This window comes from Streptomyces sp. NPDC059852 (assembly GCF_042731455.1).
Taxonomy (GTDB): domain Bacteria; phylum Actinomycetota; class Actinomycetes; order Streptomycetales; family Streptomycetaceae; genus Streptomyces.
The window spans coordinates 1-55,306 of sequence record NZ_JBHWJK010000004.1; the positions used below are offsets into that span (position 1 = coordinate 1).

Consider the following 55,306-nt stretch of genomic DNA (forward strand, 5'->3'; position numbering starts at 1 on the left):
GTGGCGGCCTGCGTGGCGGGCGGCGGCCTCTGGTACTTCGACTCCGTCCCCGGCACCGGACGCGAGGAACCGTCCGCCGCGCGCGGAGCCGGCGCCGCCGTGCCGGACGAACTCGTCGAGCCCAGCCCGGTCAGCACCTCGGCGTCGCCGCCGGCGTCGGCCGCGACGTCCCCGTCGGCGTCCGCCGAGCCCTCGAAGAAGGCCACCCCCTCCCCGTCCGCGAAGAAGACGGAGAAGGCCACGCCGACCACCCAGGCCCCCACCCGCGCGTCCCGCAAGGCGGCCGCGGCCCCCCAGGCGCAGCAGACCCCCTCCGGCACCGTCGCCCAGGTCGTCGCCCTGGTGAACAAGGAGCGCGCCACCGCCGGATGCGGCCCCCTCGCCGAGGACTCCCTGCTCGACACGTCGGCGCGGAAGCACTCCGAGGACATGGCCGCCCGTGACTTCTTCGACCACACCAACCCCGACGGCGCCGACCCCGGGCAGCGCATCACGGCCGCCGGCTACCGCTGGTCCACGTACGGCGAGAACATCGCGATGGGGCAGCAGACCCCCGAGGCCGTGATGGAGTCCTGGATGAACAGCCCCGGCCACCGCGCCAACATCCTCAACTGCTCGTTCAAGGACATCGGCGTCGGTGTCCACGAGGGCCCCGGCGGCCCGTGGTGGACCCAGAACTTCGGCGCCAAGCTCTGACGGCGCGCCCGGCCGCCGCAGGAAGGCCGCCGGCGCGGGTCACAGGCCCAGCGCGTCGCCGTTCGTGGTGAGGGGCTGCTCGGTCCAGATCGTCTTGCGGTTGGGGCCGTACCGGGTGCCCCACCGCTCCGCCAGCTGGGCCACCAGGAACAGACCGCGTCCGCCCTCGTCGGTGCTGCTGGCCTGGCGCAGATGCGGCGAGGTGCTGCTGGAGTCGGAGACCTCGCAGATCAGATGCCCGTCCCGGATCAGCCGCAGTTGCACGGGCCCGCCGGCGTACCGGTAGGCGTTGGTGACCAGTTCGCTCACGATGAGTTCGGTGGTGAAGGCCAGCTCCTCGTCGAGACCCCACTCGGACAGCTGATCCCGCACCAGGGCCCGGGCGTCCCCGGCGGCCGTCGGCTCGGCCGGCAGCTCCCAGGTGGCCACGTTTCCCGCGGGCAGGACGCGGGTGCGGCCCAGCAGCAGGGTGACGTCGTCCTCGGGCCGGCCGGGCAGCATGGCGTCCTCCACCGCCTTGCAGGTGTGCTCCAGCGACGGGGACGCGCCGGCCAGCGTGCTCCGCAGCAGGGCCAGTCCCTCGTCGATGTCGCGGTCGCCGGCCGTCAGCAGGCCGTCGCTGCACAGGGCGATCAGACTGCCCTCCGCCAGCTCGCACTCGGCGCTCTCGAACGGCAGCCCGCCCAGGCCCAGCGGAGGTCCGGCGGGCACGTCGACATCCAGTACCCCCCCGTCCGGGTCCAGCAGAATCGGCGGCGGATGCCCGGCGCGGGCCATCGCGCAGTGCCGGGAGACGGGGTCGTAGATGGCGTACAGGCAGGTGGCGCCCACGAGCTGGGGGGCGTGGGCGTCGGCCTGCCGCTGCTCGGTGGCGAGATGGTCCACCAGGTCGTCCAGCCGGGACAGCACCTCGTCGGGCGCCAGATCGAGATGGGCCAGGGTGTGCACGGCGGCCCGCAGCCGCCCCATCGTGGCGGAGGCGTGCATGCCGTGCCCGACCACGTCGCCGACCACCAGGGCGACGCGCAGCCCCGACAGCGGGATGACGTCGAACCAGTCGCCGCCCACCCCGGTGGAGGCCCGCGCCGGCAGATAGCGGTGCGCGGTCTCGACGGCCGGCTGCTCCGGCATCTCACCGGGCAGCAGACTGCGCTGCAGGGCCTCGGCGGCCTGGTGCTGCTGGGTGTAGCGGCGGGCGTTGTCGATGCAGACGGCGGCCCGGGCGGCGAACTCCTCGGCGAGGGTCAGGTCGTCCGCCTCGAAGGGCTCCGGCCGCTGCGAGCGCCACAGGGAGACCACGCCGAGCACCACACCGCGGGCGGCGAGCGGGACCACGATCAGCGAGTGGACACCGGCCTCCAGTGCCTGCCGGGCCCGATCCGGTTCGGCGGTGATCCAGCCCGAGCCCGACTCCAGGGCGGGCAGCAGCACGGGCCGCCGCTCGGCCAGGCAGCGGTGCGGAGCGGTGTCCGCGGGGAAGAAGAACTGGTGGCCCTCGGGGTACATCAGCCGCAGCCCCTCGCGCCGGATCGCGCGGGCCGCCATCCGGCGCAGCGGGCCCATGCTGTCCGCCTCCGGCTCCTCGCCGCGCGTCACCGGTTCCAGCAGATCCACCGAGAGGGCGTCGGCGAGCTCCGGCACGGCCGCCTCCGCGAGCTCGCGGGCGGTCCGGGCCACGTCCAGGGTGCTGCCGATGCGGGTGCCGGCCTGGTTCAGCAGAGCGAGCCTCCGGCGGGCCCGGTGCCGGTCGGTGACGTCCTCGACGATCTCGGTCACGCCCAGCACCCGGCCGCTCGGGTCCTCCATCCGGAAGGCGGAGACGGAGATCACGATCTCCTTGTGCGGGTCGGCGAGCAGCCGGCACCGGTGCTCCGCGAAGATCAGCGGCCGGCCGGTGTCCAGGACGGTCTGGAGCTTGCCCTCCACCCAGTCCGCGACCGGGCCGAGCAGGAACTCGCCGGCGCGCCGCCCCCGGTAGGCGTCGGCCGGCAGTCCGCCGAACCGGGCGATCGCCTGGTTCACCCGCAGCACCCGCAGGTCCGGTCCGAGCACCACCACCCCGATCGGGGAGCGCAGGAAGAAGCCGTCCAGCACGGCGCGGTCGATCTCCCACTGCGTGATCTCCTGGGCGAGCGAGCCGACCAGCAGCCACTCGTCCCCGCCGCCCAGCCGCTGCACCCGCCGCGCCCGGAACCCCACGTGCAGCCGGCGCCCGGAGCGGTGCAGCACCGGCAGCAGCCCGAACCAGCCGTGCTCCCGCAGACAGGAGCGGGCGGCCTGAGCGACGACACCCTCGTCACCGGCGTCGACCAGGAACTCGTGCACGGGCCGGCCCAGCGCCTCGTCCGCCCGGTACCCGAGCAGCTCGGTCGCCTTCTCGCTCCAGGCGACCACCCGCCCACGCCGGTCCAGCACGGCCGCCGCGGACCGGAGCACCGAGAACGGGTCCTCCGGACTCTCATTGAGCGACGTAGGGGATGTGTCGTGCATCGCCCACCCATCTCGCGCCGTACGCGGGACCCCGGGGGCCCGGCGCACGGGCGCTGCTGCCGTTCCGTATGCCTGGCCTTGCAGCGTTCCCTCTCAGTATCAGCCGAGTGTCCACCCCGTGCTTGATCACGACCGCCGGGGTGCCTCGGTCGGGTGACGGCCCGTCCGTGCCGTCTCACCTGGGCAGGGCCCGTGCGAGGAGCACGGCCACGTCGTCGTCGGCCGTGCCGGGCACGAGGTCCGCCAGGAGGTCGTCGCAGATCCGCTCCAGCGGCTGGCCGGGGTCGCGGACCGCGCGCGCCAGCCGGCGCATGCCCTGTTCCAGGTCGGTGCCCCGGGTCTCGATCAGCCCGTCGGTGTACGCCAGCAGGAGGCCGCGCGGCTCCAGACGCAGATGCTGCACCCGCCAGTCCTGCCGGCCCACACCCAGCGGCGGGCCCGCCGGGCCGTCCAGGAAGGCGACCGTGCCCCGGTCGGCGACCAGAGGGGGCGGATGGCCCGCGCTGGCGACCAGGCAGTGCCCGGAGACCGGATCGTGCACGGCGTACAGACAGGTGGCCATCTCGTTCTCCCCGAGGTCGGCCACGACGGCGTCCAGGTACCGCAGCACCTGGTCGGGGGTGGTGTCGCGGCGCGCCAGGGTCCGTACGGCGGTGCGCAGCTGGCCCATGACGGCCGCCGCGTGGATGCCGTGCCCCATCACGTCCCCGATCACCAGGGCGGTCCGCCCGCCCGGCAGGGCGATCGCGTCGAACCAGTCCCCGCCGACCTCGTGCTCGCCGGCCGGCAGATAGCGCCCCGTGAGCTCCAGGCCGCGCACGTCCGGCAGGCAGGGGTCCATGAGGCTGCGCTGCAGGGTGAGCGCGGCGTCCCGCTCCCGGCTGTACATACGGGCGTTGTCGATGTTCAGCGCCGCCCGCGCGACCAGCTCGTCGATCAGCAGCGTGTCCTGGTCGTCGAACGGCTCGCGGTCCCTCGTCCGTGACACCACCACCGCGCCGAGCACCGTCCCCCGCGCCACCAGGGGCACCAGCCGCGCCGAGCCGACCCGCGCGTACAGGTAGGCGCGCAGCGGTTCCGCCTCGGGGGCGGGGATCAGCTGCCGGATGTCGGCGAGGTACAGGTTCATCGCCCGGCCGTCCTCGATGACCCGCTCGTACACCGATCCGCGCGGGACCTGCTGGGTCATGCCGACCGCGAGCTGGTCCGCCGGTGCCCGCGGGTCGGTGAAGGAAGCGGCCACCCGGCGGACCACGCCGTGCGCGGACGCGGCGGTCTCGTCCGGCGCCACCGCCTCCTCCAGCAGCTGGACGTCCGCGGAGTCGGCCAGCCGGGGCACCAGCACCCGGACGACCTCCTCGGCCGTCTGCCGCAGATCCAGGGTCGAGCCCATCTGCGCGCCCGCCTCCGCGAGCAGCGCCAGGCGGCGCCGGGCCCGCTCGGCCTCCAGATGGGCGCGCTGTTCGCGGGTCACGTCGATCAGCGAGGCGATCACCCCGACGCGCCGGCCGGCCGGGCCGAGCAGCGGCGCGTAGGAGCACGACCAGGTGCGCCGCCGTGCCGGGTCCGCGCCGGACGAGGTGTGCCGGTGGTCCACCACGGCCTCGCCCCGCTCCAGGACCCCCCGCATCACCGTCTCCAGGGCGGCCGCGCCGGGCGCGACGTCCGTGACGCCGCGGCCGACGTGGTCGGCGGCCGGGACGCCGTCCATCCGGGCCATCGCCTCGTTGACCCGCAGGAACCGCAGATCGGGGCCGAGCATGGCGAGCCCGACGGGGGACTGCTCGAACAGACCCTCCAGCGCCGCCAGCGCGTCGCGCATCCCCTCCACGGCGGAGGTGTCCGCCGCGATGGCCAGCACGCCGGTGCGGCCCCGGGCGTCCGGGATCGGGCAGTGCCACAACTCCATGTCGACGAGGCCGCCGTCGCGATGGCGGACGGGCAGCCGCGCCACCACCGCCGCGCCGGTCCGCGCCGAGCCGGCCAGCCGGTCCGCGAGCCGGTGCTTCTCCTCGGGGACGAGCGCCAGCTTGGCGTCCCGCCCCAGCATCTGCTCCGGGGTGTGCCCCAGCAGGTCCTGCGCGGTCGGCGACCACTGCACCAGAATCCCGTCGCCGTCGGCCACCCACAGGGCCAGCGGCAGCAGATCCCCGAAGACACCCGCGTGGCCCGCCGCGGACGTGGGCGGGCCCGTCGGGTCGCCGATCGCGTCGTGCGTCGGCACACCGTGGTCAATCGCGCCGGCCATGAGGCACCTCGCTCACACCTCCCGCGACGACGGAAGGCTCAGGAACAGCGTAGGCCCGTCGGGTCGCTCGCGTACGGGCGGTCGCTCGCGTACGGGCGTGCGCACCGGCCGGGCGCCGGGCCGGGCGCCGGGCCGGCCCGTCAGTGGCCCGGCTCACATAGCGTGGAAACGATCGCCCCGACACCATGGGTGCTCAGTCTCCGGCCGAAGGGATCAAGAATGTTCCGCAAGGTGCTGGTCGCCAACCGCGGGGAGATCGCGATTCGCGCGTTCCGCGCGGGCTACGAGCTGGGCGCGCGCACCGTCGCCGTCTTCCCGCACGAGGACCGCAACTCCCTGCACCGGCTGAAGGCAGACGAGGCGTACGAGATAGGGCAGCCCGGGCACCCGGTGCGCGCCTACCTCTCCGTCGAGGAGATCGTCCGCGCCGCCCGCCGCGCCGGAGCGGACGCCGTCTACCCCGGCTACGGCTTCCTGTCCGAGAACCCCGACCTGGCGCGGGCCTGCGAGGAGGCCGGCATCACCTTCGTCGGCCCCAGCGCGGACATCCTGGAGCTGACCGGCAACAAGGCCCGCGCGGTCGCCGCCGCCCGGGAGGCCGGCGTCCCCGTGCTCGGCTCGTCGGCGCCCTCCACCGACGTCGACGAACTCGTCCGCGCCGCCGACGGCATCGGCTTCCCGATCTTCGTCAAGGCCGTCGCCGGCGGCGGCGGGCGCGGCATGCGCCGCGTCGAGGAGCCCGCCCAACTGCGCGAGGCCATCGAGGCGGCGTCCCGCGAGGCGGCGTCGGCGTTCGGCGACTCCACCGTCTTCCTGGAGAAGGCCGTCGTCGAGCCCCGCCACATCGAGGTGCAGATCCTCGCCGACGGCCAGGGCGACGTGATCCACCTGTACGAGCGGGACTGCTCCGTGCAGCGCCGCCACCAGAAGGTCATCGAGCTGGCCCCCGCGCCCAACCTCGACCCGGAGCTGCGCGACCGCATCTGCGCCGACGCCGTCCGCTTCGCCCGGCAGATCGGCTACCGCAACGCGGGCACCGTGGAGTTCCTGCTCGACCGGGACGGCAACCACGTCTTCATCGAGATGAACCCGCGCATCCAGGTCGAGCACACCGTGACCGAGGAGGTCACCGACGTCGACCTGGTGCAGGCGCAGCTGCGGATCGCCGCCGGCGAGACCCTGGCCGACCTCGGCCTCGCCCAGGAGACGGTCACCCTGCGCGGCGCCGCCCTCCAGTGCCGCATCACCACCGAGGACCCCGCCAACGGCTTCCGCCCGGACACCGGCCGCATCAGCGCCTACCGCTCACCGGGCGGCTCCGGCATCCGGCTCGACGGCGGAACCACCCACGCCGGTACGGAGATCAGCGCCCACTTCGACTCCATGCTGGTCAAACTGACCTGCCGGGGCCGGGACTTCCCCACCGCCGTGGGCCGCGCCCGGCGTGCCGTGGCCGAGTTCCGCATCCGCGGCGTCGCCACCAACATCCCCTTCCTGCAGGCGGTCCTCGACGACCCCGACTTCCAGGCCGGCCGGGTCACCACGTCGTTCATCGAGCAGCGCCCGCACCTGCTCACCGCCCGCCACTCCGCCGACCGCGGCACGAAGCTGCTCACCTACCTCGCCGACGTCACCGTCAACAAGCCGCACGGCGAACGCCCCGACCTCCTCGACCCGCTGACCAAGGTGCCCCCGCTCCCGGCCGGCGACCCGGCCCCGGGCTCACGGCAGAAGCTCGCCGAACTCGGCCCCGAGGGCTTCGCGCACTGGCTGCGGTCCTCGCCGACCATCGGCATCACCGACACCACGTTCCGCGACGCCCACCAGTCGCTGCTCGCCACCCGGGTGCGCACCAAGGACATGCTCGCCGTGGCCCCGGTGGTGGCCCGCACCCTCCCCCAGCTGCTGTCCCTGGAGTGCTGGGGCGGCGCGACGTACGACGTGGCCCTGCGCTTCCTCGCCGAGGACCCGTGGGAGCGGCTGGCGGCCCTGCGGGAGGCAGTGCCGAACATCTGCCTGCAGATGCTGCTGCGCGGCCGCAACACCGTCGGCTACACGCCGTACCCCACCGAGGTGACCGACGCGTTCGTGCAGGAGGCGGCGGCCACCGGCATCGACATCTTCCGCATCTTCGACGCCCTCAACGACGTCTCCCAGATGCGCCCCGCCATCGAGGCCGTACGCGAGACCGGGACGGCCGTCGCCGAGGTGGCGCTGTGCTACACCTCCGACCTGTCCGACCCGTCGGAGCGCCTGTACACCCTGGACTACTACCTGCGCCTCGCCGAGCAGATCGTCGAGGCGGGCGCGCACGTCCTCGCCGTCAAGGACATGGCGGGGCTGCTGCGGGCGCCGGCCGCGGCGAGGCTGGTGTCGGCGCTGCGCCGGGAGTTCGAGCTGCCGGTGCACCTGCACACCCACGACACCGCGGGCGGCCAGCTCGCCACCTACCTCGCCGCGATCCAGGCGGGCGCCGACGCGGTCGACGGAGCCGTGGCGTCCATGGCCGGCACCACCTCCCAGCCGTCGCTGTCGGCGATCGTCGCCGCCACCGACCACTCCGAGCGGCCCACCGGCCTCGACCTCCAGGCGGTCGGCGACCTGGAGCCGTACTGGGAGAGCGTCCGCAAGGTCTACGCCCCCTTCGAGGCGGGCCTCGCCTCGCCGACCGGCCGGGTCTACCACCACGAGATCCCCGGCGGGCAGCTCTCCAACCTGCGCACCCAGGCCGTCGCCCTCGGCCTCGGCGACCGCTTCGAGGAGATCGAGGCGATGTACGCCGCCGCGGACCGGATGCTCGGCCGGCTCGTCAAGGTCACCCCCTCCTCGAAGGTCGTCGGTGACCTCGCGCTGCACCTGGTGGGCGCCGGCGTCTCCCCGGCCGACTTCGAGGCGTCGCCGGACCGCTTCGACATCCCCGACTCCGTCATCGGCTTCCTGCGCGGGGAGCTGGGCACCCCGCCCGGCGGCTGGCCCGAGCCGTTCCGCACCAAGGCGCTCCAGGGCCGCGCCGAGGCCAAGCCGGTCCCGGAGCTCGGCGCCGACGACCGCGAGGGCCTGGCCAAGGACCGGCGCGCCACGTTGAACCGGCTGCTGTTCCCCGGCCCGACGCGCGAGTTCGAGACGCATCGCGACTCCTACGGCGACACCAGCGTCCTGGACAGCAAGGACTTCTTCTACGGGCTGCGCCCGGGCAAGGAGTACGCCGTCGACCTGGAGCGCGGGGTGCGGCTGCTCATCGAGCTGCAGGCCGTCGGCGACGCCGACGAGCGCGGTATGCGCACCGTGATGTCCACCCTGAACGGCCAGCTGCGGCCCATCCAGGTCCGGGACCGTGCCGCGGCCACGGACGTCCCGGTGACGGAGAAGGCCGACCGGTCGAACCCCGGCCATGTCGCGGCACCGTTCGCGGGTGTCGTCACCCTCACGGTCGGCGAGGGCGACGCGGTGGAGGCCGGCGCCACGGTCGCCACCATCGAGGCCATGAAGATGGAGGCGTCCATCACCGCCGGGAAGTCCGGCCGGGTGTCCCGGCTCGCCATCGGGCGGATCCAGCAGGTGGAGGGCGGCGACCTGCTCGTGGAAATCGCCTGAGCCGACCCGCCGACCGGCGGTACCGCCGTACCGCCGTACGGCCGAGCGCCCCGCGCCGGGAGTCATCCCGCGCGGGGCGCCGCCGTCACTGGTCCCGCCAGCCGAACCGGCGGTCGACCACCGTCGCGAACTCCTCCAGCGTCACCACCTCGTCGCCGTTCAGGTCGGCGGCGTCGAACAGCGCGGACGAGTCGTTCTCGTCCCCCAGACCCCAGGGCGGCAGATCCCCCGAGGCGGCCAGCGAAGGTCCCTTGGACCGCAGCGCGACGATGACCTCCGCGCGGGTCAGCGTCCCGCTGTCGTCGAGGTCGAGGGCTTCGAACAGCCGTCGTGCCTTGTCGCTCATGATGCGCGTCCTCCTGTCGCGGGGAGCCGGACGGTCCCTCGCCCGTACGAAGACGTGTTCCCCCGCCCGCCGGTTGCTCCCCCCGTCCGCGGGCCGCGGACGGCGACGCCCGGCCCCCTCCGTCACCCGAATGCCGCTCCCGGAGTGGGCCGGAGGGGCGAGGCCGGGTGCCCGGTGCTTCCGTGGTGGAAGGCATCCGCGTGCACCCGCACCCGAGGAGGCAGGATGGCGGACGGACCGGCCGCGAGCGCCGGCACGGCGACAGCGCCGCACGAGGACTTCGAGCGGATCGGCGCCGTCGCCGACGCCGTCCTCTACGAGGGCTATCTGCTCTACCCGTACCGCCGCTCCTCCGCGAAGAACCGGGTCCGCTGGCAGTTCGGCGTGCTCTTCCCCCGCGACCGGGTGGAGGCCGACGGCCCCGTCACCCCGACCGTGTCCGGCTCCGCCGACTCCTGGTACCAGCGCACCGAGTGCCTGCTGCGCACCCCGCGCCCCGACGCCTCGGTGCACGTCCGGCTGCGCTTCCTTCAGCTGCAGCGCAAACAGGTCCAGGAGACCGGCCCGGACGGCGGACACCGGGACGTGCCCTCCCTGCGCACCGGCGACGGCACCGTGCATCTGACGTTCGACGAGGCAGTGCCCCGTGAGGCCGCGCTCACCCTGAACCTCGACGAGCGGGCCGTCCAGGGCACCACGATCCCCGTGGGCGCCCCCGGCGGCACGGACACCGAACCGCTGCCCGGGGACGCCGGGCGCGTGCTGCGCGTCCGTGAGGAGCTGCGCGGCAGCCTCACCGTCACCGCCGAGCGGATCGCCCCCGACCTGGTCCGACTCCAGGTGCGCACCACCCACACCGGACTCGCCCCCGGCCCGCGGATCGCGCGCGACGAGGCCCTGCGCGGCGCGTTCATCGCGACCCACACGCTGATCGGCGGCGACGGCGTCGAGTTCGTCTCCCTGATCGACCCGCCCACCGCCCTTCGGGACCAGGCCCGCGCCTGCCGCAACGACTTCACTTTCCCGGTCCTGGGCGGCGACCCCGGCACCGCCCGCGTCGTGCTGTCCGCGCCGATCATCCTCCCCGACCACCCGCAGGTGGCGCCGGAGAGCCCGGGTGACCTGCACGACGCGGCCGAGATCGACGAGATCCTCACCCTGCGCACCATGCTGCTGACGGACGAGGAGAAGCGCGAGGCCCGCGCCACCGACCCCCGGGCCGCCGCCATCCTCGACCGGGTCGACACCATGCCGCCGGAGGTCTTCGCCCGGCTGCACGGGGCCGTCCGCTCCCTCACCCCGGCCCGCCCGGCCGCCCCGCCCGGCGAACGTCCGGCGTGGTGGCAGGAGGGCGGCGACGACGGCGTGTCCCCGGCCACCGACACCGTGTCCGTCGACGGTGTGCCCCTCGGCGGTGGCAGCCGGGTGCGCTTGCGCCCCCGGGGACGCGGCGCGGACGCGCAGGACATGTTCCTGGCCGGGCGGACCGCCGAGGTGGCCGCCGTCTTCCACGACGTGGACGGCAGCGTGCACCTCGCCGTCACCCTCGACGACGATCCCGCATCCGAACTGCACACCTGGTACGGCCGCTTCCACTACTTCCGGCCCGACGAACTCGAGCCGCTGGAGCCCGCACCGTCCGACACCCCCGCGGCGGAGGCATGACATGACGACGCACAGCAGCACCACCGAGGTCGCGGGCGAACCCGCGCGCGGCGAGGACCGGCAGGGCTTCGACGAGATCACCATCCTGTGGATCTCCGAGGGCATGAGCTGCGACGGCGACACGGTCTCCCTGACCGCCGCCGACCAGCCGTCCATCGAGGACCTGGTGCTCGGCCTGATCCCCGGGCTGCCGAAGGTCAACCTGGTCAACAAGGTGCTCTCGCCGAGCCTGGGCGGCGAGGACTTCCTCGCCCCCTACCGGGCGGCGGCGCGCGGCGACCTGGCCCCGTTCATCCTCGTCATCGAGGGGTCGATCCCCAACCAGAACATCATCGAGGGCGACGGCTACTGGACGTCGTTCGGCAACGACCCGGAGACCGGCGAGCCGCAGACCCTGAACTCGTGGATCGACCAGCTCGCGCCCAAGGCGTGGGCGGTGGTCGCCGCCGGCACCTGCGCCACCTTCGGCGGCATCCACGCCATGGCCGGCAACCCGACCGGCTCCATGGGCCTCGCCGACTACCTGGGCTGGGACTACCGCTCGCAGGGCGGCCTGCCCGTGGTGAACGTCCCCGGCTGCCCCATCCAGCCGGAGAACTTCATGGAGACCCTGGTCTGGGTCCTGTACCACGCGGCCGGTTCGGCGCCCCCGCCGCCGCTGGACCACATGCTGCGCCCGCAGTGGCTGTTCGGGAAGACCGTCCACGAGGGCTGCGACCGCGGCTCGTACTACGAGCAGGCGAGCTTCGCGAAGGACTACAACTCGCCCAAGTGCCTGGTGAAGACGGGCTGCTGGGGCCCGGTCGTCAACTGCAACGTGCCCAAGCGGGGCTGGATGGCCGGCATCGGCGGCTGCCCCAACGTCGGCGGCATCTGCATCGGCTGCACGATGCCCGGCTTCCCCGACGCCTTCATGCCGTTCATGGACGAGCCGCCCGGCGGCACCCTGTCGTCGCTCGCCATCAAGCCGTACGGCGCCGTCATCCGCCGCCTGCGCGGGGTGACCAACGAACTCGTCAACCACGAGCCGAAGTGGCGGCACAACAAGCGCAAGCTGACCAGCGGCTACGACCCGCACTACCGGCCCTGACACCACGTCACCCCACCCACCGACCCACCACGACACCGACAGCGAGGGGCAGTACCGCAGATGACGACCACCGAGGCCCGCGCGACGGAGCGCAAGCCGCCACAGATCGTGGACATGTCCTGGGACCCGATCACCCGCATCATCGGGAACCTGGGCATCTACACGAAGATCGACTTCGCCAACCGGGAAGTCGTCGAATGCCACAGCACCTCGTCGCTGTTCCGCGGCTACTCGGTGTTCATGAAGGGCAAGGACCCCCGGGACGCCGGCTTCATCACGTCCCGCATCTGCGGCATCTGCGGCGACAACCACACGACGTGCTCCGACTACGCCCAGCAGATGGCCTACGGCGTCAAGCCGCCGATGCTCGCCGAGCACATCGTCAACCTCGGCGAAGCGGCCGAGTACATGTTCGACCACACGATCTTCCAGGACAACCTGGTCTTCGTGGACTTCTGCGAGGCGATGGTCAAGGCCACCAACCCCGGGGTCCTGGCCCGCGCCGAACGCACCGCGGCGCCCCGCGGCGACATCCACGGGTACCGAACGATCGCCGACATCATGCGGGCCTTCAACCCCTTCGAGGGCGAGATCTACAAGGAGGCCCTGAAGGTCAGCCGCGTCACCCGCGAGATGTTCTGCCTGATGGAGGGCCGGCACGTCCACCCCTCCACGCTGTACCCGGGCGGCGTCGGCACGATGCCCCAGCCCACCGCGTTCACCGACTACCTCAGCCGGCTCATGCGGATCATCGACTTCGTCAAGAAGGCCGTCGCCCTCAACGACGACGTCTTCGACTTCTTCTACGAGGCGCTGCCCGGCTACGAGGAGGTCGGCCGCCGCCGTGTCCTGCTCGGCTGCTGGGGCGCCTTCCAGGACCCCAAGGTCGTCGACTACCGCTACGAGACGATGAACACCTGGGGCAAGGCCATGTACGTCACCCCCGGCATCGTCGTCGACGGCGAACTCGTCACCAACAACCTCGTCGACATCAACCTCGGCCTGCGCATCATGCTCGGCAGCTCCTTCTACGAGGACTGGGTCAACGAGGACCCCTTCGTCACCCGCGACCCGCTCGGCAACCCCGTCGACATGCGCCACCCCTGGAACCAGACGACCGTCCCGGTCCCGCAGAAGCGCGACTTCGACGGCAACTACAGCTGGGTGATGAGCCCCCGCTGGCTCGACCCGCGCACCGGCGACCACCTCGCCCTGGACACCGGCGGCGGCCCGCTGGCCCGCCTGTGGTCCACCGCGCTCAGCGGCATCGTCGACACCCCCTACGTCAAGGCCACCGGCGACAGCGTCCGCATCTCCCTGCCCAAGGGCGAGAGCCTGCCGGAGACCACGCTGGAGTGGCGCATCCCCAAGTGGAGCAACACCATCGAACGGGACCGCGCCCGGCCCTACTTCGTCGCCTACGCGGCCGCCATGTCGCTGCAGTTCCTCGAGGAGGCCATGGGCCTCGTCCGCTCCGGCGACACCAAGGTGTTCGAGAACTACGAGGTGCCCGACGAGGCGATCGGCTGCGGCTTCCACGAGGCGGTGCGCGGCGTCCTCTCCCACCACCTGGTGATCAAGGACAAGAAGATCGCCAACTACCACCCGTACCCGCCCACCCCGTGGAACGCCAGCCCCCGCGACATGTACGGCACACCCGGCCCGTACGAGGACGCCGTCCAGGGGCAGCCGATCTTCGAGGAGAACGGCCCCGACGACTTCAAGGGCGTCGACATCATGCGCACCGTCCGCAGCTTCGACCCCTGTCTGCCGTGCGGCGTCCACATGTACGTCGGCAAGGGCAAGACGCTGACCACCCTGCACTCCCCGACCTACGGGGCGAGCCATGGATGAGCCCGGCGCGGCCCGGCTGGCCGACCCGGACGTCGAGGCCCGGCTCGCCCGGCTCGACGAACTCCTGGAGGGCCTGGAGTCCACACCCGGCCCCGTCACCCGCCCCGCCACCGAGGCGGTGGGCCTGCTCACCGAGGTCTACGGCGAGGCGCTGGCCCGCGTCCTCGACCTCGCCGGCACCGCCCTCGCCGCACGCCTCGCCGACGACGAACTGCTCGGCCATCTGCTGGTGCTGCACGACATCCATCCCGAACCCGCCGAGCGCCGGGCGGCCCGCGCCGTCGAGCGGCTGCGCCCCGCCGTCCGCGAACGCGGCGGCGACGTCGAGTGGGCCGGCGTGGAGGGCGGTGTCGCGCGGGTGCGGCTGACGGCGGGCGGCGGCTGCGGCGCGGGCTGCGGCAGTGGCGGGGCCGACGTCACCGGCGCCGTACGGGCCGCCGTGCTCGCCGCGGCCCCCGAGCTGACGGACGTCGAACCGGTGCCGGACCCCGCCGCACGCCGGTCCGCGCCGGCCTTCGTACCGCTGGCCACCCTGACCCACCGGAGCGCGCCGTGACCACCGGCGGCGCCCTGGCCCGGCTCATCCGCTCCACGGCCGCCCGCGCGGCGACGGCGGACGCGGAGGTGTGCGAGCTGTGCGCGGCGCCGGTCCCCGAGGACCACCCCCATCTGCACGACGCCGAGGAGGAGCGGGTGCGCTGCGTCTGCGGCCCCTGCTCGGTGCTGTTCGACCGGGGCGGCGCCGGCGAGGGCCGGTACCGGCTGGTCCCGCGCCGCCGGGTCCGGCTGCCCGAGGTCGCCACGGACGTCCTCGGCGTCCCCGTCGGGCTGGTCTTCTTCGTGCCCCGCGCCGACGGCACGGTCACCGCCGAGGGACCGAGCCCGGCCGGGGCCATGCGGTGGGAGGTGGACGCGGCGGCCTGGCGGCGCCTCACACAGACGTGTCCGCCGCTCGCCAGCGTGGAACCCGAGGTGGAGGCACTGCTGGTGAACACCGTGCACGGCGCCGGCCACCACTGGATCGTGCCGGTCGACGACTGCTACCGCATGGTCGCCGTCGTCCGCCGGCACTGGCACGGGCTGTCCGGCGGCGGCGCGGTCTGGCCGGCCGTCGAACAGTTCTTCGCCGGCCTCACCGAGAGGTCCTGAGCGCGCCCCGCGGCGCGCCGACGAGGAAGGAGAACACCATGGGCAGCATCCGGGTCGGCAGGGCCCAGGCCAAGCCCGACACCCCCGGCCACGTGTCCGGCATGCACCAGGGCAACCACGGCCGCTACCAGGACCAGACGGGTCACCACCAGGACGGCACCTCCGACGCGCGCCGCTCCACCGGGATCCACTGGAAGCGGCACGACGCCCTCGTGGACGCCATGCCGAACATCTCACCGGGATGACGGACGGCGGGGAGTGACCGCGATGAACGACCGACGGGCGCGCGGGTGCGGCGCCGGGAGCGAAGGAGCCGGGATGAGCGGAGTGCGGGTGCTGAAGGCCGAGGCCGTCCTGCTGGGCGCCCTCGCGGTGGCTCTGCTGGTGTGGGAGCTGCCCAGCCTGCGGCGCGAGGCACGGATCTGGCGGATGGCGGGCGGTCTGCGCGCGGGCCGCCGCTACCCCTGAGCCGGCCGTGCACGAACTGTCGATCGCGACCGCGATCATCGAGCGGGCCGGTGAACTGGCCCGGGCCGACGGGACGGACACCGTGTCGGCGGTGACCGTCCGCGTCGGCGAACTGGCCGGTGTCGTCCCCGACGCCCTGGACTTCGCCTTCGAGGTGGCCCGCGACGGCACCGCCCTCGCCTCGGCGCGGCTGGTGGTCGAGCAGGTCCCCGCCCAGGCCTGGTGCGGGACGTGCGCGGAGGAGTTCGCCGTCGGCATGCCGCCGTTCTTCTGGTGCCCGCGCTGCGACCGTCCCTCCTCGGACCTGCGCAGCGGCCGGGAACTGGAGATCACCGGGATCGAACCGGCCGTCCCCTGACACACGAGGGCCCCGGCGGTGCCGTCACGCACCACCGGGGCCCTCGCACGCCCGTCAGCAGATGCGCGGCAGCTGCTCGCCCAGCGGCAGGTCCACCACCCGGGTGCCGCCGAGGCCCGTCGCGACCACGACCATGCCGGGGTGCTCGGCGACGCACTCACCGATCACCACGGCCTCGGCCCCGTGCGGATGGGCCCGCATCGCCGCGAGGACCTCCTCCGCCGCCGACGGGGGCACGAAAGCGACCAGCCGCCCCTCGTTGGCCACGTACAACGGGTCCAGCCCGAGGAACCCGCAGGCGTTGGCCACCGCGTCCGGCACCGGGACGGCCCGCTCACTGAGCCGCACCCCCGTCCCGGAGGCACGGGCGATCTCGTTGAGCGACGCGGCGAGACCACCCCGCGTCGGATCGCGCAGCACATGGACGTCCGGGGTGACGGCCAGCATGGCCGCCACCAGGCCGGCGAGCGGCGCGCTGTCGCTGGCGACCTCGACCCCGAACTCCAGGCCCTCCCGGACACTCATGATCGCCACGCCGTGCAGCCCGATCGGGCCGCTGACGATGACGACGTCACCGGGCCGCGCCCGCTGCGGGCGGATGTCCACCCCATCGGGCACCAGTCCGACCCCGGCGGTGGTGACGTACACCCCGTCGCCGTGGCCGGACTCCACCACCTTGGTGTCCCCGGTGGCGATGGTGACCCCGGCCGCCTCGGACGCGGCGCCCATGGCCCGCGCGATCCGCTCCACGACCGCCAGCTCCACGCCCTCCTCCAGGACGAACGCGGCGGACAGACAGGCCGGCCGGGCCCCGCTCATCGCCAGATCGTTGACCGTCCCGTTCACCGCGAGGTCACCGAGGCAGCCGCCCGGGAAGAACAGCGGCCGCACCACGTACGAGTCGGTGGAGAACGCGAGGCGCGCGCCGCCCAGTTCGAGGACGGCGGAGTCGGTGAGCGCGGCCAGCGTGCTGTTGCCGTACGCCGGGGCGAAGACCTGCTCCATCAGCTCGGCCGACAGCGCGCCGCCGCCCCCGTGCCCCATCACGACGACCGGCTGGTCGCGCAGGGGAGCGGGACAGGTCCAGGCGGCCGGGTCGACCACGTCCGTCACAGGCTCAGGCAACGGGGTTCATCTCCTCGGCCGCGGGCCGGACGCCCCGCGGGGCGGGTGTGTTCATCCGGCGGTACAGGTAGTAGGCGGCGCAGGCGCCCTCGCTGGAGACCATCGTGGCGCCGAGCGGTGTGCGCGGCGTGCACGTCGTGCCGAACGCGGCGCACTCGGTCGGCTTGATCAGGCCCTGCAGCACCTCGCCGCTGCGGCACTCCGCCGGCTCCTCGGTCCGGATGCCGGCCACGTCGAAGCGGTGCTCGGCGTCGTACGCCCGGAAGGCCTCGCTCAGCCGCCAGCCGCTGGACGGGATGGGTCCGATGCCCCGCCAGTTGCGGTCGGTGACCTCGAAGACCTCCTCGATCATCCGGACGGCCGCCGGGTTGCCGTCGTCGCGGACCGCGCGCGGGTAGGCGTTCTCCACCCGGTGCTCGCCCAGCTCCAGCTGCCGCACCGTGCGCCGGATGCCCTCCAGGATGTCCAGCGGCTCGAACCCGGTGACCACGATCGGAACGCCGAACCGGTCGGCGAGCCCCGGGTACTCGGCCGTCCCCATCACGCTGCACACGTGCCCGGCGGCGAGGAAGCCCTGGACGCGGCAGGACGGCGCGGTCATGATGGCCTCGATCGCCGGGGGCACCCGTACGTGCGAGACGAGCAGGCTGAAGTTGCCCAGCCCCTCGCGGCGGGCCCGGTGCACGGCCATGGCGTTCGCGGGGGCGGTCGTCTCGAAGCCGATCGCGAAGAACACCACCTGCCGGTCCGGGTTGCGGCGGGCCAGTTCCAGCGCGTCGAGCGGCGAGTACACCACCCGTACGTCGCCGCCCTCGCCCTTCACCCGGAACAGGTCCCGGTCGGAGCCCGGCACCCGCAGCATGTCCCCGAACGAACAGAAGATCACCTCAGGGCGGGCGGCGATCTCAAGGGCCTTGTCGATGACGTCCAGCGGCGTCACGCACACCGGGCAGCCGGGGCCGTGGATCAACTCGACCTGCTCGGGCAGCAGCTGGTCGATGCCGTGCCGGATGATCGAGTGCGTCTGGCCGCCGCACACCTCCATCAGCGCCCAGGGGCGGGTGGCGGTCGCGCGGATCTCGTCCAGCAGCCGGCGGGCCAGCTCCGGGTTGTTGAACTCGTCGATGTACCTCACCGGGCCTCACTCCCGCCGTCCTGGTGCCCCGCGGGCGCCGGTTCGCCCGCCTCGCGGGCCGCCTGCTGCCAGGCGTCCCCGAACTCCTCCTCCAGCAGCCCCAGTTCCTCGAACAGCTTCAGCGAGGCCAGGGCGGACTCCTCGTCGAGGCGTTGCAGCGCGAAGCCGACGTGCACGATGACGTACTCACCCACCCGCACGTCGGGCACGTACTCCAGGCACGCCTGCTTGCGCACCCCGCCGAAGTCGATCAGCCCGGTGAGCGGGTCGGCGCCGTCCTCGATGGCCACCACCTTGCCGGGCACTGCCAGACACATGCGTCACTCCTTCGTTCGTCGGTGCGCCGCGACCACCAGCTGGCCGAGGGCCAACCCGCCGTCGTTCGGCGGGACTTCGCCGTGCCGCAGCACCGTGGAGCCGTCCGCGGCCAGCAGCCGCGCACACTCCTCCTCCAGCAGCGCGTTGGCGAACACCCCGCCGCTCAGCGCGACCGTGCGCGCCCCCGTGTCCTCGCGGGCACCCCGGCACAGCTCCGCCACGGCCCGCGCGACACCCCGGTGGAAGCGCGCGGCCAGCACGGGGACGGGCACGCCCGCCCGCAGATCCGCGACGAGAGCGCGCAGCACGGGCGCGGGATCGCACCGGCCGCCCGCCGTCCCGAAGGCGTACGCCCCGTCGTCGGCGTCCCAGGCCGTGGTGGCCGCCGCCTCCAGCTCCAGGGCGGCCTGCGCCTCGTACTCGGCGCGATGACAGACCCCCACCAGGGACGACACCGCGTCGAAGAGCCGGCCCATGCTGGAGGTCGCCGCACACGCCACGTCCCGCGACAACTGACGCTCCAGCAGCCCGAGTTCGTCGGATTCGCAGGCGGCGACACACGGCAGGTCCGGCTCCCACCGCACCCCCGCCGCCCACAGCCGGGCCAGCGCGAGCCGGCAGGGGTTGGCCACCCCGGCGTCCCCGCCGGGCAGCGGGGCCGGCGTCAGATGGGCGAGACGCCGGTAGCCGCCGTACCCGGCGAGCAGGAACTCACCGCCCCAGACGGTCCCGTCGTCGCCGTACCCCGTGCCGTCGAACGCGACCCCGATCACCGGATCGGTGCCGTCGAGCCCGTGCTCGGCCATGGCGGAGGCGATGTGCGCGTGGTGGTGCTGGACGAACACCGGCGACCGCAGGCCCAGCTGGGCGGCCTGCAGCCGGGCCCACCGCGCCGAGTGGTACCCCGGGTGCCGGTCGGCCGCGACCACCTCGGGGGCCACGCCGGTCAGATGCCGCATGTGCGCCTCGGCCCGGCCCGCCGCCTCCAGGGTGGCGAGCTCGCCCATGTCCCCGATGTGCGGGCCGAACCACGCCAGGTCGCCCTCGCCCACACACAGCGCGTTCTTCAGGTCGCCGCCCACCGCGAGCGCGGGACGCAGCGTCACGGGCAGCCGCAGCGGGCGCGGGACGTACCCACGGGAGCGGCGCAGCACCTGCTCGGTGCCGTCGCTGCGCACCCGCAGCAGGGAGTCGTCGCACGGTGAGGCGATGGGCCGGTCGTGCGCGAGCCACGCGTCCGCGAGGCCCGCCAGCCGGGTCAGGGCCTCCTCGTCGTCCGTGACGATCGGCTCCCCGGACCGGTTGCCGCTGGTCATCACCAGCACCCGCGGTCCCGGCGGGTCGCCCGGCAGCCCGAACAGCAGGGTGTGCAGCGGGGTGTACGGCAGCATCACCCCGAGGTGCGGGCTGCCGGGGCAGACGCCGGGCGCGAGCGGTTCGTCCGCGCCGCGCCGGCGCGTCAGCACGATGGGCCGGCGCGGGCCGGTCAGGGCCGCCAGCTCGGCCGCCGAGGGCAGCGCGACCCGCCGTACGGCGTCGGTGTCGGCGCACATCACCGCGAACGGCTTGCCGCCGCGCTCCTTGCGGGCGCGCAGCGTGTCCACGGCCCGTGCGTCGGTCGCGTCGCACGCCAGGTGGTAGCCGCCGAGGCCCTTCACGGCGACGACCCGGCCGCCCGCCAGCAGCGCCCGGGCCAGCGTCAGCGCCTCCCCGTCCCGCGCGGCCCGCACCCCGCTGCCAGGGGCCGGTTCCAGGCGCAGCCGGGGCCCGCAGTCCGGGCAGGCCACCGGCTGGGCGTGGAAGCGGCGGTCGGTGGGATCGCCGTACTCCCGGGCGCAGGCGGCACACATGGGGAAGCCGTCCATGGTGGTGACGGCCCGGTCGTAGGGCAGGCCCGTGGCGATGGTGAAGCGGGGGCCGCAGTGGGTGCAGGTGAGGAACGGGTGCCGGTGGCGGCGGTCCTCCGGGTCGGCCAGCTCCCGCAGACAGGCGTCGCAGGTCGCCGTGTCGGGCGGCAGGTGGGTACGGCCCGGGGAGCGGTCGGTGGAGCGGATGGTGAACGTGTCGTCGGCGCCGGTGACCGGCAGGTCCTCGACCTCGACGCCGGTGACCGCCGCCAGCGGGGGAGGCTCGGCGGCCAGCCGGTCGCACAGCCGGTCCACGCCGTCCGGCCGGCCCTCCACCTCGATGAGGACCCCGTTCGCCGTGTTGCTGACGAACCCGGCCAGCGCGAGATCGGTGGCGAGGCGGTGCACGAACGGCCGGAACCCCACCCCCTGCACGGTGCCGCGCACGACGACCCGGCGGCGCACCGCCCCCTTGTCGACGGGCGCGGTCACGAGACGGGGCCGGCCGCGTGCGCGTGGGTGTGGGGCCGCGGTGCCAGGGGAGGCGTGTGCGCCGGGGTGCCGTCCCGGACGGCCAGCACCCGCTCCAGCAGGGTGTCGACGCCGTCCCCGGTGCGGGCGCAGGACCGGAGCACCTCGACGCCCGGGTTGACCCGCCGCACATGCTCCTCGAAGGCGGCCGCGTCGAACCCGGCCGGCTCCGCCAGGTCGGACTTGGTCAGCACCACCAGGTGGGCCGAACCGAACGCGGTGGGGTACTTCAGCGGCTTGTCCTCGCCCTCCGTGACCGCCATGAGGACGATCCGCAGGCTCTCCCCGAGGTCGTAGGAGGCCGGGCAGACCAGGTTGCCGACGTTCTCCACGAACAGCAGCGAGGTGCCCTCGGGCAGCCAGGACTCGACGTGCCCGCGCAGCTGGCGGGCCTCCAGATGGCACAGCCCGTCGGTGAGGAGCTGTTTCACCGGGGCGCCGGACCGCGCGAGGCGCCGGGCGTCGTTCTCGGTGGCCAGGTCGGCGGTGAGCGCGGCCACCGGGACGCCCCGCTCGAGCGCCCGGGCGAGGACACGGCCCAGCAGCTCCGTCTTGCCGCTGCCCGGGCTGGACAGCAGATTGACCACGCTCACCCCGCGCCCGGCCAGCTCCTCGCGCAGGTGCGCGGCCAGACCGTCGTTCCTCGCCAGGACGGCCTGGCCGACCTCGTCCACGGACTCACACATCGGCGCTGCTCCTCGCGGTCGGTGGGGGAGGGACCGGGGTGCCGGTCCGCTGCCGATCCTCCGCGCCGCCCGCCCCCGCGGGCCGGACCCCGGCCGGGGAGGGGGCGGCGGATTCGTCCGGGCGGCGCAACGCGGGCGTCGCCGTGGGGTCGGCGAGCAGCGCCGGGACGAGCGTGTGCAGGGCCCTCACCGCCTCCGGTACCGCCGCCCGCACGGTCACGCTCATGCCGGGGGTGATGTCCTCGTCGCCGCGTGGTACCCGTTCGGGCTCACAGGCCAGGACGAGGACCCGGGGGAGCGGTTCGTCGCCCAGGTGGGCGGCGAGGGCCAGGACCTTCGCCGGATCCATGCCGTGCGCCTCGGGCGGCGGCCCGGCGGCCGGGGCGCCGGGGAGTTCCGGCTCGACCAGCGACAGGGTGCCCGGTGCGTGGCCGCGGACCGCCGCGTCGACGAGGACGGCCGTGTCGTAGCCGTCGAGCAGGGTGTAGGCGAGGTCGAGCCCGCGGATGCCGAAGTCCCGCACGGCCGCCCCGGACGGCAGGGGCCGCTCGTCCAGGGCGCGGATCACCTCCGGGCCGAAGGCGTCGTCCGCGAGGAAGATGTTGCCGACGCCCGCCACCAGCAGCCGTGCGCTCACCGCGCGCCCGCCGGCAGCTTCCGCACGAAGGCCGACCGCAGGGCGTGGTAGGGGGCGCGCGGGTCGAAGAAGACGGCCCGCATCCGGGCGAGTTCGTCCCGCCGGTACTCGGCGAGCGGCTGCCGCTTCTCGTCGGCCTGGCGGGCCGCGGCCTTGGCCTCGATCCGCCGCTCCAGGTCCGGGGCGGCGGCGAGCGCGCCGGCCAGCCGGTCCACCTCGGCGCCGAACTCCTGCGGCGGCACCGGCACCAGACGGTCCACCAGACCGATCCGCTCGGCGCTCGCGGCGCTCACCGGGAACGCCTCCGTGGTCAGCCGGTGCGCCGTCTCGACGCCGACCCGGCGCGGCAGCGAGTACGTCCAGAACTCGGAGCCGTACAGGCCCATGCGGCGGTAGTGCGGGTTGAGGACGGCGCCGGAGCGGCACCACACCTCGTCGGCGGCCAGGGCGAGCATGACCCCGCCGGCCGCCGCGTTGCCGCCGAGGGCCGCCACCACCAGCCGGTCGGTGGTCCGCAGCACCGCCTCGACCAGGTCGTCCATGGCGTTGAGGTTCGACCAGGACTCGCCCGCGCTGTCCGGCGCCGCCTCGATGACGTTCAGGTGGATGCCGTTGGAGAAGAAGTCCCGGGCGCCGCCGAGCACCAGCAGCCGGGTCGGGCGGGTGAGGGCGTACCGGTAGGCGGCGTGCAGCCGGCGGCAGTGCTCGGTGCTCATCGCGCCGCCCGGGAAGGAGAAACGCAGGAAGCCCACGTCGCCGCGCTGCCGGTAGCGGATGTCGGTCCAGGTGGTGCGGTCGGCGGGCAGTTCGAGCGGCGCGGCGATCTCCGGGAGCCGCGGCTCGGCGGGCCGCTGGTAGGAGTCCAGCACGGAGGCCGCCGGGCGGCGGAACGGCGCCGGGTCGCCGGACGCCTTGCGGGGGCGCAGCTCGGGGATCCAGACCGCCCCGTCCACGGTGGCCCGGCAGATCGCCCCGGCGCGGGTCGCCAGCAGCTCGCCGGGGTGTCCGCGCAGCCGGTCCTCGGGGTGCCCGCCGTGCAGGAACAGCTCATGGCCGAGGATTTCGTCCAGGACTCCGGGCTGGGAGTCGGCGCCGCGCAGTTTGCGGACCACCGTCCGGGTGTCGTCCCGCTCCCAGTCGATGCGGCGCTGGTCCTGGCGGAAGGCGTCGCGCCACAGCACCCGGATCGCGGGGTCGGTCTGGGGCTTCGGCTTGAACGATCCTTCGGCGTAGCGGCGCACGGCCTGCAGCACGGCGGCCGAGGCGGCGTCGGAGACCTCGCCCCGGTACAGGTCGCTCTTGCCGACGTCGGGCACCGGGAAGGCCTCGGCGGCCCACATGGCTCCCGCGTCCATGCCCGCCTCGGCCTGGAGCACGGTCACGCCCCAGTGGGTCACCCCGTCGGCGATCGCCCAGTCCAGGGCGGACGGTCCGCGGTCCCCCGGCGGGCCGGGGTGCACGACGAGACAGGTGTGCTCCCGCCACACATCCTCCGGCAGGGCCGTCTTCAGCATGGGGGCGACGATCAGTTCCGGGCGGGCCGCGCGAACCGCGGTCCGGACCGCCTCGTCGCCCTGCGAGGCGAGGACGACGTCCACCCGGTGCCCTTGGTCGGACAGTTCCGCGTACACGCGCTGGGACAGGCTGTTGAACGCGCTGGCGACGAGCAAGATCTCCATGACCGGGCATGTTCGTCCCTTTGGCGAGGGGCGAGAAGGACCACGACGGCGTTTCGCCGCCCGCCGACCGGTCGCTTGCTCCATACGGCTCGCTTTCGTCACCGTGCCCCACGCGGGGGAGGGGCCCGCGCGGGGCACGGCGCTCACGCAACCGTGCGGCCGGAGATCAGGCGCAGAGCACCCGGGTCTCGGGGGTGAAGACGGGGCCGCCGCTGACGTTGGTCGCGTCGCTGAACTCGGCGTAGTAGTACGAGTAGAAGCCGATGTTGCCGTTGCAGCCGGAGTCGGCGGCGATCTGGAGCGTCAGCGTGACGGTGCGGCTCTGCCCGGGCGGGACGGTCGCCCCGTAGTTGGCGCCGAGGTCGGCGGGCCCGGTGCCGGCGCACGGGGCGCTGCCCGCGGCGGTGGTGAGCGCGCATCCGGTGAAGCCGTACTTCAGGTCGGGGCGCTGCGTGGTCAGCCAGGTGGGCTGGATCGTCTGGTAGACGAACAGGACGTCGTACGACTTGTTGTTGGTGAGCGTCATCGAGAGCTGCACCGTGCCGCCGGGCGTGGTCGTCGCGGCGTCGGTGGCGAAGGTCAGCTCCGCCGGCGCGGGGTCCGCGGCGCTCGCGCTGGGGGCGAGCCCGAACACGGCCAGCAGAAGGGCGAGGACGGTGGTGAGACCCAGGCGTCTCATACGTGGTGATCGCATGGCCCGGGAGGCTAGGCAGGCGGCGCCCGCACCGTCTGCCCCGCGCGGAGCACCCCGGCTGGATGTGTCCGTCATGTGGAGGGAGCGTGGCGACTGTATGAAGGACCGGGCCTGACGGCGTCCGCGCAGGACAGATCGAGGACCCTGACCAGGGGCCGGGCGCAGGGCTCCGGTGCGCGCCCCGTCGCGCCGTACGCCGATATTGGCCGGAACCGGGAGACCCGCGCGACCCGAACGCCCGGACCGGTCGTCATCGGGCACTCGCCGGTCTCCGGCCGTGCGGAACACTGGGCCTATGACCCGGACACTCGTGGACCCGCACGCCGTCCCCGCCGAACTGCGGCCCTACCTCACGGAACTGGTCCGCCGCACCCACGACGTGTGCGGTACGCGCCTGGTGAGCGTCGTGGCGGTCGGCTCCGTCGCGCTCGGCGACTACCGGCACGGCCGCAGCGACACCGACGTCACGGTGGTGCTGGACGGGACACCGCCCGCCCCGCTGCTCACCGAACTCGCCGCCGCCCTCGCCCACCCCGCGCTGCCCTGCCCGGCGGCAGGACTGGAACTGGTCGTGTACGACGCCGGCTTCACGGCCCGGCCGTCCGGCGACGCCGGATACCTGCTCGACCTCAACACCGGACCGCTGTTGCCCGACCGGCTCAGCCTCGACCCGGCCGGGTCCCCGGCGTTCTGGTACGTCATCGACCGCTCCGTCGCCCACCAGGCCGGGCGGACGCTGTACGGGAGGACCCCGGCGCGCGAGGTGATCGCCGAGCCCGCCCACGCCGACCTGCTCGCCGCGATCCGCGCATCCGTCCGCGAACACAGCGCCGACGACGGGCATCTCGCGGACAACCGCGTCCTCAACGGCTGCCGCTCGGTGCGTTACTGCCGCACCGGGCGCTGGCAGCCCAAGCGCCGGGCGGCCCATGAGGTCGCCGCCGAGGAACGCTTCCGCCCACTCGTCGAGGCCGCCCTGCGCAGCTACGAGCGGCCCTCACGCACGGACGCGACCGCGCTGCCCGCCGAAGAGGTGCGGGACTTCCTGTCCTGGGTCGCCGCGCAGGTGGACGAGTCGGCCGGGGCGGACGCCCACCGGGGAGCGTCCGCCCCGGCCGCGGGGCACGGGGGACCGGATCAGACGGCCGGCGCCGGGTAGGTCGGGTACTCGACCCCGGAGACGTGCTGGACGACCCGGATGACCTGGCAGGAGTAGCCGAACTCGTTGTCGTACCAGAGGTAGAGGATCGCGTTGTCGCCCTCCACCTTCAGCGCGCCCGCGTCCACGATCGACGCGTGCCGGGAGCCGATGAAGTCGCTGGAGACCGCGTCGGGCGCCGTGATGAAGTCGATCTGGCGGCGCAGCGGCGAGGTCAGCGACACCTCCCGCAGGTAGTCGTGCACCTCCTCGCGGGTCGTCTCCCGCTTCAGCTGCAGGTTGAGGATCGCGATGGAGACGTCCGGCACCGGCACCCGGATGGAGCTGCCGGTGATGCGGGCCTTGAGGTCGGGCAGCGCCTTGGCGACGGCGGAGGCCGCGCCCGTCTCCGTGATGACCATGTTGAGCGGCGCGGAACGGCCCCGGCGCTCGGACTTGTGGTAGTTGTCCAGCAGGTTCTGGTCGTTGGTGAACGAGTGGACGGTCTCCACGTGCCCGCGCCGCACGCCGTACTCGTCGTCCATCGCCTTCAACGGCGGGACGATGGCGTTGGTGGTGCAGGAGGCGCAGGACAGGATCTGCTCGTCGGGCTTGATCGTGTCGTGGTTGACGCCGTGCACGATGTTGGGCACGTCGCCCTTGCCGGGCGCGGTCAGCACGACCTTGTCGACACCGGGGCGCAGGTGCTTCGACAGGCCCTCGCGGTCACGCCACTTGCCCGTGTTGTCGATCAGGATGGCGTTCTTGATGCCGTACGCCGTGTAGTCGACCTCGGAGGGGTCGTTCGCGTAGATCACCTTGATCGCGTTGCCGTTGGCGAAGATCGTACTGCTCGCCTCGTCCACGGTGATCGTGCCCTGGAACTGCCCGTGGATCGAGTCGCGGCGCAGCAGCGAGGCGCGCTTGACGATGTCCCGCTCGCCGCCGCCGCGCACGACGATGGCCCGCAGCCGCAGGCCGTTGCCCGAGCCGGACTTCTCGATGAGCAGACGGGCGACGAGCCGGCCGATCCGGCCGAAGCCGTACAGGACGACGTCGCGTCCCTCGCCCCGCTCGATCTTGTTGGCGCCGGTGGCACCCGCGACGGCCTCGGCGGTGAACGCCTCCACCGTCAGACCCCGGTCGTCGGCCTTGTAGGCGGACGCCAGGATGCCCAGGTCGATCTGGGAGGGGCCGAGGTCGAGAGCGGCGAGGGCCTGGAGGAACGGCAGCGTCTCGGTGACCGAGAGCTCCTCGCCCGCGATCTGCCGGGCGAAGCGGTGCGTCTTCAGGATGCTGACCACCGACTTGTTCACCAAGGAGCGGCTGTGGAGGAGGACGGTGACGTCCCTCTCTCGGTGCAGCTTCCCGATGATCGGGATCATCGATTCCGCGATCTCCTCGCGGTTCTTCCAGCTGGTGAACGAGTCGTCGTTGACAGTCACGGGAGCGGGCCTATCTTTCGAGCTAGGTGGCGCTCATATGCTAACCGCAGGGTCCGATGCGTGTTCGAAGGGGGGTCCGCGCGTGATGAGATGGCCCCCTATCGCACTGTTTCGCCGGGGTACGGCGGAGCGGCGGCCCGGACGAGGAGGGTGTGACGGGTGGAGCTCGAGCTACGGCATCTGCGTGTGCTGTGCGCCATCGCCGACGCGGGGAGCGTCGGCCGGGCCGCCGCGGAGCTGGGCTACTCGCAGCCCGCGGTCAGCACCCAGCTCCGCCGGATCGAGAAGTACTTCGGCGAGCCCGTCTTCGAGCGCGGCCCGGCCGGGGTGCAGCTGACCCCGTACGGCTTCGAGGTGGTCGCGTCCGCCCGGGACGTGCTGGCGCGCGCCGACGCCATCGGCCGGCGCCCCGCCGCCGGGGCCGCCGCGGCCCGCCGGACGCTGCGCGTCGCCGCCACCAACTCGCCGATGCTGGCGGGCATGGTGTCCGGGCTGCGCGCCCGGATGCCGGACGTCTCCCTCGCGGTGACCAGCGTGTACGCGTCCTCGCGGATCGTCGACCTGCTGGAGGAGGGCGCGGCCGACGCCGGCCTCGCCGCCGACTATCCGGGACGTGAGCTGGGGCACTCCGGCGCGGTCGCCCACAGGGGGATCGTCACCGAGCCGACCTTCGTCGCGCTGCCGTCCCGGCACCCGCTCGCCCAGCGCTCCCAGGTCGCCCTCGCCGACCTGGCGGGGGAGGAGTGGTTCCTGACGCCGGACGACGGGGCCGGCTGGCCCGAGGTGTTCCACGCGGCCTGCGCGGCCGCCGGGTTCACGCCCGCCGTCGCCCATGAGTTCCTCGGCGACCACCGGCAGTTGCAGGACATGATCGCCGACGGCCTGGGCGTGGCCGTCGTCCAGCCGACCATGCGGCCCCTCCCGCAGGTGGTCGTGAAGCCGCTTCAGGGCACACCGCTGTGGTGCCGCTACGTGCTGGCCTGGCGGCCCGCGGCCGTCCCGGCCGAACTCGTCGACGCGCTGTTCCAGTCCGCCGCCGAGGCGCACCGCCAACTCGTAGCCCAGTCACCGCACTTGAGGGCCTGGGCCGCACGCACCTGGGGAGTGCCGGGCGCGTAGCCCCGACGACAGCGCGCGCCGCCGGGCGTTATGCCCGCGTGGCCCCAAGTGCTATGCCGTACGGCGTTGTTGGCGCGCGCCGGCGTTGAGACAGTCCTGACACGCCTCAGCACCCCACCCCGAGGCGCATCCGTCCCTGGAGGATCCCCGATGCGCTACCGCTTCGTGCTGCCCAGACGCATGGCGTCCGCACTGGTCGCCGGTGCCGCCCTCACGGCGGTGATCACCTCCCCCGCACCGGCCGCGCAGCCCGCCCCCACCGCAGCGTCCCCCGGGACTCCGGCACCGCCCCCGTCCGGACCGTCCCCCGACAGCTCCTCCGCCCCCGCCGTCCCGGAACGGCCGGTCAGCCCGGCCGAGGTGCCCCCCTTGGCGCCGGCCCGCCTCCCCGCCCCCAGGACCGCCGCGACCGCCGCCTGCGCCCCGGCCGACTTCGGCAGCCGTACCGGGGCGGAACTCGTCGCCTTCGTCCGGGCGTCGACCACGGACTGCGTGAACAGCCTCTTCTCCGTCGGCGCCACGGACGCCCGCGCCGTCTTCCGTGAGGCCCAGATGGTCACGGTCGCCGGCGCCTTCACGCGCGTCGCGCGGACGTACGGCGGCGACAACGCCTCCCGCATCAGCCAGCTGGTCCTCTTCCTGCGGGCCGGCTACTACGCGCAGTACAACCACCCCGACGCCACCGGCCCCTACGGCACCGCCCTCACCACCGCCACCACCCGCGGCCTGGACGCCTTCTTCGCCCGCCCACGCTCCCGCGCGGTCACCGCGGCCAACGGCGACGTGCTGCGCGAGGTCGTCGTCCTCACCGACAGCGCCGAGCGGCAGGCCCGCTACCTCGACGTCTACCAGCGGATCCTCGACGACTACGACCACTCCTACGACGGCGTGCCCACCATGCTCGCGGCCGTGAACGCCGTCCACACACCCCTCTGGCGCGGGAATTGGAACCCCGCCTACGTCCGGGCGGTCATCGCCGACCGCTCCGTCGTCCGCACCCTGCACACGTTCGCCCTCGCCCATCTCGACCTGCTCGGCACCGACCGTGGCCACCTCACCTCCAACGCCGGGATGAACCTGGCCCGGTATGTCGAGCACCCCGAGCTGCGGACCACCGTCCGGCCCCGCGTCCGGCACCTGCTGGACACCGCCCGGATCACCGGCCCCACGGCCGCGCTCTGGGTGAGCGTCGCCACCCAGGCCGACGCCTACGACCCCGAAACCTGCGCCTACTACGGCATCTGCGACCTCGAAGGCCGGCTGAAGCGCGCGGCCCTGCCGCTCACCCACCGCTGCGACGCCGGCCGCACGATCCGCGCCCGGTCCCTCACTCCGGCCGACCTCGACGCGGCGTGCGCCAGCCTGCTCGGCCAGGACGCCTACGTCCACGACCTCGTCCGGGACCCGGGCCCCATCCCGGGCCAGCACCTGTCCACCCTCGACCTCTACGTCTTCGCCGGGCGCGACGACTACCGCACCTACGCCGGCGCGATCTTCGGCATCAGCACCGACAACGGCGGCATGACGCTCATCGGCGACCCCGACGACCCGGCCAACGCTCCCTTCGCCGTCATGTACCGCAAGAGCGAGGACACCGGGCACGCGGCCCGCATCTGGAACCTCAACCACGAGTACACGCACTACCTCGACGCCCGGGACAACCTGAAGGGCGATTTCGCCCAGCAGACCTCGGTGCCGGACGTCTGGTGGATCGAGGGCTTCGCCGAGTACGCCTCCTACGGCTACCGGGGCCGCGCGTACACGGACGCGATCGCCGCGGCCGGCCGGCACACCTATCGGCTGAGCACCCTGTTCCAGAACACGTACGCCAACAGCGACGTCACCCGCACCTACGCCTGGGGCTACCTGGCCGTGCGCTACATGCTCGAACGGCACCCGGCCGACGTGCACCGCATGCTGGAGCGGTTCCGCGCCGGTGACTACGCGGGCGGGCACGCCGTGTACGCCACCGGGATCGGCACCCGCTACGACGCCGACTTCGACGCCTGGCTGACGGAGTGCGCAGCCGGAGCGTGCGCGGCGGGCACGACGGGCTGAGCCCCGGTCCGCGGCCGTGCGGGGGCGCCCCGCGCGGCCGCGGGCCTCACCACGCGCCGGCGATCTCCAGCAGATGGTCGCGGACCAGGGCGACATGCGGATTCCCGGAGGACCCCGGGCGCTGGACGAGGAAGCCGGTGTTGATCGGCGGGTCGTCCGGGTCGTGCAGCAGCGTCAGCGCGCCGGAGGCCAGCTCGGCGGCGCACAGATAACGGGGGAGCACGCTGAACCCCGTACCGCCCGCGACCGCCGCCGTGACCGCGTTCAGATCCGGCATCGTCACGGCCGGCTGCCGGGCGAGCCGGCGGCCGAAGACATGACGCCAGTAGCGGCGGACGATCGGCACGTCCTCGGCGTAGGCGACCAGTGGCACCCCGTTCAGGGCGGCCGGGCCGTCCGCCGCGAGCCGGGCCGGGCCGCCCACCCGCTCGGCCCAGCCGGGCGACGCGACCAGCACGAACTCCTCGTCCATGAGCGGCACCGACGCCAGGGCCCGGCTCCGCGGCCGGTAGGTCGCGATCACCAGGTCGTAGCGGCCCGCCCGCAGGTCGGCGAGGAGCGGCTCGGTCAGCCCCGGCGTCACCCGCAGCCGCACCCCGCGGTCGACCAGGGGCGTGAGGGCGGGCATCACCCGGCGGGTCAGCAGCTCGGCCGGACCGGCCAGGTGCACCGGCTCCGCCGGGTGACCGTCGTCCGCGCCGCCCGGCCCGACGACCCCGGCCAGCGCGTCCAGCGGCTCCACGATCCGGGCGGCCAGCTCGTCCGCGTACGGCACCGGGGCCACCCCGCGCGCCAGACGCTGGAACAGATCCCGGTCCAGTTGCCGCTCCAGGGTGCGGATCTGCGTGGTGACCGTCGGCTGGGACAGGGCCAGCAGCCGGGCGGCGGCCGTGAAGGAGCCGGTGCGGTAGACCGCGAGGAAGGTCCGCAGCAGGTTCAGGTCCACCGGCGCCGAGGAACCCGGGGGGACCGGCACCGCCTCCCCGCCGACCGAACTGTCATCGGAATCCCTATGCCTCATATGGACAAGCCTATTGGATTCGAATGGGTGAGCGCGCGTACGGTCGACGACGCCGGGCAGGGACGGCCCACCGCCCCGCCGCCCGGCACGCAGCAACTCCGTCTCCCGAGAGAGCTCCCATGTCGAAGATCCTTTTCGTGATGACCGGCGCCGACCACCTGACGCTGGCCGACGGCACCGAGCACCCCACCGGCTTCTGGGCCGAGGAGGCCGTCGCCCCCTACGAGGCGTTCAAGGCCGCGGGCCACGAGATCACCGTCGCCACGCCGGGCGGTGTCGTGCCGACCGTCGACAAGGCGAGCCTCGCGCCCGAGTTCAACGGTGGCCAGGAGGGCGCCGACCGGGTCGCCGCCGTCCTCGCCTCCATGACCGAACTCGACGCGCCGCTGCGCCTCGAGGACGTGCGCCTCGACGACTACGCCGCCGTGTTCTACCCCGGCGGCCACGGCCCCATGGAGGACCTGGCCACCGACGCCGCCTCCGGCGACCTGCTCACCCGCGCGCTGCGCTCCGGCAAGCCGCTCGGCGTCGTCTGCCACGGCCCGGCCGCGCTGCTCGCCGCCACCGGCGACGGCGGCAACGCCTTCGCCGGCTACCGGGTGGCCGGGTTCACCAACGAGGAGGAGACCCAGGGCGGCCTCGCCGGCCGGCTCATCTGGCTCCTCCACGACCGGCTCACCGAGGCCGGCATCCAGGTCGACGCGGGGGAGCCGTGGGCCCCGCACGTCGTCACCGACCGCAACCTGGTCACCGGCCAGAACCCGGCGTCCTCGGCCCCCCTCGCCGCGGAACTGCTGAAGCGCCTCGGCTGACGGCCTCTCGGAGCGCCGGCGCCCCCGGACCTCCGGCCGTCGCTCAGGGCTCCGGCGTCTCGGACTCCAGCGCGGTGCGCGTCGGACGCCCGTAGACGCCGGACTCGTCGTCGAGGACGACCCGGGTCAGCTGGTAGGCGCGCACCGCGCTCTCGACGGACCCGCCGTACACCCCGTCGGCCTCGCCCGCGTAGAGGCCGGTCCGGCGCAGGCGGAGCTGGAGTTCGACGACCTCGGGGCCCCGGTCGCCCCGGCGCAGGACCGGCGGTTCCCCCGCCTGCCCGGTCGGGGAAGGGGTCTGCCCCTCGGACGGGGCGGCGCCGGACGGGCCCGCCGACGGGGTGCCGGAACCTTCCGCCGGCGTGGGGGAGGCACCGGTGGACCCGGTCGCCGAGGGCGCGCTCCCGGAGGGCCCGGACGATGCCGCCGAAGCGGTGGTGGAGGGCACCCCGGCGGCGGCGCTGCTCCCGGTCCCGGCCTCGGACGACGTGGCGTCGGGGAGGGGGGCCCGCAGGCCGCCGTCGGCGCCGCCGCCGCGCTCCGGGCCGTCGTAGCCGAACAGGCCGCCGAACGACGCGCCCGTCACCGCCACCGCCAGCAGGGCACCGGCCCCGGCGATCAGCGGGGCGCGCCGGCGGCGCGGCCGCTCCGGGGCGGCCGGCGACTCCTCGTCCGTGGTGGCGGAGGGGGGAGCCGGACTCCCGGCCGGTATCTCCCCGGCCAGGGCTGGCGTGTCGGTTCCGCCGTCGTCCGCCTCGGCCAGACCCACGAACGGACGGATCCGCACCGGATCGAAGTCCTCCGCGGCCGCCACCTCCGCCGTGCGCGCCTCGCGGCGGGCGTCGGCCGCCCGGTCCGCGCAGTCGCAGGCAGGCGTGCCGTCGGGCGCCCGTGCGGCGCCGCAGGCCGGGCAGACGAGGCGGTCGGGTTCGCTCACGTGGGGGTCCTTCTCCATACGGGACCCAGAGTCTAGGCATAAGTTCAACACTCAATCTCCACGCCGGGGCAGGATGGCGAAGGGCCGTCCCCGGGCGGCCGAAAAGCAGCCGCACCCCTCAGGCCGAGCGGCGCGGCGAAGCTCCCGTGGCCGGCCGGCCGACGTGCCCCGCGAACCAGTCGCGGGCCAGCTCGGCCACCGTGCGCAGGGCGCCCGGCTCCTCGAAGAGATGGGTCGCGCCCGGGACGACGGCGATCCGGTGCTCGCAGTGCATCCGGTCCGCCGCCAGGCGGTTCAGGCTGAGCACCTGGCGGTCCCGGCTGCCGACGATGAGCAGCGTCGGCGCGCGCAGCCGGGTCAGCGCCGCCGGAGTCGCGAGGTCGGGCCGGCCGCCCCGCGAGACGACCGAGTGGATACCGGAGCCGGACAGCGCGGCGGCCTCCAGCGCGGCCGCCGCCCCGGTGCTGGCGCCGAAATAGGCGACGGGCAGACCGGTCTCCGCGTGCAGCCACACGGACGCGGCGTGCAGCCGCCGGGCCAGCAGCAGGATGTCGAACACGTTGTGCCGGTCGTGCGCCTCGGCGTCGGTGAGCAGGTCGAGCAGCAGGGTGGCCAGACCCGCCCGGTGCAGCGCCGCCGCCACGTACCGGTTGCGCGGGCTGTGCCGGCCGCTGCCGCTGCCGTGCGCGAAGGCCACCGCCACCGTGGCCCCCTCGGGCACCACCAGCTGCGCGCCGAGGTGCTTCCCGGCGGCCGGGACCCGCACCTCGCGGTCCACCGCGGCGGCCGTCCCGGGCGAGCCGTCCCCGGCGGGTGGGTCCGGAGCCCCGGCCCGCGCGAGCAGGGAGACGACCTCCGCGTCCGGGACCTGGGCGAAGTCCCGGTACCAGGCGCCCACCGAGCCGAAGTCCCAGGGCGTGCTCGGGCACACGACCGCGTCGGCCACCTGCCGCAGCCGCGCCACCGAGCGCTCGGGCGCCACGGGCACCGCGAGGACCACCCGGGCCGCGCCCTGGCCGCGTACCACCCGGCAGGCGGCCTCGGCGGTGGCGCCGGTGGCGAGTCCGTCGTCCACCACCACGGCCGTACGGGCTGCCACCGCCGCCGCCTCCCGCTCCCGCCGGTAGGCGCGCACCCGGCGCTCCAGCTCCGCGCGCTCGGCCGCCTCGACCGACTCCAGGGCGGCGGACGTGATCCCGGCCGCGGCCATCACGTCCTGGTTGAGGACCCGCACGCCGTGCTCGCCGATCGCCCCGAACGCCCACTCCGGCCGACCGGGCACCCCCAGCTTGCGCACCACCAGCACGTCGAGGGGGGCGCCCAGGCTCCGGGCGACCTCCGCCGCCACCGGCACCCCGCCGCGCGGCAGGCCCAGGACGACGGCGTCGCCGCCCCGCAGCTCCGGCAGGTCCGACAGCTCCGTGGCGAGGAGCCGCCCGGCAGTCCGGCGGTCGTCGTACCGCATAGCCGCCTCCCGCACCCGCGAGGACCGGACCTTCGCCGTGTCCGTGCCTTCAGGCTACGACCGTTGCGCGCCGCGCTCAGCGCCTCGCCGCCCGCGTAGGAATGCCGCACTCCGGATCGGGTAGGCGGCCAGGACCGCGCCGAGGCAGACGCATGCCCTTGGCGGGTTGTACGACCGCCGCTACCAGGGGATCCACCATGAACACACCCGCGCACGACAACTCCGCCACCCCGGCCAGGCGCGCGCTGGACGCGCTGGCCGACAACACCGAGGACCGCGCGGCGATGGACACGCTGGCGAGCAGCGACGTCCTCGTGCCCGTGCCCGACGACGCCGGCGACGGCGATGCCATGGACCCCGGTGTCGTGGCGCTCCCGGTGATCGAACGCTCGGGCGCCGAACCCGTGGTCCCGGTGTTCACCTCGGAGCCCGCGATGGCCGAGCTGCTGCCCTACGTCTCCCGCTACCGCCTGGTGCCGCTCGGCGCGCTCGCCTCGCAGTGGCCCGCGGACGAACTGGCCCTGTCGATAGACGCCGGGTCCGAGCACCCGCTGACCCTCACGTCCGAAGGGGTGCGCACGCTGCTGGCCCGTCCCTGAACGCGCCGGACCCTTGGCGTCTGCCCGCTCGCCGGGTCAGGCGCCGAGCATCCGGGCCAGTGCTGCGCGCTGCAGGGGCAGCACCTCGGCGTGCAGGTCACGCCCCTTGGGGGTCAGGGTGACGTACACGCCGCGCCGGTCCTCGGCGCAGACGGAACGCTCGACGAGGCCGTCCTTCTCCAGGCGGCCGATGAGCCGGGAGAGCGCGCTCTGGCTCAGATGGACCCGCCCGACGAGGTTCTGCACCCGGCACGCCGAGCCCGTGTCGGGGGCGGAGGACACGAGGATGTCCAGCACTTCGAAGTCGCTGGCGCCCAGTCCGTGCGGATGCAGCACGCGGTCGATCTCGCACATCGTCCGGGCGTGCACCGACAGGATGTCCCGCCACCGTTCCTCGAGCCCCGCCTCGGCCGTGTTCGCTGCCATACCCGCACCGTAGCACCGATCGGACCATTTGTTGATCGTGCAACTAGTGCATGCGCAGGGGACGGTGGCACGCCCCCGGACCGGTGCCGGTCAGCCGGTCGGGTCCTGGAGCAGTCCGACGGGATTGCCGTCGGCGTCCCGCAGCGAGGCGATCAGCCGGCCGCCCCCGACGTCGTGGACGTCCTCCACCCTCTCGGCGCCCGCCGCCACCAGCGCGGCACTGGTCGCCCGGATGTCGCTCACATGCCAGGCAGGACGTCGGCCTGGACCCCAACGGGCACGCGAAGGGCATGACCGGCCCTGCTCCCACGCTAGGACTCGCCGCGCCGGACGGCTTCTCGATTCCTGACCGGCTGCCGGCACCGGGCCCGGCCTCTCTTTCCGGACGCCCGCCGCGCCCCACCGCCCCCTGCCGCCGCGTGCGGACCCGCCGTGGCGTGCGGGCACGAACTCCCGCGCCGTACAAGGACGTTCGGTACCGGACAACGACCCCTGAGTCCCGGACACGGCGGTGCGTCCTGCGGGACAGTGGAAGCACGCGCCACGCCGCGGCCGGCCGGACGGAGGGGAACGACATGCTGAGGACTCCCGTCGACGACACGCGCCTCGCCATCCTGGAATGGCTCAGGGACCCGGTCGCGCACTTCCCCGCGCAGCGGCACGGCGACCCCGCCGAGGACGGCGTCACCGCCTCCGCCGTGGCCGCGCGGCTCGGCGTGCCCCGTGAGGTCGCCGAGACCCACCTCGCCCTCCTCACCGGCCTCGGCCTGCTGCGCGCCAAGCGCGTCCGGCGCCGCACCCACTACCGGCGTGACGAGGTACGCATCGCCGAAGTGGCCCGCATGTTCGAGAAGGGCTGGTAGCCCGGGGGTCCCTCACCGGGTGGGGGGCACCGGCTCGCCGCCGGGCCCGTGGTGCTCGCGCACCGCGATCCGGGCCAGTTTCGTCAGCATCATGCCGCTGCGGATCGCCACGACGTAGTCGACGGGCAGCCCGTGCATCCGCGTGCCGGGTCCCCGCAGCGGGTGCCAGTCGATGACGAAGAGCGTGTGCCCGCCCCAGGGGATCAGCCGCATGGCGATACGGGCCGCGCCGAACGGCTCGGCCCGGGCCTCCAGTTCCAGCCGCCGCCCGGGATCGCAGATCCGGACCACCACCGTGTCGTCCAGCGTCACGGGACCGGCTCCGACGCGTACGCGCAGCCGGGCGCCCACGTCCGGCCAGTGCGGGTCCACGGTGAGCACCCGCTGGGTCCCCGTGACCCATTCCCCGTACCGTCGGCCGTCGGCCAGCAGGCTCCAGACCTCCGACGGTGAACTGAGGATCAGACGGCGGTTGCGGGCCATGCCGACCACGCTCCTTCCCCCGTACCGGCTCGTCGGGCCTCTCGACCGTAACCGGCGGGCACCCGCCCGGCATCCGCGGCGAGGGGCGGGCGAGGCGGGTGACCGGCTGGGCCGATACGCTGGTGTCCGGCCGCGATCACCTCGCGGCGCGGCGGTGGGGCCCGCCGTACCCGAACCGCGGCAGCGCGCCGCCAACGGTCCCTACTTGCAACCGCGCGGCCCGCTGCCGGGCCCAGGCGAGTAGGAGACACACGCATGACCACCCAGGACACCGACCCCCTGCGCGCCCCCGCGCGGGCCGCCCGGCCGCCGGCCTGGCGGGCCCAGATGCCGGTCGTCGCGGTCGTCGCACTCGGCGGGGCCCTCGGTGCCACCGCCCGCTACGCGGCCTCCCTGGCGTGGCCCGCCGGGCCGGGCGCGTTCCCCTGGGCGACCTTCTGGGTCAACGTCACCGGCTGCGCCGTGATCGGCGTCTTCATGGTCCTCATCCACGAGAGATGGCCGGGGCACCGTCTGCTGCGCCCCTTCTTCGGCACGGGCGTGCTCGGCGGTTTCACCACCTTCTCCACCTACGCCGTCGACATCCGCACCCTGGTCGACGACGGGCACCCGCGTACCGCCCTGGCCTACCTCGCCGCGACCCTGGCCGCGGCGCTCACCGCCGTCTGGCTCGCGTCGACGGCCACCCGCCACGTCCTGAGGAGGAGGTGGTCATGACCGGTCCGACCGGCCGCGCCCTGCGCCTGACCGTCCTCGTCGGTGAACACGACACCTGCCACCACCGCCCGCTGTACTCGGAGATCGTGCACCGCGCCCACCAGGCCGGTCTCGCCGGCGCCAGCGTCTTCCGCGGCATCGAGGGGTTCGGATCCTCCTCGATGATCCACACCTCGCGGCTGCTGTCCCTCAACGAGGACATGCCGGTGGCCGTCGTGATCGTCGACACCGAGGAACGCGTCCGCGCCTTCCTGCCGCAGCTCGACGAGATCGTCACGGAGGGGCTCGTCACCCTCGACGAGTGCGAGGCCGTCCGGTACACCACCCGCACCGCGTCCGGGGAACCCGGGGAAGGGGAGACGCCGGCGTGAACTGGCTCCTGGTCATCGCGGGAGCCGCCGTCGGCGCGCCCCTGCGCTACCTCACCGACCGCGCGGTGCAGTCCCGCCACGACTCGGTGTTCCCGTGGGGCACCTTCACCGTCAACGTCGCCGGCTGTCTCGTCCTCGGCCTGCTCACCGGCGCCGTGGCCGCCGGCGCGGCGGACTCCCACGTCCAGCTGCTGATCGGCACCGGCCTGTGCGGCGCCCTCAGCACGTACTCGACGTTCTCCTACGAGACCCTGCGGCTGACCGAGACCGGGGCGGGGCGCTACGCCCTCGCGAACGTGGCGGGCAGCCTGGTCGCGGGACTCGGCGCCGTCTTCCTGGGCGTCACGATCGCCGAGGCGGTGTGGGCGTAGAACGCCCGGAGGACACCGCTTGACAGGAACCGTCACTCGAACGGACCATCGGTTCGTGAACCTGTCAGACAGCCGGACAGCCGGACAGCCGCCGCGCCGGGTCAGCGCCATGGAAGCCGTGCTGGCGCACCTGCGCGACGCCATCGAGCGCGGCGACTACGCCGTGGGCGACAAGCTGCCCTCCGAGGCGGAGCTGTGCCGCACCCTGGAGATCAGCCGGCCCGTGCTGCGGGAGGCCCTGCGCGCCCTGCAGACGATGGGGCTGACCGTCTCCAAGACCGGCAAGGGCACCTTCGTCGTCGCCGCCGGCGTCGAGGAGCCCGTGTTCGGCGACTACACGGCGGGCGACCTGATGGAGGTGCGCCGGCACGTGGAGATCCCGGTCGCCGGGTACGCGGCGCGGCGCCGCACCCCGGAGAACCTCGACCACCTCGCGCACCTGCTGGACCGGATGGAGGGGGAGACGGACACCACCGCGTGGGTCGCGATGGACACCCTCTTCCACCTCGGCGTCGCCGAGGCCGCCCAGAACCCGGTCTTCCGCCGGGTCATCGAGGAGATCCGCGACGCGCTGGCCCGCCAGTCGGCCTTCCTCAACGAGCTGGGCGGCCGCCGCGAGCAGTCCGACCGCGAGCACCGCTCGATCCTCCGCGCCCTGACCGACGGCAGCGAAGCCGACGCCACCGAGGCCATGACCCACCACCTCGACCGCGTCGGGACCACCCTCACCGACATCGTGCGCCGCGGGCGCCCCGACGGCGCCACCCCTGCCGCCGGGCACCGGGCCCCGAACCCCAGGCCCGGCGCGTGACCCCCGCGACGGCCGGACACCCCTCACCGACCCACGACCCCCAGGCAGTGATGAACACCAGCACCATGGCGGACGCACCCCTTGTCCGCGCCCCCCTCCACGCCCCCGTCGCCCACCTCGTACGCAGCGGCGTCATCGAGGGCACCCACCACGGCTCCGTCGTCGTCCTCGGCCCCGACGGCGCCGTACGGTTCCAGCTCGGCGACATCGAGGCCGCCTTCTACCCGCGCTCGGCGATCAAGCCCGTCCAGGCCGTCGCCATGGTGCGCGCCGGGCTCCCGCTCGACGGAGAGCTGCTGTCGCTCGCCGCGGCCAGCCACTCCGGCGAGGAACGGCACCTCGCGGGCACCCGGCGCATCCTCGAACTGGCCGGACTCACCGAGGACGACCTGCGCAACGTCCCGGACCTGCCGTACGACCCGGTCGTACGGGACACCTGGGTGCGCGAGGGCCGTCCGCCGTCCCGGCTCGCCCAGAACTGCTCCGGCAAGCACGCGGCCATGCTGTACACCTGCCGGCTCAACGGCTGGTCCCTGGACGACTACCTCGACCCCGCCCACCCGCTCCAGCAGGCCATCGCCGAGATCGTCGAGGACCTCACCGGGCAGCGCGTCGCGCGGGTGAGCGTCGACGGGTGCGGGGCGCCCCTGTTCTCCGTGTCGCTGCACGGCCTGGCGCGTGCCGCCGCCCGGATCACCACGGCCGCGCCCGGCACTCCCGAGGCGCGAGTCGCGGACGCCATGCGCACCCACGCCGAGATGGCGTCCGGCTCGGGCCGGGACGTCGCCGCGCTCATGCGGGCGGTGCCCGGGCTCCTCGCCAAGGACGGGTTCGAGGGCGTGCAGGTCGCCGCCCTCCCGGACGGGCGGGCCGTCGCCGTGAAGATCGCCGACGGGGCGGACCGGGCGCGCGTCCCGGTCGCCGCGGCGGCGCTCGCGTGGGCCGGTGTGGACCCCGCGTCGCTCACCGAGTTCCGGGGCGGGGCCCTGCTGGGCGGCGGCCGCGAGGTCGGCCGGGTGCGGCCCGTCCCCGCGCTGGAGCCCACGCCGGTCCCGGCCTCGGTCTGACGGCCGGACCCGGCCCCGGGACACGCGGGGGACCCCCCGGAAGGGCATGATGCGATCATGGCAGCGTCGACGTCGTCCCTGACCTTCCAGCCGGTCCTGGAGCGCATCGCCGAGGAGATCGAGCGGACCCCCGGCCGGGGCCGGCCCGCCGACTACATCCCGGCGCTCGCGGCCCGCGACCCCCGCAGCTTCGGCATGGCGGTCGCCGAGCTCGACGGCACGGTGTACGGCGTGGGGGACTGGCGCGAGCCGTTCTCCACGCAGTCCATCACCAAGGTGTTCACCCTCGCCCTGGACCTGGCCCGCGAGGGCGACGCGCTGTGGGAGCACGTGGGCCGCGAGCCGTCCGGCAACCCCTTCAACTCGCTGGTGCAGCTGGAGTACGAGAACGGCATCCCGCGCAACCCGTTCATCAACGCCGGCGCCCTCGTCGTCACCGACCGCCTCCACACCAGGACCGGCGACGCGGCGGGCGAACTGCTGTCCTTCCTGCGCGCCGAGAGCGGCGACGCGAGCCTCGGCTTCGACCACGACGTGGCCGCCTCCGAGACCGCGCACGGCGACCGCAACGCCGCCCTGGCCCACCTGATGGCGTCCTACGGCAACATCGACAACCCGGTGCCGGTCCTGCTGGACGCGTACTTCCGGCAGTGCTCGATCACGGCGTCCTGCGCGGACCTCGCGCTGGCGACCCTGTTCCTGGCCCGGCACGGCGTCCGCGCCGACGGCTCCCGGCTGCTCAGCTGCAGCCAGGCCAAGCAGATCAACGCGATCATGCTGACCTGCGGCACGTACGACGCCGCGGGCGACTTCGCCTACCGGGTGGGCCTGCCCGGCAAGAGCGGAGTGGGCGGCGGCATCATCGCCGTCGTCCCCGGCCGCTGCACCCTGTGCGTGTGGAGCCCCGGACTGGACGAGCACGGCAACTCGGTGGCCGGCGTGGCTGCCCTCGACCGGTTCACCACGCTCACCGGCGTGTCGGTCTTCTGACACCCCTGAGGTCACTCGGTCCGGCCCCGCGTCACCAGTGACACGGCACCCGCCCCCACCCCGGCCGCGCCGGCGACCGCACACGCCTCCGCCCAGCCCGCAGGCTCCTTCCCGGGCGCCCGGGCGGCCGCCACCGGCGCCGCGCTGGGCCCCGGCCCGGGGCGGGAGCGGCGGCCGTCGAGCGACCCGACCGGTTCGACGTGGCCGGCCGCGCCGAACCCCCAGTCCAGCAGCGCGGCCGCCTCCTCGTACACGGGGTGCCCGCCGCTCGCCCGGGGGTTGAGGACCGTCACCACGAGGGTGCGCCCGCCCCGGTGGGCGGCGGCGATCAGGGTGTTGCCCGCCTCGGTGGTGTAGCCGTTCTTGACGCCGATCGCGTCGGGATAGCGGGCCACCCCGTCCGCCCCGGTCAGCAGCCGGTTGGTGTTGCGGATCCCGTACGAGCGGCCGCCGTCGCCGGGGAACAGGGCCTCCGCCGTGCCGCAGTACCGCGCGAAGTCGGCGTTGCGCAGCCCCGCCCGGCCGAACACCGCCAGGTCGTACGCCGACGACACCTGGCCGGGTGTGTCATAGCCGTCCGGCGACAGCACCCGGGTGTCGAGGGCGCCCAGGGCCCGCGCCTTCTCCTGCATCCGCGCCGCCGTCTCCCGCCAGCCGCCGTTGAGCGAGGCCAGCACGTGGACGGCGTCGTTGCCCGAGCTGAGGAACACCCCACGCCACAGGTCGGCGATGCGGTACGTACGGCCCTCCGCGACCCCGACCAGGCTGCTTCCGGGACCGATGCCCGCGAGCTCCTCGGGGCGCACGGTGTGCGGGACACCGGCGGGCAGCGTGGGCAGCACCGTGAGGGCGAACAGGGTCTTGAGGGTGCTGGCCGGCGGCAGCGGACGGTGTGCCTCGTGGGCGGCGAGGACCTCACCGGAGCCGGCGTCGGCCACCAGCCACGAGCGCGCGGAGAGCCGGGGCAGCTTCGGCGCGTCCGCGTGCGGCCGCACCTGGGTGCCGGACCGGTACAGCAGCGCGGGTGGCGGGGTCGCGCGGGGTCCGCGCGGCGGGTCGGGGTCGTGCCCGGTGAGCGCGGACGCGGAGGCGGGCGCCAGCGCCAGCAGACCGGCCGCGCCGAGGGCGCAGGCGGAGACGAGTGCCCGGGCGGTAAATCCGATCTTCATACTGCCAACGTAAGAACGGGAGGCCTCCACGGGGCGCTGCCCGGGCCGGGCCGGCCGCTTCGGCACCCGGACGGGCGATATCCGCCGGTGTGTCAGCCGCCCGGCAGTGTCGGCTGGACGCGCCGCAGGAAGGTGGCGTTGTCCGGGGTCTCCCGCATCCGCTCCAGCAGGGTCTCGGTGCCGCTGTGGCCGTCCCTGCCGCGCAGGGCCCGGCGCAGGCCGCGTACCGCGGTCAACTCGGCGGGGGTGAGCAGCAGTTCCTCGCGGCGGGTGCCGGACGGGTCGATCTCGACGGCCGGGAAGACCCGGCGGGAGGCGAGCTCCCGGCTGAGCCGCAGCTCCATGTTGCCGGTGCTCTTGAGCTCCTCGAAGAAGAAGTCGTCGGCCCGGGACCCGGTCTCCACGAGGGCCGTGGCGAGGATGGTGAGCGAGCCGCCCTCCTCGGCGAGCCGCGCGGCGCCGAAGAACCGCTTCGGCCCCTGCAGCGCGGCCGCGTCGACGCCACCGCTCAGAGTGCGCCCACCGGACGCGGCCGCGTTGTTGTGCGCCCGGCACAGCCGGGTCAGCGAGTCGAACAGCACGACGACGTCCTCACCGGCCTCCACGAGCCGCTTGGCCCGCTCGATGACCAGATCGGCCAGCGCGATGTGCTGCCTGGGCGCCCGGTCGAAGGTCGAGGCGTACACCTCGCCGCGCACGGAGCGCCGCATGTCGGTGACCTCCTCGGGACGTTCGTCGAGGAGGACGACCATCAGCCGGCACTCCGGGTGGTTGCCGGCGACGGCCGCCGCGATCTGCTGGAGCAGCACGGTCTTGCCCGTCTTGGGCGGGGCCACGATCAGCCCGCGCTGCCCCTTGCCGACGGGGGCCATCAGGTCGGCGATCCGCCCGGCCGGGCCGGACGCCGGGTGCTCCAGGCGGATGCGCTCGCGGGGATGCAGCGGGGTGAGGTCGGCGAAGCGGGGCCGGTCGCCGCCGGGGACGCGTCCGTTGACGCGGACGACGTCCGTGAGGGTGCGGCGTTCGCCGCGTTCACCGTCGACGAGGTCGCCCTTGCGCAGGCCGTACCGGCGGATCAGCGCGGGGGAGACCTGCGGGTCGGCGGGCGAGGGGAGCAGGCTCGTGGCCCGCAGATGTCCCTTCCCGCTCGCGTCGACGTCGAGCACGCCGGTGACGGCGTGGAGGGCGGTCCGCTGTGGTGCGGCCGCGGGGTGTTCGAGTGTGGTGGTCATCGTGGGGGGTCCTTTCGGAAGGACGGCAGAAGTCATGCGGAGGGGGAGGGATGCCGCGGAGACGGGAAGGCGCGATACGGGCCTTCGGGTGCGGCGGGGAACAGCACCTCACCGAACGGGTGCGAACCGCTGGTCACCTGAGGTGGAGGAGGAGAGCCGCCGATACGCCGACCGGCGAACTCGGGAGAAAGACAGGCACCGGCGCCCACGACGGGGCGTGCACAGATGCCGTCTCGACGGTAGCACGCGGATGCGGCGCGTGGCGAGGAGCCCCGAGAAACGAGAGGACGGCGGCTCGCGGAGCCGCCGTCCACGCAGGCCCTGGGGGGCCGGCTGGTGAAGCCCTACGCGGACCGCGCCTCGGCGTCCGCCAGGATCCGGTCGAACTGGGCGCCCATGGCCTCGGCCAGCGCCTGGGCCCCGGACAGCGGGCGGACCATGACCATGAAGTCGTCGATCAGCCCGTCCTCGTCCACCGACAGGAAGTCGCACCCGGTGATCTGTTTGTCGCCGACCCGCGCGGTGAAGACCAGCGCATGGTCACGGCCGCCCTCGTCGTGGATCTCGCGGACGTACCGGAAGTCCTCGAAGACCCGGACCACACCGCGCAGGATCGCCGCCGTGATCGCCTTGCCGGTGTAGGGCTTGAACACCACCGGGCTGGTGAAGACGACGTCCTCCGCCAGCAGGGCCTCGATGGCGTCGGTGTCGCCCGCCTCGACCGCCGCACGGAACGCGTGCATCCGGATCACCTCATAGTCAACTAGTTGAGTAGGTGCGAAAGACAATAATCACCTGCTGTTACGGTGTCCACATGTCCCTCAAGTACGCCGTGCTCGCCGCCCTGCTGGAGGGCGAGGCCTCCGGCTACGAGCTGTCCAAGCTCTTCGACATCTCGTTCGCGAACTTCTGGCCCGCGACCCCGCAGCAGCTCTACCGGGAACTGGAACGCCTCGCCCAGGACGGCCTCGTCGAGGCCCGGTTCGTACAGCAGGAACGGCGGCCCAACAAGCGGCTGTTCACCCTCACCACCGCCGGCCGCGAGGAACTGAGCGCCTTCGCCGCGGAGCCGCCCCGGCGGCCCACCGCCATCCGCGACGAGCTTCTGATCAAGGTGCAGGCCATGGACGATCCCGGGACCGCCCGCGCCCTGGTCGAGGAGCGGCGGAGCTGGGCACGCGGCAAGCTCGACCGCTACGAACGCGTCCGTGAACGGCTCCTGGACGGGCGCACCGAGGAGGCGTACCTGGCGGAGGCGGAGCGCATCGGGCCCTATCTGACGCTGCTGGCCGGCATCTCCTTCGAGGAGGAGAACCTGCGCTGGTGCGACCGGGTCCTGGCGGTCCTCGGACGACGTGTCGCGGCGGGGTGACGGCGATGTTCAGTCCTGAGGGACCCAGCCTGCGCGAACTCACCGCCCAGGCCCTGTCGTCGGTCGAGCACGGCTACGACCTGCTCGCCCCCAAGTTCGACCACACGCCCTTCCGCACCCCGGACTCCGTGCTGACCGCCGTCACCACGGCCCTCGCGCGCGGCGGCCCCTACGACGACGGCCTGGACCTGTGCTGCGGCACGGGCGCGGGACTGGGCGTCCTCGGCGAGCTGTGCCGCAGCAGCGTCACCGGCGTCGACTTCAGCGCGGGCATGCTCGAGGTCGCCCGGGAGCGGGGCGAGGCCGTCCGGAACGCGGGTGCCGGGCCGCGGGTGCGCTGGGTCCGCGCGGACGCCCGGGCCCTGCCGTTCACGGCCGCCTTCGACCTGGTGGTGAGCTTCGGGGCGTTCGGGCACTTCCTGCCGGGTGAACTGCCCGGTCTCTTCGGCCAGGTCCACTCCGTCCTGCGACCGGGCGGCCGCTTCGCGTTCCCGGTCGTGGCGCCGCCGCGCCCCACGTCCCCCGCCTACTGGGCGCTGCTCGGGTTCGACGCGGTGATGCGGGTGCGCAACGCCGTGCGGCGGCCGCCGTTCGTCATGTACTACCGGACCTTCCGGCTGGCGCAGGTGCGCAGGGGTCTCGAAGACGCGGGGTTCGAGGTGACCTGGCAGCCGCTGCCCGAGTTCGGGGCGCGGGGGGACGGCAGCCCCAGGGTGCGGATGGTGGTGGGGCGCCGGCTGCCCGAGTGAGTGCGCGGCGCCCGATCGGGTGAGTTGGATTTCCGAACCGGACGCCGCGAGAGGGTTTGTTTTTCAAACTCACATGGTTATCGTGGGCGGGTGAGCACCACGACCGACACCGAGACCCGCGTCGACCCTGCCTGGTATTCCTGGGAGGGGGCGCACGGCGGCCATGTCGCCGCCCTCGCGCTGACCGCCGTCCGCGACCGCTTCGCCGGCGGAGCGCACCCGGTCCGCACGCTGACCACCCACTACCTCGCGCCCGTGGACGGCAGTCCGCTGCACTTCTCCGGCACCGCCCCGGCCACGCCGGGCCGCCGCACGGCGACGTGTGTGTTCACCGGCCACCAGAACGGCGTCCCGGTCGTCCTCGGGTCCGCGCTCTTCGGCGCCCGGCGCCCGGGCGGTGTACCGCACGAGGCGCACCCGGCGCCCCGTGTGCCCGGCCCCGGCGACTCCCCCCTGCTGCGTCTCCCGGCCGACCTGTCCCCGTTCTCGCAGCAGTTGGAGATACGTCCCGCCACCCCGGACCGCCCGCTCGTGGGTGGTGAACGGGCCGAACTCACCGCGTGGATCCGCTTCCTGGACGGGCGGCCGCTCGACGCGGCCGCGGTCGTCACCCTCACCGACGTCCTGCCGCCCGCGCTGTACGCCGTCTGGGACGCCCCGCGTCCCGTACCCACCGCCGAACTCACCGTCCACCTCACCGACGCCCTCGACGAGGGCGCCCCCGACGGCTGGGCGCTGGTGAGGATCCGCACCGAACACGCGGGCGGCGGCTGGGCCGTCGACGACAGCGTTGTCTGGGCCGCCGACGGCCGACTGCTCGCCCTGGGCCGTCAGTCGAGGGTCGTACGCCCTCAGCCCGCCGCCGGGACCGTGAACTCGTAGACCAGGGCGTCCTGGTGGGCCTCCATCACCAGGTCGGTGATCTCCAGCGGGCGCCCGTACTGGTCGTGCGACCGCCGGGTGACCCGGACCGACGAGCCGCCCGGCAGCCGGGTGATGGCGTCCCGGTGATGCAGTGTCAGGCCCGCCCTGCGCATCCAGTCGTAGGCGCGGCGCAGCTGGGCCGCGCCGGAGCCCTCCGCGCGGTCCCGGTAGCGGGCCAGCTCCACGACCTCCGCGAGCGCCACCGCCGAGAACGTCGTCACCGCCGTCCGCGGGGCCCGTCCGCCGGCGCCGGCGGACTCGTACCGGTGCACCAGCGTCGGCCGGTGCCGGTCGAGCCCCAGCGCCTCGGCGTGCTCCAAAGAGGGCGGCTCCCAGAGCACCATGGACCGGTCCACGGCACCGGGACCCGCGGCCCGGGCCCCGATCGGGAACGCCACCGACGCCGGTGCCTCGACCGGCAGCCCCGGCAGGCTGGCGTGGCTGCCGCGCCGGTCGGTGGCGACCAGACCGCTTCGGCGCAGCACCTCCAGCGCCTGCCGTACGGTCTCCCTGCTGACTCCGAAATGCCCTGCCAATCGGCGTTCCCCCGGCAGCCGTTCACCGGGCGGGATGGTGCCGTCGCGCAGCTCGCCCAGCAACTGGGTGGCGATCCGCCAGTACAGCGGCTGCGTGGTGGTGAGGGGGCGTTCGTGCGGGGTGGTGCGGACCATGCCGCGCCTCCTGATCGGTGACGTGTCGTAGCCGTGCGGGCTCCTTGCGTCACCAGATCCAAGCATTGGTCTAAACCAGAAGGGAAGGGTGGGCCTCCACTTCGGCTGAAACCGCGTGCTCGCCCGCTGACTCAGAGTGAGGCGTACACGGCGTCGACCAGGGACATCTTGCGGGGATCGTCGGCGATATGCGGCCCCATCCGGTTCATCACGTACCCCAGCGACACTCCCGCCTCCGGGTCGGCCAGACCACAGGATCCGCCGAAGCCGTCGTGTCCGAAAGCCCGCGGGTTCGGCCCGTACGAGCCGTTCGGGCCACTGAGCCACAACCCGAGCCCGATCTCCGTCTCATGGCCCAGCCCGGCACCCAGGACCAGGTCGCGGCACCTTCCCTGTCCCTCCCGCACCCGCTCGACCGCCTCGGGGGACAGGATCCTCCGGCCGCCGTACGAACCGCCGCCCGCGAAGATCCCGTACAGGGCGGCGACCGCCCGCGCGGTGCCGTGCCCGTTCGCGGCGGGGATCTCGGCCGCCCGCCACGCGGGGGTGTTCGCCTGGTCCGCGCCCACCGCCGGATTGGCCAGCGCGGCCAGCGCCGCGGGCGGCAACGCGGCGAGCGCGGCGGGGCGTTCGCCCGACGCGCCGGCCGGGGGCTGGACCAGCTCGGCCGCCCGGCCGGACTCCTTCTCCGGCAGCCCGATCGTGAAGTCGACGCCGAGCGGCCCGGTCACCTCACGCTCCAGGAACGCGGCGGGCCGCAGCCCCGACACCCGCCGTACGACCTCCCCGACCAGGAAGCCGTACGTGAGCGCGTGGTACCCGGACCGGGTCCCCGGCGCCCACCACGGCTCCGTCGCCGCGAGCCGCCGGGTCGTCAGTTCCCAGTCGTACAGGTCCTGGAGCGTGTGCGGCTCGCGCAGGCCGGACAGGCCGGCCCGGTGCGCCAGCAGATGCCGGACGAGGACCTCCTCCTTGCCCGCCGCCGCGAACTCCGGCCAGGAGAAGGCCACCGGCGCGTCCAGGTCGAGCAGTCCCCGGTCGGCGAGGATGTGCGCGCACAGTGCCGTCGGGCCCTTGGTCGTCGACCAGACGTTGACCAGCGTGTCGCGCTCCCAGGGCCTGCTGCGCGCCCCGTCCGCCCAGCCGCCCCACAGGTCCACGACCGTCTCTCCACCGACCGTGACGGCGACGGCGGCCCCCAGCTCGCCCCGCTCCCGGAAGTTCGCCTCGAACGCCGTGCGCACCGCCTCGAACCGTGGATCGCAGTGTCCGTGCACCCGCGCCGGAAGATCCGTCATGAGCCGCCCACCCCTCGTCGGTAACCGGAGAGCCGGGGCCACGCCGGTGTGACCCCGACCTGAACATACCGACTGGTCGGACTGTGCGGAAGGGGCTCGGTACGGTGCCGTGACGGGAGCCCGTCAGACGCGGGAGCGCAGCCAGTCCAGTTTGACCGCCTCGTGGTACGGGCCACCCCCCTCGTGGTCGTTGAACTCGTAGACCTCGATGGCCTTCTCGTCGTGCGCCCAGGCGTTGAACGCGGCGAAAACCGTGGACGGCGGGCAGGTCTGGTCCTCCAGCGCCGCCGAGAACAGGGCGGGTGCCCGGCTGCGCGCGGCGAAGTGCACGCCGTCGAAGTACGACAGGGTGCGCAGGACGTCGGCGGTGCGTCCCCGGTGCGTCTTGAGGAACAGGCCGATCTCGCGGTAGGGGTGACGGTCCGTCAGCGTCGTCGCGCGCGGGAAGTCGCACAGGAACGGCACGTCCGGCGCCACCGCCGTGAGGTCGGGCACCAGCCCGCCGACCGCGATCGCGATGCCGCCGCCCTGGCTCTCGCCCGTCACGACCGTCCGGGCGGCGTCGGCGAGCGGGTGGGCGCGGGCCGCCTCGACGGCACGGACCGCGTCGGTGAACACCCGGCGGTAGTAGTAGTTCTCGGGCGCGTCGACACCCCGCGTCATATGGCCGGGGAACGCGGGGCCGGCGCCCACCGGATCCGGGGTGTCACCGCCCCCGCCCCAGGTGCTGCCCTGCCCGCGGGTGTCCATCGTGAAGTGCGCCCGGCCCGTGGAGGCCCACAGCAGGTTCTCGTGCGGCAGCCCGCGTCCACCGCCGTACCCGACGAACTCCACGATCAGCGGCAGCGGTTCGGTCGCCCCGGCGGGCAGCCGCAGCCAGCCCTTGACGGGGTGCCCGCCGAACCCGGCGAACGTCACGTCGTACACCCGCACCGTGGTCAGGCCGGTGTCGACCCACTCGTAGCGGACGTCCAGATCGTGCTCGCGCGCCTCGTCCAGCGTCCTGGACCAGAAGGAGTCGAAGTCCTCGGGCTCGGCGGACGCGCTGCGGTGGGCGCGCAGTTCGTCGAGCGGGAGGTCGAACAGGGCCATGGGACCACCTTGTGCGAAGAGAGAGCCCGGACACCGCACGCTACGTCGAAGATCGGCGCGCTGACCAGGGGCTGTGTCTCCGGACGCGGCGGGCCCGGCTCAGACGTTGCGGCCCGTCCACGCCGGTTCGGTGGCGGCCCACGCCCGGTCCCACTCGGCCAGCCGGCGGCGCATCGCCGTCTGCCGCACCAGGCCGTGACCCAGGACGACGACGGCGGCCGTGGCGCCCGTCGCGCACACGCCCATCGTCACCGCGTGCTGCCGGACCGCGGCGTCGTCCGGCGGCGGGCGCACACCCCGGTCGGCGGAGTCCAGCCACACATGGACCGTCTCACCGGGCCGCGTGCCCGTGGGGACGCGCACGGTCGTCGTCCGGGGACCCGCCCCCGGCTCCGACCAGCGGACCGTCACCTTCGCCGACGGCTGCCGCCCGGTCTGCGGGGTGTGCAGCGCGCCCGAGACCGTGCGGACGACCATCCCCCGCACCTGCCGGCGCTCCGCCCGCTGCTTCTCCGCCGCGGCCTGGGCGTCCCCGTGCGCCCACCAGCCCGCGACCACCCCCACCAGGGGGGCGACCACGAACAGCAGGAGGCCCACCCCGAGCAGGGTCCACGTCTCGACGACATCCGATCGGCGCCGCAGCTCGTTGTGCCGCAGACGCCAGCCACGCACCCGGCTTCGCATGCCGTCCAGGTACCCCGAACACAGGCCCCTGTTCCCGGGTCAGCCGAAGCGCTCGATCCGGATGCGGTCGACCGGCTGCCCCGCGGCCACCAGCAGCCGCGACGCGTGCTCGGCGAACCCGTTGGAGCCGCACACATAGGCCTCCCACCCACCGGGAGGCCGCTCGGCCAGGAGCGGCGCCACATGTGCGGCGGACATACGTCCCACGGGCACACCGGCCGGCGCGCTGCGGGTGAACACCGCCGTCGTCTCGGAGCCGTACTCCGACGCGTAGATCAGCTCCTCGGGGCTGCGGGCCGACACCAGGAGCCGCAGCGGCACGACCGAGCCACGCGCGCGACGGTGCCGCACCATCGACATCAGCGGGACGACGCCGGAGCCCGCACCGAGCAGCAGCGCGGGGCGGTCGCCCGGCCACGCGAAGAAGCCGCTGACCGGGCCGCGCACCTCGACCGTGTCGCCCGGCTCGGCCACCGTGTGGAACCAGCCGGACACCTCGCCGCCGTCCACATGGTCCAGCGTCAGCTCGATGTGGCCGGAGTCGTCGGGTGCCGACGCGATCGAGTAGTGGCGCTGCGCCACATAGCCGTCCCGCGCGCGGAGTCGCACCATCAGATGCTGGCCCGGCAGATGCCCCGGCCAGGCGGGCACGGCCAGCCGGAACGTCGCCACCCGCGGCGTCTCACGGCGGACCTCGGTGATCGTCGCGGTCTGCCACTCGGACGCCGCCCGGTCCTCCACGGCGATGCGGCCGGGCACGGCGAAACGGGTCGGGGGAGTGAAGGACGGGGTCGTCCCGAGGGTCTCAGTCACCGGAGTACCGCTGCTCCTCCCAGGGGTTGCCGCGCGGGTGGTAGCCGTTGCTCTCCCAGAAGCCCGGCTCGTCGTGGTCGAGGAGGCGCAGCCCGGCGATCCACTTCGCGCTCTTCCAGAAGTACAGATGGGGCACGATCAGCCGCGCCGGCCCGCCGTGCTCGGGCGCGAGCGGCCGCCCGTCGTACTCCCAGGCGATCCAGGCCCGTCCACCGGTCACATCGGCGAGCGGGAGGCTGGTGGTGTACCCGGTGTGCGCGTAGGCGACCACATGGGTGGCGGACCCATGGGGCCGGACCACATCCAGGAAGGCGTCCAGCGAGACACCGCCGAACCGCACGCCGAACTTGGACCAGCTCGTCACACAGTGGATGTCGCCCTCGTAGGCCGAGGCGGGCAGGGCGTGCGCCTGCTCCCAGGTCCAGGTCCGCGGCCGCTCCACGAGGCCGTCGACGCGGAACGTCCACTCCTCGGGCGTCAGCTCGGGGGTGACCTCCGCGGACAGGACGGGCCAGTCGTCCCCGGCGTCGTACTGGCCCGGCGGCAGGGCGGCGTTCGGGACGCGCGGGCGTCCGGTGAAGCCTCGGGTGACGTGCATGGGGTGGGGCCTCCAGGCCGCCGCGGACGACGGCCCGCTGGTCTAACGGGATCGGCAGGTGCGCGTACCACCGTACGACGTCCCGGCGCAGGACCCGCGCGCGGGAGGCCGGCCGCTCACGGGCGGTGACCGCGGACGGTGAGCGCGGGAGGTGACGGCGGACGGCCGGTACTCACCGGGACGCGGCATCGGGACCCGGCCCCCAGCCCCGCCGGAAACCCCCGGAACGCCCCGGAGCGTTGCGGTAGGGTGTGCCGTCCAGCCGGGAGAGCCCCGGCCCTGGAGACCGGGAGGTGGGACCCATCACCGCTGTGTCAGGTCGGGTGCTCACCCCTCGGATCGACGCGGGCCACCGCCGGTAGGCGACCGCCAGAGCACCCTTCGGCTTCCCGAAAGGCTCTCGGCTCCCATGCCTCCTGCGTCCCCGTCGTCCGCCTCCCCTTCACCCTCGCCGCTCACCCACGACGCCGTCGTCAGCGCCCTGCGCGCCGCCGGCTGTGTGTTCGCGGAGGACGAGGCCCGCCTCCTCCTGTCCGCCGCCGGCGGCCCCGGCGAGCTGGCCGCCCTGGTGGACCGGCGTGTGAGCGGTCTCCCGCTCGAACTCGTCCTGGGCTGGGCCGAGTTCGCCGGTCTGAGGATCACCGTCGCCCCCGGTGTCTTCGTCCCGCGTCGCCGGACCGAGTTCCTCGTCCGGCAGGCCCTCGCCCACGTCCCCGACGCCCGCGTGGTCGTCGATCTGTGCTGCGGCTCCGGCGCGGTCGGCGCCGCCCTGGCCGCCGCGCTCGACGGGGCCGAACTCCACGCCGCCGACATCGACCCCGCCGCCGTGCGCTGCGCCCGCCGCAACGTGGCGCCCTTCGGGGGCCGCGTGCACCAGGGCGACCTGTTCGCGGCGCTGCCCACCGGACTGCGGGGCCGGGTCGGCGTCCTCGCGGCGAACGTGCCGTACGTCCCCACCGGCGAGGTGCCGCTGCTGCCCGCCGAGGCGCGCGAGCACGAGCCGCTGGTCGCGCTCGACGGCGGCCCGGACGGCCTGGACGTGCTGCGCCGGGTCGCCGCGGAGGCACCGCGCTGGCTGGCGCCGGGGGGCCGCCTGCTGATCGAGACCAGTGAGCGGCAGGCCCCGGTGGCCCTGGAGGCCTTCGCGGCCAGTGGGCTGTCGGCCCGCCTGCTGGTCTCCGACGAGCTGTACGCCCATGTCGTGATCGGTCAGGTCGCAGGCGGGTCCGCCCCGGCCCGAGGGGTCACGCGGGGGTGAGCACCCGGGCGATCAGCAGCGCCACGTCGTCGGAGTTCTCGGGCTGGTGCAGCGTCCGCAGGAGCAGGTCGCAGCACTCCTGCAGCGGGCGCCCCGGGTCGTCGAGCAGGGCGAGGAGCGCGTCGAGGCGTTCGTCCAGCGGGTGCTGGCGGGTCTCCACCAGGCCGTCGGTGTAGAAGACCAGCTGATCGCCGGGCACGAGGTCGACCGTCGTCGTGGAGAAGGCGACCCCGCCGACGCCGAGCGGCGCGCCCGTCGGCAGTTCCAGCAGTTCGGGGGGCCGGCCGGGGCGGACGCGGACGGGAGGCAGGTGCCCGGCGTTGGCGATGTGGCACTGCCGCAGCTCCGGGTCGTGGACGGCGTACACACAGGTCGCGATGGAGTGGTCGAGGCCGTCGGTGATCTTGTCGAGGTGTTCCAGGAGCCGCGCCGGCTCCAGATCGAGGGAGGCCAGGGTGTGCGTGGCGGTGCGCAGCCGGCCCATGGTGGTGGCGGCCTCGATGCCGCTGCCCATGACGTCGCCGACGACGAGCGCCGTCTTGGCGCCCTCCAGCGGGATGACGTCGAACCAGTCGCCGCCGACCTCGGTGCCCGCGCCGGCCGGCTGGTAGCGGGAGGCGACCTCCAGGCCGCCGGTGACCGGCGGATGGCTGGGCAGCATGCTGCGCTGGAGGGTCAGGGCGGTGTCGCGGGCGTTCTGGTACCAGCGGGCGTTGTCGATCTGGATCGCCGCGCGGGCGGCCAGCTCCCGGGCGAGCAGCAGGTCGTCCTCGCTGAACGGCAGCGGGTTGTGGATGCGCTTGAGGTCGAGGGCGCCGAGGACCTCGCCGCGCGCGATCAGCGGCACCGCCAGATAGGAGTGCAGCCCCGCGCGGCCGAGCTGGAGGGCGGCCTCGGGGGAGCGGGCGATGCGCGGCAGGTCCTCCTCCCGGACGTGCGCCACCATCACCGGGTCGCCTGTGCGCACGCACTCGGTGACGAGGCGGTCCGGACCGTAGCGGGCGATGTGCCCGGGGGGATCGGCGGCCTCGAGCGCGCCGGTGTCCTGCGCCGAGCGGACGGCCAGGGCGCGGATCACCGCCGCCTGGGCGGGGCCGAGGGTGCTGCGCCGGCCCTCCACGACGGCGTCCAGCAGGTCCACCGCGGCCACGTCGGCCAGGTCCGGCACGGCGACGTCCGCGAGCTCGCTGGCCGTGCGGTCCAGTTCCAGGGTCGTACCGATGCGGGTGGAGGCGTCGGCGATGAGGGCGAGCCGGCGCCGGGCCGTCTCGGCCGCGACCGCGGCCTGGTGCTGCTCGGTGATGTCGACGGCCATCCCGGCCACTCCGAGCACCGTCCCGGCGGTGTCCTCGAGTCGGTACAGCGAGACCGACCAGAAGTGGTCCACGTCGGGGTGGGCCCGGGTGCGGCCCACGACCCGCCGGTTGACGACCGGCTCACCGGTCCGCAGCACCGCGCGAAGCGCCGCCTCCACGGTCCGGGCCGCCTCGGTGTCCAGCATGAGCTCGTGCGGCATGTGGCCGAGATGTGCCTCGGCGGGAAGGCCGTTGAGCTCGGCCAGCGCGGGGTTGACGGAGACGTAGCGCAGCTCGGTGTCGAGGACGGCCAGGCCGACGGGCGCCTGGGCGATGGTGCGGGTGGACAGCGCCACGTCCCGCTCGACCTGGCGGACCGTCGACTGGTCGGCGCACAGGCCGAGGGCGTAGACGTCGCCCTGGTCGTCCAGGAGCCGCATGTTGCGGAACTCCACCAGTCGGGTGCTGCCGTCCTTGCGGCGGATGGGGAAGGCGCCGGCCCAGCCCTCGCCGGTCTCCATGACGTCGGCGAAGAGCTTGACGACCAGGTCCAGGTGCTGTTCGTGGACCATGATCCGGGCGGCGTACTCGCCGAGCGCCTCGTGCGCCGGATAGCCGAACAGCTCCTCGGCCTGAGGGCTCCAGAGCATGATGCGGCCCTCGGTGTCCAGCACGACGGAGGCCACCCCGAGCACGTCCAGGAGGCCGCTCGGACGGACCGGACCCCGCACCGGCTCGTCGCCCCCGGCCCTGGGACGTTCGCCTGGAGACATCCCGCGCACCGCCTTCGCCCGTAGTCGCGGCACGTCGTTCCCCCGTGCCGACTCCCCTTGTTCTACCGCGTCCAA

The 55,306-nt window shown here is 74.1% G+C and carries 53 protein-coding genes and 1 pseudogene; 26 read left to right on the forward strand and 28 right to left on the reverse strand.

Features of this window, described 5'->3' with window-relative positions:
• Positions 1 to 696, forward strand: a 696-nt coding sequence (locus ACFV46_RS06225) for a CAP domain-containing protein (protein WP_385497176.1), incomplete at its 5' end; no start/stop codon positions are given.
• Between the two features lie 39 nt (positions 697 to 735).
• Here the strand turns inward: ACFV46_RS06225 and ACFV46_RS06230 are convergent.
• Together ACFV46_RS06230 and ACFV46_RS06235 are read right to left on the reverse strand one after the other, a co-directional pair.
• Complete coding sequence (locus tag ACFV46_RS06230) at positions 736 to 3,186, reverse strand: SpoIIE family protein phosphatase (RefSeq protein WP_361928958.1); 2,451 nt, start codon at positions 3,184 to 3,186, stop codon at positions 736 to 738.
• Positions 3,187 to 3,361: 175 nt separating this feature from the next.
• Positions 3,362 to 5,434, reverse strand: coding sequence for a SpoIIE family protein phosphatase (locus tag ACFV46_RS06235; protein ID WP_385497177.1), 2,073 nt, complete (start codon positions 5,432 to 5,434; stop codon positions 3,362 to 3,364).
• 219 nt (positions 5,435 to 5,653) lie between these two features.
• Between ACFV46_RS06235 and ACFV46_RS06240 the strand changes: the two genes are divergently transcribed.
• A complete protein-coding gene (locus ACFV46_RS06240) occupies positions 5,654 to 9,028 on the forward strand; it encodes a pyruvate carboxylase (RefSeq protein WP_385497178.1) in 3,375 nt (1,124 codons plus the stop codon).
• Positions 9,029 to 9,113: 85 nt separating this feature from the next.
• Here ACFV46_RS06240 and ACFV46_RS06245 read toward each other — a convergent pair whose 3' ends face one another.
• Positions 9,114 to 9,374: an EF-hand domain-containing protein gene (locus ACFV46_RS06245; protein ID WP_361928950.1), complete on the reverse strand. Its 261-nt coding sequence runs from the start codon at positions 9,372 to 9,374 to the stop codon at positions 9,114 to 9,116.
• 225 nt (positions 9,375 to 9,599) lie between these two features.
• Between ACFV46_RS06245 and ACFV46_RS06250 the strand changes: the two genes are divergently transcribed.
• The 8 genes from ACFV46_RS06250 (at position 9,600) to hypA (ending at position 15,958) form a co-directional block, all read left to right on the forward strand.
• Positions 9,600 to 11,039 (forward strand): hypothetical protein, encoded by a 1,440-nt coding sequence (locus tag ACFV46_RS06250; RefSeq protein ID WP_385497179.1) that lies wholly within the window; start codon positions 9,600 to 9,602, stop codon positions 11,037 to 11,039.
• A gap of 1 nt (position 11,040) precedes the next feature.
• Positions 11,041 to 12,129: a hydrogenase expression protein HypE gene (locus ACFV46_RS06255; protein ID WP_361928945.1), complete on the forward strand. Its 1,089-nt coding sequence runs from the start codon at positions 11,041 to 11,043 to the stop codon at positions 12,127 to 12,129.
• A gap of 60 nt (positions 12,130 to 12,189) precedes the next feature.
• Positions 12,190 to 13,983: a nickel-dependent hydrogenase large subunit gene (locus tag ACFV46_RS06260; protein ID WP_376725962.1), complete on the forward strand. Its 1,794-nt coding sequence runs from the start codon at positions 12,190 to 12,192 to the stop codon at positions 13,981 to 13,983.
• A complete protein-coding gene (locus ACFV46_RS06265; RefSeq protein ID WP_385497180.1) occupies positions 13,976 to 14,539 on the forward strand; it encodes a NifU family protein in 564 nt (187 codons plus the stop codon). The genes ACFV46_RS06260 and ACFV46_RS06265 overlap by 8 nt, the downstream gene beginning before the upstream one ends.
• Entirely contained in the window at positions 14,536 to 15,132 is a 597-nt protein-coding gene (locus ACFV46_RS06270; RefSeq protein WP_385497181.1) for a DUF5947 family protein, read from the forward strand. Before ACFV46_RS06265 ends, ACFV46_RS06270 begins: the two co-directional genes overlap by 4 nt.
• 38 nt (positions 15,133 to 15,170) lie before the next feature.
• Complete coding sequence (locus ACFV46_RS06275) at positions 15,171 to 15,377, forward strand: hypothetical protein (protein WP_385497183.1); 207 nt, start codon at positions 15,171 to 15,173, stop codon at positions 15,375 to 15,377.
• Between the two features lie 73 nt (positions 15,378 to 15,450).
• Entirely contained in the window at positions 15,451 to 15,600 is a 150-nt protein-coding gene (locus ACFV46_RS06280; RefSeq protein WP_192806039.1) for a hypothetical protein, read from the forward strand.
• Between the two features lie 7 nt (positions 15,601 to 15,607).
• Entirely contained in the window at positions 15,608 to 15,958 is a 351-nt protein-coding gene (gene hypA / locus ACFV46_RS06285) for a hydrogenase maturation nickel metallochaperone HypA (protein WP_361928932.1), read from the forward strand.
• Positions 15,959 to 16,012: 54 nt separating this feature from the next.
• Here the strand turns inward: hypA and hypE are convergent, their stop codons facing one another.
• The 8 genes from hypE to ACFV46_RS06325 all read right to left on the reverse strand — a co-directional run bounded on the left by hypE (position 16,013) and on the right by ACFV46_RS06325 (position 24,595).
• Positions 16,013 to 17,083 carry a hydrogenase expression/formation protein HypE gene (gene hypE, locus ACFV46_RS06290; protein WP_385497184.1) on the reverse strand — a complete coding sequence of 357 codons (1,071 nt, stop codon included), beginning with the start codon at positions 17,081 to 17,083 and terminating at the stop codon, positions 16,013 to 16,015.
• Positions 17,076 to 18,218 (reverse strand): hydrogenase formation protein HypD, encoded by a 1,143-nt coding sequence (gene hypD, locus ACFV46_RS06295; RefSeq protein WP_385497185.1) that lies wholly within the window; start codon positions 18,216 to 18,218, stop codon positions 17,076 to 17,078. Before hypD ends, hypE begins: the two co-directional genes overlap by 8 nt.
• Entirely contained in the window at positions 18,215 to 18,535 is a 321-nt protein-coding gene (locus tag ACFV46_RS06300; protein ID WP_151782659.1) for a HypC/HybG/HupF family hydrogenase formation chaperone, read from the reverse strand. Before ACFV46_RS06300 ends, hypD begins: the two co-directional genes overlap by 4 nt.
• 3 nt (positions 18,536 to 18,538) lie before the next feature.
• Positions 18,539 to 20,875, reverse strand: a complete 2,337-nt coding sequence (gene hypF / locus ACFV46_RS06305; RefSeq protein WP_385497187.1) for a carbamoyltransferase HypF — start codon at positions 20,873 to 20,875, stop codon at positions 18,539 to 18,541.
• Positions 20,872 to 21,600, reverse strand: coding sequence for a hydrogenase nickel incorporation protein HypB (gene hypB, locus ACFV46_RS06310; protein ID WP_385497188.1), 729 nt, complete (start codon positions 21,598 to 21,600; stop codon positions 20,872 to 20,874). The genes hypF and hypB overlap by 4 nt, the downstream gene beginning before the upstream one ends.
• Complete coding sequence (locus ACFV46_RS06315; RefSeq protein ID WP_385497189.1) at positions 21,593 to 22,237, reverse strand: hydrogenase maturation protease; 645 nt, start codon at positions 22,235 to 22,237, stop codon at positions 21,593 to 21,595. Before ACFV46_RS06315 ends, hypB begins: the two co-directional genes overlap by 8 nt.
• Positions 22,234 to 23,916: a hydrogenase maturation protein gene (locus ACFV46_RS06320; protein WP_385497190.1), complete on the reverse strand. Its 1,683-nt coding sequence runs from the start codon at positions 23,914 to 23,916 to the stop codon at positions 22,234 to 22,236. Before ACFV46_RS06320 ends, ACFV46_RS06315 begins: the two co-directional genes overlap by 4 nt.
• A gap of 166 nt (positions 23,917 to 24,082) precedes the next feature.
• Positions 24,083 to 24,595, reverse strand: coding sequence for a hypothetical protein (locus tag ACFV46_RS06325; protein ID WP_376725967.1), 513 nt, complete (start codon positions 24,593 to 24,595; stop codon positions 24,083 to 24,085).
• 310 nt (positions 24,596 to 24,905) lie between these two features.
• On the opposite strand from ACFV46_RS06325, the gene ACFV46_RS06330 reads away from it, so the two are divergent.
• Positions 24,906 to 25,769 carry an aminoglycoside adenylyltransferase domain-containing protein gene (locus tag ACFV46_RS06330; protein WP_385497192.1) on the forward strand — a complete coding sequence of 288 codons (864 nt, stop codon included), beginning with the start codon at positions 24,906 to 24,908 and terminating at the stop codon, positions 25,767 to 25,769.
• On the opposite strand, the gene ACFV46_RS06335 is transcribed toward ACFV46_RS06330, so the two are convergent.
• Positions 25,748 to 27,193, reverse strand: coding sequence for a glyceraldehyde-3-phosphate dehydrogenase (locus tag ACFV46_RS06335; protein WP_361928909.1), 1,446 nt, complete (start codon positions 27,191 to 27,193; stop codon positions 25,748 to 25,750). The two genes, ACFV46_RS06330 and ACFV46_RS06335, sit on opposite strands and share 22 nt — an antisense overlap.
• 159 nt (positions 27,194 to 27,352) lie before the next feature.
• Here ACFV46_RS06335 and ACFV46_RS06340 point away from each other — a divergent pair, with 159 nt between their 5' ends.
• Together ACFV46_RS06340 and ACFV46_RS06345 are read left to right on the forward strand one after the other, a co-directional pair.
• Positions 27,353 to 28,312 carry a LysR family transcriptional regulator gene (locus ACFV46_RS06340; protein ID WP_376725969.1) on the forward strand — a complete coding sequence of 320 codons (960 nt, stop codon included), beginning with the start codon at positions 27,353 to 27,355 and terminating at the stop codon, positions 28,310 to 28,312.
• 150 nt (positions 28,313 to 28,462) lie between these two features.
• Positions 28,463 to 30,370, forward strand: a complete 1,908-nt coding sequence (locus ACFV46_RS06345; RefSeq protein WP_385497193.1) for a collagenase — start codon at positions 28,463 to 28,465, stop codon at positions 30,368 to 30,370.
• A gap of 46 nt (positions 30,371 to 30,416) precedes the next feature.
• Here the strand turns inward: ACFV46_RS06345 and ACFV46_RS06350 are convergent, their stop codons facing one another.
• Positions 30,417 to 31,391 (reverse strand): LysR family transcriptional regulator, encoded by a 975-nt coding sequence (locus ACFV46_RS06350; protein WP_385497194.1) that lies wholly within the window; start codon positions 31,389 to 31,391, stop codon positions 30,417 to 30,419.
• Positions 31,392 to 31,510: 119 nt separating this feature from the next.
• Here ACFV46_RS06350 and ACFV46_RS06355 point away from each other — a divergent pair, with 119 nt between their 5' ends.
• A complete protein-coding gene (locus tag ACFV46_RS06355; RefSeq protein WP_385497195.1) occupies positions 31,511 to 32,203 on the forward strand; it encodes a type 1 glutamine amidotransferase domain-containing protein in 693 nt (230 codons plus the stop codon).
• Between the two features lie 43 nt (positions 32,204 to 32,246).
• On the opposite strand, the gene ACFV46_RS06360 is transcribed toward ACFV46_RS06355, so the two are convergent.
• Both ACFV46_RS06360 and ACFV46_RS06365 read right to left on the reverse strand, forming a co-directional pair.
• Positions 32,247 to 33,140 carry a peptidoglycan-binding protein gene (locus tag ACFV46_RS06360; protein WP_385497196.1) on the reverse strand — a complete coding sequence of 298 codons (894 nt, stop codon included), beginning with the start codon at positions 33,138 to 33,140 and terminating at the stop codon, positions 32,247 to 32,249.
• Positions 33,141 to 33,258: 118 nt separating this feature from the next.
• Positions 33,259 to 34,605: a phosphoribosyltransferase family protein gene (locus ACFV46_RS06365; protein WP_385497197.1), complete on the reverse strand. Its 1,347-nt coding sequence runs from the start codon at positions 34,603 to 34,605 to the stop codon at positions 33,259 to 33,261.
• 197 nt (positions 34,606 to 34,802) lie between these two features.
• Here ACFV46_RS06365 and ACFV46_RS06370 point away from each other — a divergent pair, with 197 nt between their 5' ends.
• Complete coding sequence (locus ACFV46_RS06370) at positions 34,803 to 35,204, forward strand: SseB family protein (protein WP_361928889.1); 402 nt, start codon at positions 34,803 to 34,805, stop codon at positions 35,202 to 35,204.
• A gap of 36 nt (positions 35,205 to 35,240) precedes the next feature.
• Here ACFV46_RS06370 and ACFV46_RS06375 read toward each other — a convergent pair whose 3' ends face one another.
• Together ACFV46_RS06375 and ACFV46_RS06380 are read right to left on the reverse strand one after the other, a co-directional pair.
• Positions 35,241 to 35,630, reverse strand: coding sequence for a MarR family transcriptional regulator (locus ACFV46_RS06375; protein ID WP_361928886.1), 390 nt, complete (start codon positions 35,628 to 35,630; stop codon positions 35,241 to 35,243).
• 90 nt (positions 35,631 to 35,720) lie between these two features.
• Positions 35,721 to 35,894 (reverse strand): annotated as a pseudogene (locus tag ACFV46_RS06380) (VOC family protein); the annotation flags it as partial.
• 311 nt (positions 35,895 to 36,205) lie between these two features.
• Between ACFV46_RS06380 and ACFV46_RS06385 the strand changes: the two are divergent.
• Positions 36,206 to 36,493: a helix-turn-helix domain-containing protein gene (locus tag ACFV46_RS06385; protein WP_361928881.1), complete on the forward strand. Its 288-nt coding sequence runs from the start codon at positions 36,206 to 36,208 to the stop codon at positions 36,491 to 36,493.
• Positions 36,494 to 36,505: 12 nt separating this feature from the next.
• Here ACFV46_RS06385 and ACFV46_RS06390 read toward each other — a convergent pair whose 3' ends face one another.
• The gene (locus ACFV46_RS06390) at positions 36,506 to 36,976 is read right to left on the reverse strand and encodes an SRPBCC family protein (protein WP_385497198.1); all 471 of its coding nucleotides are present in this window, start codon (positions 36,974 to 36,976) and stop codon (positions 36,506 to 36,508) included.
• Positions 36,977 to 37,231: 255 nt separating this feature from the next.
• Between ACFV46_RS06390 and crcB (ACFV46_RS06395) the strand changes: the two genes are divergently transcribed.
• From crcB (ACFV46_RS06395) to ACFV46_RS06420, 6 genes are read left to right on the forward strand one after another with little or no spacing between them, the layout of a single operon-like run.
• Positions 37,232 to 37,693, forward strand: a complete 462-nt coding sequence (gene crcB, locus ACFV46_RS06395; protein ID WP_385497199.1) for a fluoride efflux transporter CrcB — start codon at positions 37,232 to 37,234, stop codon at positions 37,691 to 37,693.
• A complete protein-coding gene (locus ACFV46_RS06400; protein ID WP_376725978.1) occupies positions 37,690 to 38,064 on the forward strand; it encodes a DUF190 domain-containing protein in 375 nt (124 codons plus the stop codon). The genes crcB (ACFV46_RS06395) and ACFV46_RS06400 overlap by 4 nt, the downstream gene beginning before the upstream one ends.
• Positions 38,061 to 38,435: a fluoride efflux transporter CrcB gene (crcB, locus tag ACFV46_RS06405; RefSeq protein WP_361928872.1), complete on the forward strand. Its 375-nt coding sequence runs from the start codon at positions 38,061 to 38,063 to the stop codon at positions 38,433 to 38,435. Before ACFV46_RS06400 ends, crcB (ACFV46_RS06405) begins: the two co-directional genes overlap by 4 nt.
• Positions 38,436 to 38,490: 55 nt before the next feature.
• Positions 38,491 to 39,246, forward strand: a complete 756-nt coding sequence (locus ACFV46_RS06410; RefSeq protein WP_385497200.1) for a FadR/GntR family transcriptional regulator — start codon at positions 38,491 to 38,493, stop codon at positions 39,244 to 39,246.
• 50 nt (positions 39,247 to 39,296) lie between these two features.
• Complete coding sequence (locus tag ACFV46_RS06415; RefSeq protein ID WP_361928869.1) at positions 39,297 to 40,313, forward strand: asparaginase; 1,017 nt, start codon at positions 39,297 to 39,299, stop codon at positions 40,311 to 40,313.
• A gap of 57 nt (positions 40,314 to 40,370) precedes the next feature.
• The gene (locus ACFV46_RS06420; RefSeq protein ID WP_385497201.1) at positions 40,371 to 41,303 is read left to right on the forward strand and encodes a glutaminase; all 933 of its coding nucleotides are present in this window, start codon (positions 40,371 to 40,373) and stop codon (positions 41,301 to 41,303) included.
• 11 nt (positions 41,304 to 41,314) lie between these two features.
• Here ACFV46_RS06420 and ACFV46_RS06425 read toward each other — a convergent pair whose 3' ends face one another.
• From ACFV46_RS06425 to ACFV46_RS06435, 3 genes are all read right to left on the reverse strand, one after another.
• Positions 41,315 to 42,472, reverse strand: coding sequence for a D-alanyl-D-alanine carboxypeptidase family protein (locus ACFV46_RS06425; protein ID WP_385497202.1), 1,158 nt, complete (start codon positions 42,470 to 42,472; stop codon positions 41,315 to 41,317).
• A 92-nt stretch (positions 42,473 to 42,564) separates the two neighbouring features.
• On the reverse strand, positions 42,565 to 43,704 hold the full coding sequence (gene rho / locus ACFV46_RS06430; RefSeq protein ID WP_385497203.1) for a transcription termination factor Rho: 1,140 nt from the start codon (positions 43,702 to 43,704) through the stop codon (positions 42,565 to 42,567).
• A gap of 344 nt (positions 43,705 to 44,048) precedes the next feature.
• Entirely contained in the window at positions 44,049 to 44,447 is a 399-nt protein-coding gene (locus ACFV46_RS06435) for a nuclear transport factor 2 family protein (protein ID WP_361928860.1), read from the reverse strand.
• Between the two features lie 71 nt (positions 44,448 to 44,518).
• On the opposite strand from ACFV46_RS06435, the gene ACFV46_RS06440 reads away from it, so the two are divergent.
• The 3 genes from ACFV46_RS06440 to ACFV46_RS06450 all read left to right on the forward strand — a co-directional run bounded on the left by ACFV46_RS06440 (position 44,519) and on the right by ACFV46_RS06450 (position 46,707).
• Positions 44,519 to 45,076 (forward strand): PadR family transcriptional regulator, encoded by a 558-nt coding sequence (locus ACFV46_RS06440; RefSeq protein ID WP_361928858.1) that lies wholly within the window; start codon positions 44,519 to 44,521, stop codon positions 45,074 to 45,076.
• A gap of 5 nt (positions 45,077 to 45,081) precedes the next feature.
• Positions 45,082 to 45,825: a class I SAM-dependent methyltransferase gene (locus ACFV46_RS06445; RefSeq protein WP_385497204.1), complete on the forward strand. Its 744-nt coding sequence runs from the start codon at positions 45,082 to 45,084 to the stop codon at positions 45,823 to 45,825.
• A 90-nt stretch (positions 45,826 to 45,915) separates the two neighbouring features.
• Complete coding sequence (locus tag ACFV46_RS06450; RefSeq protein ID WP_376725984.1) at positions 45,916 to 46,707, forward strand: thioesterase family protein; 792 nt, start codon at positions 45,916 to 45,918, stop codon at positions 46,705 to 46,707.
• On the opposite strand, the gene ACFV46_RS06455 is transcribed toward ACFV46_RS06450, so the two are convergent.
• From ACFV46_RS06455 to ACFV46_RS06480, 6 genes are all read right to left on the reverse strand, one after another.
• Positions 46,677 to 47,420 carry a GntR family transcriptional regulator gene (locus tag ACFV46_RS06455; protein WP_385497205.1) on the reverse strand — a complete coding sequence of 248 codons (744 nt, stop codon included), beginning with the start codon at positions 47,418 to 47,420 and terminating at the stop codon, positions 46,677 to 46,679. The genes ACFV46_RS06450 and ACFV46_RS06455 overlap by 31 nt on opposite strands.
• A gap of 131 nt (positions 47,421 to 47,551) precedes the next feature.
• Entirely contained in the window at positions 47,552 to 48,718 is a 1,167-nt protein-coding gene (locus tag ACFV46_RS06460) for a serine hydrolase domain-containing protein (RefSeq protein WP_385497206.1), read from the reverse strand.
• A gap of 123 nt (positions 48,719 to 48,841) precedes the next feature.
• Positions 48,842 to 49,810: an acetylxylan esterase gene (locus ACFV46_RS06465; protein ID WP_385497207.1), complete on the reverse strand. Its 969-nt coding sequence runs from the start codon at positions 49,808 to 49,810 to the stop codon at positions 48,842 to 48,844.
• 99 nt (positions 49,811 to 49,909) lie between these two features.
• Positions 49,910 to 50,494, reverse strand: coding sequence for a hypothetical protein (locus tag ACFV46_RS06470; RefSeq protein WP_385497208.1), 585 nt, complete (start codon positions 50,492 to 50,494; stop codon positions 49,910 to 49,912).
• 39 nt (positions 50,495 to 50,533) lie between these two features.
• Positions 50,534 to 51,307 carry a ferredoxin reductase gene (locus tag ACFV46_RS06475; protein WP_385497209.1) on the reverse strand — a complete coding sequence of 258 codons (774 nt, stop codon included), beginning with the start codon at positions 51,305 to 51,307 and terminating at the stop codon, positions 50,534 to 50,536.
• Positions 51,300 to 51,905, reverse strand: coding sequence for a sulfite oxidase-like oxidoreductase (locus ACFV46_RS06480; RefSeq protein WP_376725990.1), 606 nt, complete (start codon positions 51,903 to 51,905; stop codon positions 51,300 to 51,302). The genes ACFV46_RS06475 and ACFV46_RS06480 overlap by 8 nt, the downstream gene beginning before the upstream one ends.
• Positions 51,906 to 52,314: 409 nt before the next feature.
• Here ACFV46_RS06480 and ACFV46_RS06485 point away from each other — a divergent pair, with 409 nt between their 5' ends.
• Entirely contained in the window at positions 52,315 to 53,163 is an 849-nt protein-coding gene (locus ACFV46_RS06485) for a putative protein N(5)-glutamine methyltransferase (protein ID WP_385497210.1), read from the forward strand.
• Here ACFV46_RS06485 and ACFV46_RS06490 read toward each other — a convergent pair.
• Entirely contained in the window at positions 53,150 to 55,231 is a 2,082-nt protein-coding gene (locus ACFV46_RS06490; RefSeq protein ID WP_385497211.1) for a SpoIIE family protein phosphatase, read from the reverse strand. The genes ACFV46_RS06485 and ACFV46_RS06490 overlap by 14 nt on opposite strands.
• Positions 55,232 to 55,306: the final 75 nt, after the last annotated feature.

What these genes read in the sequence shown, in the direction of transcription:
- ACFV46_RS06420 (WP_385497201.1), top strand. Translation starts at nt 40,371, where the DNA reads ATGGCAGCGTCGACGTCGTCCCTGACCTTCCAGCCGGTCCTGGAGCGC.
- ACFV46_RS06350 (WP_385497194.1), bottom strand. Translation starts at nt 31,391, where the DNA reads ATGAGGCATAGGGATTCCGATGACAGTTCGGTCGGCGGGGAGGCGGTG.
- ACFV46_RS06245 (WP_361928950.1), bottom strand. Translation starts at nt 9,374, where the DNA reads ATGAGCGACAAGGCACGACGGCTGTTCGAAGCCCTCGACCTCGACGAC.
- ACFV46_RS06320 (WP_385497190.1), bottom strand. Translation starts at nt 23,916, where the DNA reads ATGGAGATCTTGCTCGTCGCCAGCGCGTTCAACAGCCTGTCCCAGCGC.
- ACFV46_RS06375 (WP_361928886.1), bottom strand. Translation starts at nt 35,630, where the DNA reads ATGGCAGCGAACACGGCCGAGGCGGGGCTCGAGGAACGGTGGCGGGAC.
- ACFV46_RS06275 (WP_385497183.1), top strand. Translation starts at nt 15,171, where the DNA reads ATGGGCAGCATCCGGGTCGGCAGGGCCCAGGCCAAGCCCGACACCCCC.
- ACFV46_RS06300 (WP_151782659.1), bottom strand. Translation starts at nt 18,535, where the DNA reads ATGTGTCTGGCAGTGCCCGGCAAGGTGGTGGCCATCGAGGACGGCGCC.
- ACFV46_RS06240 (WP_385497178.1), top strand. Translation starts at nt 5,654, where the DNA reads ATGTTCCGCAAGGTGCTGGTCGCCAACCGCGGGGAGATCGCGATTCGC.
- ACFV46_RS06455 (WP_385497205.1), bottom strand. Translation starts at nt 47,420, where the DNA reads ATGGTCCGCACCACCCCGCACGAACGCCCCCTCACCACCACGCAGCCG.
- ACFV46_RS06230 (WP_361928958.1), bottom strand. Translation starts at nt 3,186, where the DNA reads ATGCACGACACATCCCCTACGTCGCTCAATGAGAGTCCGGAGGACCCG.
- ACFV46_RS06370 (WP_361928889.1), top strand. Translation starts at nt 34,803, where the DNA reads ATGAACACACCCGCGCACGACAACTCCGCCACCCCGGCCAGGCGCGCG.
- ACFV46_RS06385 (WP_361928881.1), top strand. Translation starts at nt 36,206, where the DNA reads ATGCTGAGGACTCCCGTCGACGACACGCGCCTCGCCATCCTGGAATGG.
- ACFV46_RS06265 (WP_385497180.1), top strand. Translation starts at nt 13,976, where the DNA reads ATGGATGAGCCCGGCGCGGCCCGGCTGGCCGACCCGGACGTCGAGGCC.
- ACFV46_RS06425 (WP_385497202.1), bottom strand. Translation starts at nt 42,472, where the DNA reads ATGAAGATCGGATTTACCGCCCGGGCACTCGTCTCCGCCTGCGCCCTC.
- ACFV46_RS06445 (WP_385497204.1), top strand. Translation starts at nt 45,082, where the DNA reads ATGTTCAGTCCTGAGGGACCCAGCCTGCGCGAACTCACCGCCCAGGCC.
- hypB (WP_385497188.1), bottom strand. Translation starts at nt 21,600, where the DNA reads ATGTGTGAGTCCGTGGACGAGGTCGGCCAGGCCGTCCTGGCGAGGAAC.
- ACFV46_RS06460 (WP_385497206.1), bottom strand. Translation starts at nt 48,718, where the DNA reads ATGACGGATCTTCCGGCGCGGGTGCACGGACACTGCGATCCACGGTTC.
- ACFV46_RS06325 (WP_376725967.1), bottom strand. Translation starts at nt 24,595, where the DNA reads ATGAGACGCCTGGGTCTCACCACCGTCCTCGCCCTTCTGCTGGCCGTG.
- ACFV46_RS06400 (WP_376725978.1), top strand. Translation starts at nt 37,690, where the DNA reads ATGACCGGTCCGACCGGCCGCGCCCTGCGCCTGACCGTCCTCGTCGGT.
- ACFV46_RS06330 (WP_385497192.1), top strand. Translation starts at nt 24,906, where the DNA reads ATGACCCGGACACTCGTGGACCCGCACGCCGTCCCCGCCGAACTGCGG.
- ACFV46_RS06440 (WP_361928858.1), top strand. Translation starts at nt 44,519, where the DNA reads ATGTCCCTCAAGTACGCCGTGCTCGCCGCCCTGCTGGAGGGCGAGGCC.
- ACFV46_RS06480 (WP_376725990.1), bottom strand. Translation starts at nt 51,905, where the DNA reads ATGCACGTCACCCGAGGCTTCACCGGACGCCCGCGCGTCCCGAACGCC.
- ACFV46_RS06345 (WP_385497193.1), top strand. Translation starts at nt 28,463, where the DNA reads ATGCGCTACCGCTTCGTGCTGCCCAGACGCATGGCGTCCGCACTGGTC.
- crcB (WP_385497199.1), top strand. Translation starts at nt 37,232, where the DNA reads ATGACCACCCAGGACACCGACCCCCTGCGCGCCCCCGCGCGGGCCGCC.
- ACFV46_RS06260 (WP_376725962.1), top strand. Translation starts at nt 12,190, where the DNA reads ATGACGACCACCGAGGCCCGCGCGACGGAGCGCAAGCCGCCACAGATC.
- rho (WP_385497203.1), bottom strand. Translation starts at nt 43,704, where the DNA reads ATGACCACCACACTCGAACACCCCGCGGCCGCACCACAGCGGACCGCC.
- ACFV46_RS06465 (WP_385497207.1), bottom strand. Translation starts at nt 49,810, where the DNA reads ATGGCCCTGTTCGACCTCCCGCTCGACGAACTGCGCGCCCACCGCAGC.
- ACFV46_RS06250 (WP_385497179.1), top strand. Translation starts at nt 9,600, where the DNA reads ATGGCGGACGGACCGGCCGCGAGCGCCGGCACGGCGACAGCGCCGCAC.
- ACFV46_RS06280 (WP_192806039.1), top strand. Translation starts at nt 15,451, where the DNA reads ATGAGCGGAGTGCGGGTGCTGAAGGCCGAGGCCGTCCTGCTGGGCGCC.
- ACFV46_RS06415 (WP_361928869.1), top strand. Translation starts at nt 39,297, where the DNA reads ATGAACACCAGCACCATGGCGGACGCACCCCTTGTCCGCGCCCCCCTC.
- ACFV46_RS06490 (WP_385497211.1), bottom strand. Translation starts at nt 55,231, where the DNA reads ATGTCTCCAGGCGAACGTCCCAGGGCCGGGGGCGACGAGCCGGTGCGG.
- ACFV46_RS06235 (WP_385497177.1), bottom strand. Translation starts at nt 5,434, where the DNA reads ATGGCCGGCGCGATTGACCACGGTGTGCCGACGCACGACGCGATCGGC.
- ACFV46_RS06470 (WP_385497208.1), bottom strand. Translation starts at nt 50,494, where the DNA reads ATGCGAAGCCGGGTGCGTGGCTGGCGTCTGCGGCACAACGAGCTGCGG.
- ACFV46_RS06355 (WP_385497195.1), top strand. Translation starts at nt 31,511, where the DNA reads ATGTCGAAGATCCTTTTCGTGATGACCGGCGCCGACCACCTGACGCTG.
- ACFV46_RS06390 (WP_385497198.1), bottom strand. Translation starts at nt 36,976, where the DNA reads ATGGCCCGCAACCGCCGTCTGATCCTCAGTTCACCGTCGGAGGTCTGG.
- ACFV46_RS06365 (WP_385497197.1), bottom strand. Translation starts at nt 34,605, where the DNA reads ATGCGGTACGACGACCGCCGGACTGCCGGGCGGCTCCTCGCCACGGAG.
- ACFV46_RS06255 (WP_361928945.1), top strand. Translation starts at nt 11,041, where the DNA reads ATGACGACGCACAGCAGCACCACCGAGGTCGCGGGCGAACCCGCGCGC.
- ACFV46_RS06435 (WP_361928860.1), bottom strand. Translation starts at nt 44,447, where the DNA reads ATGCACGCGTTCCGTGCGGCGGTCGAGGCGGGCGACACCGACGCCATC.
- ACFV46_RS06485 (WP_385497210.1), top strand. Translation starts at nt 52,315, where the DNA reads ATGCCTCCTGCGTCCCCGTCGTCCGCCTCCCCTTCACCCTCGCCGCTC.